Origin of the sequence: Rhodococcus sp. O3 (assembly GCF_048897285.1) — a bacterium.
Classification (GTDB): Bacteria; Actinomycetota; Actinomycetes; order Mycobacteriales; family Mycobacteriaceae; genus Rhodococcus.
Genome location: NZ_JBMBTE010000004.1, coordinates 1 through 57,478, shown reverse-complemented (window position 1 = coordinate 57,478; position 57,478 = coordinate 1). Strand labels below are relative to the sequence as shown.

Annotated in this window: 52 protein-coding genes and 1 pseudogene (1 of these 53 cut by a window edge); 23 read left to right on the top strand and 30 right to left on the bottom strand. The window is 65.9% G+C overall.

All coding sequences use genetic code 11. The features are described from left to right. Window positions 1–137: the 3' end of an SDR family NAD(P)-dependent oxidoreductase gene (locus tag ACN675_RS02745; protein ID WP_197250729.1), read on the top strand. It extends 661 nt beyond the left edge of the window; the window shows 137 of its 798 coding nt (coding positions 662–798); its start codon lies off the left edge, out of view; the stop codon is at window positions 135–137. 184 nt (window positions 138–321) lie between these two features. Next, a complete protein-coding gene (locus ACN675_RS02740; protein WP_197250728.1) occupies window positions 322–1,989 on the top strand; it encodes an AMP-binding protein in 1,668 nt (555 codons plus the stop codon). A gap of 51 nt (window positions 1,990–2,040) precedes the next feature. On the opposite strand, the gene ACN675_RS02735 is transcribed toward ACN675_RS02740, so the two are convergent. Further along, complete coding sequence (locus ACN675_RS02735) at window positions 2,041–2,844, bottom strand: LuxR C-terminal-related transcriptional regulator (protein WP_420749415.1); 804 nt, start codon at window positions 2,842–2,844, stop codon at window positions 2,041–2,043. Window positions 2,845–3,170: 326 nt separating this feature from the next. Beyond that, window positions 3,171–4,331, bottom strand: a complete 1,161-nt coding sequence (locus ACN675_RS02730) for a LuxR C-terminal-related transcriptional regulator (protein ID WP_248674085.1) — start codon at window positions 4,329–4,331, stop codon at window positions 3,171–3,173. A 456-nt stretch (window positions 4,332–4,787) separates the two neighbouring features. Here ACN675_RS02730 and ACN675_RS02725 point away from each other — a divergent pair, with 456 nt between their 5' ends. Next, the gene (locus ACN675_RS02725) at window positions 4,788–6,089 is read left to right on the top strand and encodes an MFS transporter (RefSeq protein ID WP_248674066.1); all 1,302 of its coding nucleotides are present in this window, start codon (window positions 4,788–4,790) and stop codon (window positions 6,087–6,089) included. A gap of 27 nt (window positions 6,090–6,116) precedes the next feature. After that, window positions 6,117–7,130 carry a DUF7064 domain-containing protein gene (locus ACN675_RS02720; RefSeq protein ID WP_248674065.1) on the top strand — a complete coding sequence of 338 codons (1,014 nt, stop codon included), beginning with the start codon at window positions 6,117–6,119 and terminating at the stop codon, window positions 7,128–7,130. Between the two features lie 151 nt (window positions 7,131–7,281). Here ACN675_RS02720 and ACN675_RS02715 read toward each other — a convergent pair whose 3' ends face one another. From ACN675_RS02715 to ACN675_RS02690, 6 genes are all read right to left on the bottom strand, one after another. After that, complete coding sequence (locus tag ACN675_RS02715; RefSeq protein WP_248674064.1) at window positions 7,282–8,505, bottom strand: acyl-CoA dehydrogenase family protein; 1,224 nt, start codon at window positions 8,503–8,505, stop codon at window positions 7,282–7,284. Between the two features lie 55 nt (window positions 8,506–8,560). Continuing rightward, window positions 8,561–10,219 (bottom strand): AMP-binding protein, encoded by a 1,659-nt coding sequence (locus ACN675_RS02710; RefSeq protein WP_248674063.1) that lies wholly within the window; start codon window positions 10,217–10,219, stop codon window positions 8,561–8,563. Window positions 10,220–10,453: 234 nt separating this feature from the next. Then, window positions 10,454–11,251 carry an SDR family NAD(P)-dependent oxidoreductase gene (locus ACN675_RS02705; RefSeq protein ID WP_248674062.1) on the bottom strand — a complete coding sequence of 266 codons (798 nt, stop codon included), beginning with the start codon at window positions 11,249–11,251 and terminating at the stop codon, window positions 10,454–10,456. A 2-nt stretch (window positions 11,252–11,253) separates the two neighbouring features. After that, window positions 11,254–12,207 (bottom strand): acyl-CoA dehydratase activase, encoded by a 954-nt coding sequence (locus tag ACN675_RS02700; RefSeq protein WP_229581111.1) that lies wholly within the window; start codon window positions 12,205–12,207, stop codon window positions 11,254–11,256. Window positions 12,208–12,238: 31 nt separating this feature from the next. Further along, window positions 12,239–13,579: a 2-hydroxyacyl-CoA dehydratase subunit D gene (locus ACN675_RS02695; RefSeq protein ID WP_248674061.1), complete on the bottom strand. Its 1,341-nt coding sequence runs from the start codon at window positions 13,577–13,579 to the stop codon at window positions 12,239–12,241. Between the two features lie 30 nt (window positions 13,580–13,609). Beyond that, window positions 13,610–14,758, bottom strand: a complete 1,149-nt coding sequence (locus ACN675_RS02690; RefSeq protein ID WP_248674060.1) for a 2-hydroxyacyl-CoA dehydratase subunit D — start codon at window positions 14,756–14,758, stop codon at window positions 13,610–13,612. Between the two features lie 158 nt (window positions 14,759–14,916). Between ACN675_RS02690 and ACN675_RS02685 the strand changes: the two genes are divergently transcribed. Both ACN675_RS02685 and ACN675_RS02680 read left to right on the top strand, forming a co-directional pair. Then, on the top strand, window positions 14,917–16,026 hold the full coding sequence (locus tag ACN675_RS02685) for a CaiB/BaiF CoA transferase family protein (RefSeq protein WP_248674059.1): 1,110 nt from the start codon (window positions 14,917–14,919) through the stop codon (window positions 16,024–16,026). A gap of 82 nt (window positions 16,027–16,108) precedes the next feature. Continuing rightward, window positions 16,109–16,954 carry a PaaX family transcriptional regulator C-terminal domain-containing protein gene (locus ACN675_RS02680; protein ID WP_248674058.1) on the top strand — a complete coding sequence of 282 codons (846 nt, stop codon included), beginning with the start codon at window positions 16,109–16,111 and terminating at the stop codon, window positions 16,952–16,954. Window positions 16,955–16,986: 32 nt separating this feature from the next. On the opposite strand, the gene ACN675_RS02675 is transcribed toward ACN675_RS02680, so the two are convergent. The 14 genes from ACN675_RS02675 to ACN675_RS02610 form a co-directional block, all read right to left on the bottom strand. Beyond that, window positions 16,987–18,021: a phosphotransferase family protein gene (locus ACN675_RS02675; protein ID WP_248674057.1), complete on the bottom strand. Its 1,035-nt coding sequence runs from the start codon at window positions 18,019–18,021 to the stop codon at window positions 16,987–16,989. 82 nt (window positions 18,022–18,103) lie between these two features. After that, complete coding sequence (locus ACN675_RS02670; RefSeq protein ID WP_248674056.1) at window positions 18,104–18,946, bottom strand: enoyl-CoA hydratase/isomerase family protein; 843 nt, start codon at window positions 18,944–18,946, stop codon at window positions 18,104–18,106. A 14-nt stretch (window positions 18,947–18,960) separates the two neighbouring features. Then, complete coding sequence (locus ACN675_RS02665; RefSeq protein WP_248674055.1) at window positions 18,961–19,770, bottom strand: enoyl-CoA hydratase/isomerase family protein; 810 nt, start codon at window positions 19,768–19,770, stop codon at window positions 18,961–18,963. Further along, window positions 19,767–21,020 carry a CaiB/BaiF CoA-transferase family protein gene (locus ACN675_RS02660; RefSeq protein ID WP_308200792.1) on the bottom strand — a complete coding sequence of 418 codons (1,254 nt, stop codon included), beginning with the start codon at window positions 21,018–21,020 and terminating at the stop codon, window positions 19,767–19,769. The genes ACN675_RS02665 and ACN675_RS02660 overlap by 4 nt, the downstream gene beginning before the upstream one ends. 86 nt (window positions 21,021–21,106) lie before the next feature. Then, a complete protein-coding gene (locus ACN675_RS02655) occupies window positions 21,107–21,730 on the bottom strand; it encodes an EamA family transporter (RefSeq protein ID WP_420749414.1) in 624 nt (207 codons plus the stop codon). Between the two features lie 82 nt (window positions 21,731–21,812). After that, window positions 21,813–22,598 (bottom strand): enoyl-CoA hydratase/isomerase family protein, encoded by a 786-nt coding sequence (locus ACN675_RS02650; RefSeq protein WP_248674053.1) that lies wholly within the window; start codon window positions 22,596–22,598, stop codon window positions 21,813–21,815. A 64-nt stretch (window positions 22,599–22,662) separates the two neighbouring features. Continuing rightward, the gene (gene menB / locus ACN675_RS02645) at window positions 22,663–23,520 is read right to left on the bottom strand and encodes a 1,4-dihydroxy-2-naphthoyl-CoA synthase (protein WP_248674052.1); all 858 of its coding nucleotides are present in this window, start codon (window positions 23,518–23,520) and stop codon (window positions 22,663–22,665) included. A 111-nt stretch (window positions 23,521–23,631) separates the two neighbouring features. After that, complete coding sequence (locus ACN675_RS02640) at window positions 23,632–24,390, bottom strand: SDR family NAD(P)-dependent oxidoreductase (protein ID WP_197250712.1); 759 nt, start codon at window positions 24,388–24,390, stop codon at window positions 23,632–23,634. Between the two features lie 52 nt (window positions 24,391–24,442). Then, complete coding sequence (locus ACN675_RS02635) at window positions 24,443–25,366, bottom strand: hydroxymethylglutaryl-CoA lyase (RefSeq protein ID WP_248674051.1); 924 nt, start codon at window positions 25,364–25,366, stop codon at window positions 24,443–24,445. Between the two features lie 5 nt (window positions 25,367–25,371). Then, window positions 25,372–26,634 carry an acetyl-CoA hydrolase/transferase family protein gene (locus ACN675_RS02630; RefSeq protein WP_248674050.1) on the bottom strand — a complete coding sequence of 421 codons (1,263 nt, stop codon included), beginning with the start codon at window positions 26,632–26,634 and terminating at the stop codon, window positions 25,372–25,374. Beyond that, window positions 26,634–27,827, bottom strand: a complete 1,194-nt coding sequence (locus ACN675_RS02625) for a thiolase family protein (protein ID WP_248674049.1) — start codon at window positions 27,825–27,827, stop codon at window positions 26,634–26,636. The genes ACN675_RS02630 and ACN675_RS02625 overlap by 1 nt, the downstream gene beginning before the upstream one ends. After that, window positions 27,827–28,576, bottom strand: a complete 750-nt coding sequence (locus tag ACN675_RS02620) for an SDR family NAD(P)-dependent oxidoreductase (protein ID WP_248674048.1) — start codon at window positions 28,574–28,576, stop codon at window positions 27,827–27,829. Before ACN675_RS02620 ends, ACN675_RS02625 begins: the two co-directional genes overlap by 1 nt. Continuing rightward, complete coding sequence (locus tag ACN675_RS02615) at window positions 28,576–29,742, bottom strand: acyl-CoA dehydrogenase family protein (RefSeq protein ID WP_248674047.1); 1,167 nt, start codon at window positions 29,740–29,742, stop codon at window positions 28,576–28,578. The genes ACN675_RS02620 and ACN675_RS02615 overlap by 1 nt, the downstream gene beginning before the upstream one ends. 72 nt (window positions 29,743–29,814) lie before the next feature. Beyond that, window positions 29,815–30,891, bottom strand: coding sequence for an acyl-CoA dehydrogenase family protein (locus ACN675_RS02610; RefSeq protein WP_248674046.1), 1,077 nt, complete (start codon window positions 30,889–30,891; stop codon window positions 29,815–29,817). A gap of 166 nt (window positions 30,892–31,057) precedes the next feature. Between ACN675_RS02610 and ACN675_RS02605 the strand changes: the two genes are divergently transcribed. Then, window positions 31,058–31,777 carry a FadR/GntR family transcriptional regulator gene (locus ACN675_RS02605; protein ID WP_197250754.1) on the top strand — a complete coding sequence of 240 codons (720 nt, stop codon included), beginning with the start codon at window positions 31,058–31,060 and terminating at the stop codon, window positions 31,775–31,777. Window positions 31,778–31,868: 91 nt separating this feature from the next. On the opposite strand, the gene ACN675_RS02600 is transcribed toward ACN675_RS02605, so the two are convergent. Both ACN675_RS02600 and ACN675_RS02595 read right to left on the bottom strand, forming a co-directional pair. Beyond that, window positions 31,869–33,827, bottom strand: a complete 1,959-nt coding sequence (locus ACN675_RS02600; protein ID WP_248674045.1) for an AMP-binding protein — start codon at window positions 33,825–33,827, stop codon at window positions 31,869–31,871. A 2-nt stretch (window positions 33,828–33,829) separates the two neighbouring features. Further along, window positions 33,830–35,005: an acyl-CoA dehydrogenase family protein gene (locus ACN675_RS02595; RefSeq protein ID WP_197250705.1), complete on the bottom strand. Its 1,176-nt coding sequence runs from the start codon at window positions 35,003–35,005 to the stop codon at window positions 33,830–33,832. 62 nt (window positions 35,006–35,067) lie between these two features. On the opposite strand from ACN675_RS02595, the gene ACN675_RS02590 reads away from it, so the two are divergent. After that, window positions 35,068–35,520 (top strand): FAS1-like dehydratase domain-containing protein, encoded by a 453-nt coding sequence (locus ACN675_RS02590; RefSeq protein ID WP_248674044.1) that lies wholly within the window; start codon window positions 35,068–35,070, stop codon window positions 35,518–35,520. Continuing rightward, window positions 35,517–35,933, top strand: coding sequence for a MaoC family dehydratase (locus ACN675_RS02585; RefSeq protein WP_197250703.1), 417 nt, complete (start codon window positions 35,517–35,519; stop codon window positions 35,931–35,933). The genes ACN675_RS02590 and ACN675_RS02585 overlap by 4 nt, the downstream gene beginning before the upstream one ends. A gap of 132 nt (window positions 35,934–36,065) precedes the next feature. Here ACN675_RS02585 and ACN675_RS02580 read toward each other — a convergent pair whose 3' ends face one another. Both ACN675_RS02580 and ACN675_RS02575 read right to left on the bottom strand, forming a co-directional pair. Then, window positions 36,066–37,760: an AMP-binding protein gene (locus ACN675_RS02580; protein ID WP_248674043.1), complete on the bottom strand. Its 1,695-nt coding sequence runs from the start codon at window positions 37,758–37,760 to the stop codon at window positions 36,066–36,068. A gap of 206 nt (window positions 37,761–37,966) precedes the next feature. After that, window positions 37,967–38,746, bottom strand: coding sequence for an enoyl-CoA hydratase/isomerase family protein (locus ACN675_RS02575; protein WP_248674042.1), 780 nt, complete (start codon window positions 38,744–38,746; stop codon window positions 37,967–37,969). A gap of 245 nt (window positions 38,747–38,991) precedes the next feature. On the opposite strand from ACN675_RS02575, the gene ACN675_RS02570 reads away from it, so the two are divergent. After that, on the top strand, window positions 38,992–40,119 hold the full coding sequence (locus ACN675_RS02570) for a LuxR C-terminal-related transcriptional regulator (RefSeq protein WP_248674041.1): 1,128 nt from the start codon (window positions 38,992–38,994) through the stop codon (window positions 40,117–40,119). After that, window positions 40,112–41,086, top strand: a complete 975-nt coding sequence (locus ACN675_RS02565) for a helix-turn-helix transcriptional regulator (RefSeq protein ID WP_248674040.1) — start codon at window positions 40,112–40,114, stop codon at window positions 41,084–41,086. Before ACN675_RS02570 ends, ACN675_RS02565 begins: the two co-directional genes overlap by 8 nt. A 62-nt stretch (window positions 41,087–41,148) precedes the next feature. On the opposite strand, the gene ACN675_RS02560 is transcribed toward ACN675_RS02565, so the two are convergent. Next, window positions 41,149–41,469 (bottom strand): 2Fe-2S iron-sulfur cluster-binding protein, encoded by a 321-nt coding sequence (locus tag ACN675_RS02560; protein ID WP_248674039.1) that lies wholly within the window; start codon window positions 41,467–41,469, stop codon window positions 41,149–41,151. A 349-nt stretch (window positions 41,470–41,818) separates the two neighbouring features. Between ACN675_RS02560 and ACN675_RS02555 the strand changes: the two genes are divergently transcribed. The 6 genes from ACN675_RS02555 (at window position 41,819) to ACN675_RS02530 (ending at window position 48,731) form a co-directional block, all read left to right on the top strand. Beyond that, the gene (locus tag ACN675_RS02555; protein WP_248674038.1) at window positions 41,819–43,141 is read left to right on the top strand and encodes a cytochrome P450; all 1,323 of its coding nucleotides are present in this window, start codon (window positions 41,819–41,821) and stop codon (window positions 43,139–43,141) included. Between the two features lie 4 nt (window positions 43,142–43,145). Continuing rightward, window positions 43,146–44,375 carry an NAD(P)/FAD-dependent oxidoreductase gene (locus ACN675_RS02550; RefSeq protein ID WP_248674037.1) on the top strand — a complete coding sequence of 410 codons (1,230 nt, stop codon included), beginning with the start codon at window positions 43,146–43,148 and terminating at the stop codon, window positions 44,373–44,375. 57 nt (window positions 44,376–44,432) lie between these two features. Continuing rightward, window positions 44,433–45,539 carry an NAD(P)-dependent alcohol dehydrogenase gene (locus ACN675_RS02545; RefSeq protein ID WP_197250696.1) on the top strand — a complete coding sequence of 369 codons (1,107 nt, stop codon included), beginning with the start codon at window positions 44,433–44,435 and terminating at the stop codon, window positions 45,537–45,539. 38 nt (window positions 45,540–45,577) lie between these two features. Further along, entirely contained in the window at window positions 45,578–47,023 is a 1,446-nt protein-coding gene (locus tag ACN675_RS02540) for an aldehyde dehydrogenase (protein WP_248674036.1), read from the top strand. A 67-nt stretch (window positions 47,024–47,090) separates the two neighbouring features. After that, complete coding sequence (locus ACN675_RS02535; RefSeq protein WP_197250695.1) at window positions 47,091–47,360, top strand: DUF3263 domain-containing protein; 270 nt, start codon at window positions 47,091–47,093, stop codon at window positions 47,358–47,360. 366 nt (window positions 47,361–47,726) lie between these two features. After that, window positions 47,727–48,731, top strand: coding sequence for a LysR family transcriptional regulator (locus ACN675_RS02530; protein ID WP_248674035.1), 1,005 nt, complete (start codon window positions 47,727–47,729; stop codon window positions 48,729–48,731). Window positions 48,732–48,811: 80 nt separating this feature from the next. Here ACN675_RS02530 and ACN675_RS02525 read toward each other — a convergent pair whose 3' ends face one another. Then, window positions 48,812–48,958: a hypothetical protein gene (locus tag ACN675_RS02525; protein WP_248674034.1), complete on the bottom strand. Its 147-nt coding sequence runs from the start codon at window positions 48,956–48,958 to the stop codon at window positions 48,812–48,814. A gap of 20 nt (window positions 48,959–48,978) precedes the next feature. Here ACN675_RS02525 and ACN675_RS02520 point away from each other — a divergent pair, with 20 nt between their 5' ends. From ACN675_RS02520 to ACN675_RS02495, 6 genes are read left to right on the top strand one after another with little or no spacing between them, the layout of a single operon-like run. Further along, the gene (locus ACN675_RS02520) at window positions 48,979–50,235 is read left to right on the top strand and encodes an MFS transporter (RefSeq protein ID WP_248674033.1); all 1,257 of its coding nucleotides are present in this window, start codon (window positions 48,979–48,981) and stop codon (window positions 50,233–50,235) included. Beyond that, on the top strand, window positions 50,232–51,422 hold the full coding sequence (locus ACN675_RS02515) for a CaiB/BaiF CoA transferase family protein (RefSeq protein ID WP_248674032.1): 1,191 nt from the start codon (window positions 50,232–50,234) through the stop codon (window positions 51,420–51,422). Before ACN675_RS02520 ends, ACN675_RS02515 begins: the two co-directional genes overlap by 4 nt. A gap of 45 nt (window positions 51,423–51,467) precedes the next feature. Next, window positions 51,468–52,616, top strand: coding sequence for an acyl-CoA dehydrogenase family protein (locus tag ACN675_RS02510; protein WP_248674031.1), 1,149 nt, complete (start codon window positions 51,468–51,470; stop codon window positions 52,614–52,616). 60 nt (window positions 52,617–52,676) lie between these two features. After that, a complete protein-coding gene (locus ACN675_RS02505; RefSeq protein WP_248674030.1) occupies window positions 52,677–53,441 on the top strand; it encodes an SDR family NAD(P)-dependent oxidoreductase in 765 nt (254 codons plus the stop codon). Further along, on the top strand, window positions 53,438–54,217 hold the full coding sequence (locus ACN675_RS02500) for a crotonase/enoyl-CoA hydratase family protein (protein ID WP_420749413.1): 780 nt from the start codon (window positions 53,438–53,440) through the stop codon (window positions 54,215–54,217). The genes ACN675_RS02505 and ACN675_RS02500 overlap by 4 nt, the downstream gene beginning before the upstream one ends. Before the next feature lie 30 nt (window positions 54,218–54,247). Beyond that, on the top strand, window positions 54,248–55,408 hold the full coding sequence (locus ACN675_RS02495) for a thiolase family protein (protein WP_248674028.1): 1,161 nt from the start codon (window positions 54,248–54,250) through the stop codon (window positions 55,406–55,408). Between the two features lie 9 nt (window positions 55,409–55,417). On the opposite strand, the pseudogene ACN675_RS02490 reads toward ACN675_RS02495, so the two are convergent. Further along, window positions 55,418–55,587 (bottom strand): annotated as a pseudogene (locus tag ACN675_RS02490) (fumarylacetoacetate hydrolase family protein); the annotation flags it as partial. Between the two features lie 685 nt (window positions 55,588–56,272). Continuing rightward, window positions 56,273–57,220, bottom strand: coding sequence for an HNH endonuclease (locus tag ACN675_RS02485; RefSeq protein ID WP_248674027.1), 948 nt, complete (start codon window positions 57,218–57,220; stop codon window positions 56,273–56,275). Window positions 57,221–57,478 lie beyond the last annotated feature (258 nt).

Below are 57,478 nucleotides of genomic sequence, written 5' to 3'. Positions count from 1 at the left end.
AGGCCGCCCAGCAAGCCCACCTCGGCGTCCCCGAATCCGAAGACCTGGCCGCACTCGCAGTCTTCCTCGCCTCCCCCGCCGCACGACGGCTCACCGGACAGGCGATCAGCGTCAACGGAGGAATTTCCGCAGCCTGAGAACTACCCCCGGGGGACACACCCATCCAGACGCCTCATCCCATCGAGGCAATTCCTTCACCCTCGAGGCTGAGATCGCTTCCGAACAGTTCATTTCCCCCATTCCGCTCGAGAACATGGTTCGACCAACAACTTCCGTCCACTTCCGCCCACGAACAGGGCACCCTAAAGCAAGGATCCGCACATGGACGTCGTGGAGCACACACGGGCAATCCTTCCCGAGGACCGCTACAGCGCGAACACGCTGCACGCGTTCCGATCGAACGGTTACTGGCGTGACGAGAGCCTGACCGAACACGTCGACCGATGGACGGAGACAGACCCGGATTTCGTCGCCGTCACCGACGGCTACAGCACGCTCACCCGCGGCGAACTTCGCGCACAGGCATATCGGCTGGCGGCGTCACTGAGGAAACTCGGCGTCGCCCCCGGCGACCGGGTTCAGGTGCAGCTGCCGAACTGGAACGAATTCGTCGTCATCTATGTGGCCGCAGCCCGGATCGGCGCTGTTGTGGTGCCCACGATGCCGGTCTACCGGCACGACGAGGTGCGCTACGTCCTCCAGCACTCCGGAGCCAAGGTCTCCTTCGTCACGGAAGAGTTTCGCAAGTTCCGCTATGCCGACATGCTGGCGGAGATCCGTGGCGAGCTGCCCGGGCTCGAGCACGTCGTCGTCGTACGTGGATCTGCACGTGCCGATGAGCTCGCATTCGAATCACTGATCGCCGGAAACCATGTGCCTGGCCCCGACGAACTCGGATCGCCGCCGCCGGCGGATGCCGCTCACGCGATCATCTACACCTCGGGCACGGAATCACGCCCGAAGGGCTGCCAGCACACGTTCAACACCCTGTCCTTCACCGTCTACGGTCTCGGTCGCGAGGTGATGGGCCTGGGCCCCGACGATATCGTCTTCATGCCCTCCCCGGTCACGCATGCAACCGGACTCGCCGTGGGCGTGGCGACACCGTTGATCCTCGGGAGCGGAATTCACCTACTCGACGTGTGGGAACCCCACGAGGGACTTCGACGCATCGCCGAGTACAGGACAACGGTCAGCATGGCCGCGACACCGTTCCTCCAGATGGCACTCGGGGCGATCGAAGCAGGCGCGGCTCACGACCTGAGCTCGATGCGACTCTGGGTGAGCGCAGGCGCCCCGATCCCGGAAACCCTACTGCGGGATTGGAAGACAGCGCTCCCTGACTGCACCCTCCTTCCGGTATACGGCAGTAGCGAGGGACTGTTGGTGACCGCCGTGCGTGTCGACGACCCCGTCGAGAAAGTGCTCTCCTCCGACGGGCGGGCCTTCGAGGGTGTCGATCTCGAAATCCGCGACGACGCGGGTACCGTGCTGCCGGCCGGCGAGGAAGGCCAGATCTTCTACGGTGGACCGGGTATCTTCCTCGGATACTGGCGCGATCCCGAGCGCACCGCCGCGTCGATCGACCACCGAGGGTTCCTCGCGTCCGGTGATCTCGGCCGCGTCGACGCGGAGGGCTTTCTGCGGGTCACGGGGCGCATCAAGGACCTCATCATCCGGGGAGGCATGAACATTTCCGCGCGGGAGGTGGAGGAGCACCTCTTGGCACATCCGCGGATCGTCGCAGCAGCGGCGGTGGCGATGCCGGACGCCCGACTCGGCGAGAAGGTGTGCGCCTTCGTTGTCGTCGACGGCGATGCACCGACCCTGGAGGAGGTGGCCGACTTCCTCCGAAACGAACGTAAGGCCATGATGCAGAAGATCCCGGAGAAGCTGGTGGTCGTGGATCAACTCCCCACCACCGCGACCGGAAAGATCCAGAAATTCCTCCTCCGCAAGCAGGCAGCCGAATTGGCTGCCGACGCCTGATCGGCTGCCGCCGCCCGCGGAGGCACATGCCGACAGAGACCGGTCGGCTGCCTACCGCGGGTACCGGTAGATGGCTTCGGACCGATTCGCCGCGCCCAGTTTTCGAAGAATCTTCTTGACGTGTGTCTTCACCGTGAAGATGCTGATCACCAGTTCCTCGGCGATTTCGGCGTTGGACGCACCCCGAACAACCAATGCGAAGACCTCGCGTTCACGAGCAGTCAGGCAGTCGATCGCCGGCGCATCCGGGACCTCGTGGGTGTTTCCGGTCGGCAGGGCGGCCCACCGGGTGGAGTTCTCGTCGACGAAATGCACATCGGCATACCCGAGACGCTCGACTTCCCTCGCCTCCTGCTGCAATCGTTGGATTATCAGAGCCTTCTGTTCGCTGAGACGATCAGCGAGCATCACCCGTTCGAACAGCGTTCCGGAAGTCCGCGCGAATGCGTCGATCACCTCTCTGTCCACTGCGTCCAATGGCTCACCGGCGACACGACTTCCGTGCACGAGCCCGATCACCCCGGCCGACACGGTGATCGGAGCCACCACATACGCGCTCGATGCGAGCATCTGCACAGCCTCGTCGGTCGGCCCGATGTCGGTGTCCGATCCGACGAGCACCGCTGCCCCTGTCTCGCATGCCCGGTCCTCGGCGGAGCCGGAAGTGAGGGGCAGGGCGTGCGGCGAGAAAACTGTCTGCTCTGCCCTTTCCTCGCTGTACAGGTCCAGCACCGTCCACGTTCCGTTGTGCACTTCGGACAACAGTATTCGGTCGAGGTGGGCAATGTGTGCCAGCTCCCGGCAGATGAGCTTGCGGAGACCGGCGACCGACTCGGCTCCGCGAAGACGACGCATCGCTCCGGCAAACTCGTCGGGCGAGAATTCATGCGCCGGTTCGGAATACTGCGTGCGGATTCGCCGCCGCAATTCCTGGAGATCAGCAATGAGACGACCGAGTGACCGCCGCCGCTCGGGGCCGAGTGCTGTGAGCGCAGCGAACGCAGATTCGGTGGCTGCATCGAGCAACGCTACGCAGGTGCCGGGAAAATCCGGCCGAGCCTTGTAGGGCCGCAGATCGATACCGTAGTCGTTCCCCAGCCGGTCGAGGAGGTCGATCACAGCCTGTGGCAATCCGCGTTCGGCCACCGCCCGGGAGGTTCTCTGCCCCTGCGATTTCTGTCTCATCGCTGTCGTCGAGCCTGGCTCGAGTAGAGGGCAGCCGCGGCAGCGCGCGTCGGTACGTGCAATTTCTTGAGTACTGCCTTCACGTGCGACTTCACGGTTCCCTCGGAAATGACCAGCGCTTGGGCGATCTGGCTGTTCGTAGCTCCCGTCGCGAGATACGAGAGGATCTCGCGTTCCCGAAAGGTCAGCACCGAGTTCGGTTCGACCATCTGGCGGTCGTCGGGCTTGCCAACGGCGCCGTCCGCCGTTACCTCGGCACGACGGGAGAGAATCGCGTCGGCCTTCGAGATCCGATCGAGCATGTCCTGAGTTTCGTCGAACGACTTCTCGATCCGTGCACGTTGCAGTTGGAGCCGTTGCTTCAGAACGGCCTGCTCGTAGATGATCGCCAGAACGGTTGCGAAGGTGTCCAATCGATCTCGATCACTCGGGTCGAGCGCATCGCTCGACCCGGGACGATCGGCATGGAGCAGCCCGATGACTTTTCCCCCGGACATCACCGGTGCAGCGACGTATGCCGACGTCCGGGATGCACTGACCAACTCCCTGTGGGTGCGCCGATCGTCGGCTGGGGCGGCAACCAGCGCCGGAACCCGGCGGCGTACCAGCTCGGTTTCCAGGGGCGCCTCCGCCAGCGACAGTTCGGTGGAGGCGATGTAATCGGAGAAGTCGAGTGGGGAGCCGTCGAGTTCAGGCCGTAGATAGAGGCGACGCGGCTGCCAGCGGGAGCCCGACACGGCGGAGATCAACGAGCGCGTGAACGCCAACTTGGTGCAGACGATGCTCGGTGCCGACTCGATGATCTCGCGCGGCGGAAGCTCCCGGAGTTGGACGGCGACGTCGTGGACCGCGCCCAGCTCGGCAACCCGACGGACGGCCTCTTCCTTGGCGAACTGCTCTTCCAGGTGTTCGATGTCGACGAGGATTCGACATGCGTCCTCGATGTCCGCTCCGGCTATCCGTCCCTCGGTCAGCGCATCGGCGAGCCTGCGCCGCGCCGTGGCCAACGACACCGCCAGGGCAGAAGGGCGCGGGTCGCAGGGTTGGTCGCCCAGCAGTTTGCCTGCCGTGCCGAGGCATTCGGTGGCTCGCTGGAGGAGATGCGTCGAAGTCGTCCGGCTCACCGTCACCCTGCACCCTCGACCTTTCTCGTCCATGCCGCCCACTCCTTGTGACTGAAGTCACTCGGAAGTATAGCCAGCTCGGAGCGCACCGTCCAATGGTATGACCGATACAAGGGTGGGCGCCGCGGCAGTGTCCCACGAGTGGAGGAATCGACAGCCCGGAGACCGGATGCTCTGGCCGTGCCCGCACGGTGTTCTCTACCGTCCGGGCAGCAAGCAGATATGCCTCACAGAGATGATGTGAACCGTCGCCGGAGTCCGATGCCGCGCCGGTCGGCGACCCCGGGCCGGAGGTCCTTTCCGCGCCGACAGCCGGACCTCGCCACCTCGCTCACGCCACACGAAGCCCTATCCCAATCGGACAGAGCATTTTGGACTGTCCTTTACATTGGCCAGTCCATATGGTGGCATGTGTGACGGGGACCACTTCCCGCGGGGCCCGCTGGTGGCATCGCCGCCAACCATCGAAAGCAATCGACAGGAGCTTCCATGAGCACAGTCGGCACGACTGGGTTGCAGGCGCCCACACGGCACCTGAACCGCTGGTGGTATGTCGCCACCGGCTTTCTCACACTGCTGTTCGGCACCAGCACGGTCAACGTCCTGTTCAACATCCTCGGCAAGCCCATGACCGAGGAGTTCGGCTGGGACCGCAGCATCATCGCCAACGGTCTCTCCATCGAGACGATGATGGTCGGTGTCAGCATCGTCATCCTGGGCTTCCTCATCGACCGCTACGGCCCCAAAGTGCCTTCGGTGCCGATGGCCCTGACTTTCGGAATCGGCCTCATGTTGATGGCCGCGCTGCCGAACAACGAAATGTTCTTCTTCGCGCTCTGCATCGTGATCGGCGCCGGCGCCGGCGCGGTAAACCCGGTAGCGCACTCCACCGTGGTGAGCGCTTGGTTCCAGGACCGTCGCGGCATGGCGCTGGGCATCCTCATGGCCGGTCTCGGTGCCTGCGGGGTATTGATGCCGTACCTCGCCAACTGGGTACTGAGCATGGGCAGCTGGCGCGTGGCCTTCCTCGTCATCGGCGCGGTGTGCACGATCATTCCGACTTCGGTCTATGCATTCGTCACCCGGATGCCGGCCGAACACGACGCCGAACGCGAGGCTGCACGTCTGCAAGGCCGGGTTGCCGGAGAATCTCTCCTCACCGTGGCCCGGAAATACCGACAGTTCTGGTTGCTCTCCGTCGCCATCTTCCTGGTGTCCTCGGCCACCTTCGGCCTGATGTCGCAGGTGGTACCGATGACCACCGACAAGGGCATCAGCCAGACCACCGCCGTGTCCGTCCTGTCCGTTCTCAGCCTGTCCTCGATGTTCGCTCGCCTGCTCGTCGGCTACCTGCTCGACCGCTTCTACGCGCCCCTGCTCGGCTCGATCATCTTCGCACTGTGCGCGATCGGCGTCTTCCTCATGATCACCTCGTCGGAGGTAGGACTGCTTGTCATGGGCTCTGCACTGATCGGCCTGGGGCTGGGATCCGAGGGCGACCTCGCCGCCTACATGGTGAGCCGGTACTTCCCCAAGCATTCGTACGGTCGGGTGCTGGGATTCATCTACTTCCTCTACGCCCAAGGCGCAGCCTTCGGAATCTTCCTGCTCGGACAGATATACAGCGCCACGGGGTCCTACCGCGCCGGGGCACTCCCGATCATCGTGCTGGTCGGCATCGGCATCGCCTGCCTGCTGATGATGGGCTCCTACCGCTTTACCCTGAACCACAAAGAGGTCGATGCTGCCGAAGCGGCCCGGGAGACCACAACGTCGCCAGTTTCGCACTGATACCCCATCGACCAAAAAGGAGCAGAGATGACCGACGGATTCCACGACGCCCTGATAACGCAGTCCACCTCGGAGATGCCGGAGAAGTTCTTCGACCGGTTCATGTTCAACCTCCATCCGGACGACGGCACCGCGCCCTCGGTAATCCTCGGCGCCGGGGTCTATCCGCCGCGGAACGTCGTGGACGGCTTCGTCGTGCTGACCACTGCAACCGAGCAGCGCAACCTCCGCGTCTCCACCGAACACGACGCAACCGACAAAGCTTCCGTCGGGCCTCTGCGATGGGAAACCGTCGAGGACAACACCACGTGGCGAATCCGACTCGACGAGAACAAAACCGGACTCGAACTCGACCTTCTCTGGCACGCCCGGGCGCCCTACTGGCTCGGATCCGTGGACGTGACGAACACCGACGGAAACCTCACCTCGTTCGACCATCTCTTCCAGCCCGGTCGCTACCAGGGCACGCTCACGCTGGACGGCACCACAACCGATGTCACCGGTTGGTACGGGCTGCGGGACCGTTCCCGCGGAGTACGTACCATGTCCGGAGGCCAGGGCCTGCACATCTGGTATCAGGCCCAGTTCCCTGACCGCACATTCGGATTCCTCCTCGTCGAGGACCGGCACGGCGGACGGATCCTGCTGGAAGGCGCCGTCATGCACGACGACGGGCGACTCGACGACATCACGGACGTCCGGCACAGCCTGGCATTCACGACAGGTAACGACCTTCTCCACGGCACAGTGGAGATCGTGACCGCCACCGGCGCGACCTACCGTGTCGATGCCGATGCCTCGGCAGGCGGTGGATACATGGCAGGTGGCGGTTACGGCGGACACCACGGACAGGTTCGTGGTCGCGACTTCGAAGAGTTCGATGTCTATCCCCTCGACGGGACGGTGGGTCCGACGACTCTCGACTCCGCCCTGACGGACCGATGCTGCACGTTCGAGTGGAACGGACAGACCGGATACGGCATTTTTGAGTTCGCCCTGTCGCGTTCGGCGTCCTACGCCTACCGCCCTTCCTCGGTGTGACGGACCGGGCCCTGTGCTGTCCCTGCGCCGATCGGTCGGTGCAGGGACAGCACAGGGCCGCAACGTGTTCCGGAACGACGTCACATCAGCACCGTGAGATCGGCAAGACCGGCCGTATCCCTGTCGGCAGGTGAGCGAAACCCGACGAATTTCACGGTACAGCGGACACGGGATGAGCCGGTCCCCTCTGCCCCGGGGAGACCGCGTCGGCGCCGCGTCTCTCGTAGGGAACGAAGTCGGTCCCATACTTTTCTCGCATGATGATGATCTTCTGGATCTGTGCCGTACCGTCGGCGATCTCGACGGACATCACGTCACGCAGGCGTTGCTCGAACGGAAGTTCCGTCGAGTAGCCGTAGTTGCCGTGCAGGAGGAGGCATTCCTTGACCGCTGCGCTCGCCACGAGCGGGCCGTACCACTTCGCCATCGCCGCATCGCTGGTGTGCGGCAGGCCGAGGGTGCGCTTCTCGAGCGCCGCGTAGCAGATCAACCGGGCCGCCTCGACCTTGGTGAGGTGTTCGGCAATGGGAAACGACACCCCCTCGAACTTCGCCAATGGCTCACCGAACGCCGTGCGCCGGCGCACGTACTCGGCTGTCTCGTCGAGGGACGCCCGGGCCGCGCCGAGTCCGGTCAGCGCGAGCAGCGGCCGCGTGAAGTCGAACCCGTTCAGCACGCGGGAGAAGGCACGCCCTTCGAGACCGATCAGGTTCTCCGGCGGCACCTCCACACCATCCAGATGCAGCACCCCGCGACCGAGGATGCCCCATCCTGTATCCGGAACCGCCGATGTGGCAATGCCGCGTGCGTCGAGCGGCACCAGGAACGTCGACACGCCGACGTCCTTGCCGTCCCGGATCGTCCGTGCGGCAAGGATGATCGCTTCCGCCTCGGCAAGCATGGTCACCGATGTCTTCTCGCCGGAAATGATGTATCCGTTTGCGGTAGCTCGCGCGACGGTCTTGATATTGGCGGCGTCGGATCCGGTCTCGGGTTCCGTCAAGCCGAATGCGACGTAGGTTTCGCCCGCAACGAGGCGCGGCAGCCACCTCTCGACGACGACATCGGATGCGTGGTGCCGGATCAGCGTGCTCATCAGCATGACAGGAATCGTCATGTTGGCGACGTTGAAGTCCGCGTAGGCGAGTTCCTCGACGGCGACGCCGGCCGCAGCGAAGTCCTCCCGCTCGAGGGGGTTGTACTCCTCTCCTGCGAGAAGGCCGTAGATCCCCAGATCGGCGATCTCACGATGCAGATCCCACGGGAACGTGGAGGACTTCGCGCGCTGGAGATACCCGGGCGCCAGGCGTTTCGTTGCGTAGGCCCGCACCGCATCACGGATTCCGTGTGAATCGGCGTTCAGCAGCTGTGTCAACGGGTCACCCCTTTGTCGGTTACCGGTTCGGTCATCCGCTGCGATGGAGGCGTCGTCACGAGACCAGATCCGCCGAGGACTGCTCGGCCGGGGCGCTGTCGTTCATCGGTGCCGCGGTCAGCGTTCCGTCGGCGATCTGTTCTTGCACGCGGAACTTCTGGATCTTGCCGGACGGGGTCATGGGAAGGGACCGGGTGAAGTACCACAGAGCGGGTGTCTTGTGGGCGGCGAGTCGCTCGCGGAGCCAGGATTTCAGCTCCGCCGCGGTGGGGAACGAGTCCGGGTCCTTCATCCGCACCACGGCGCCGATCTGTTCGCCCCATTTCTCGTCCGGCACACCGATGACCGCGACCTCCGCGACGGCGGGGTGCCGGTAGAGGAGTTCCTCGATCTCCCGGGGATAGATGTTGAGACCGCCCCGGATGATCATCTCCTTGAGGCGACCGGTGATCTTGAGGAAGCCCCGGCTGTCCATCACACCCAGATCGCCCATGCGCAGCCATCCGTCCGCATCGACGGTCGCGGCGGTTTCGTCGGGCATGTCCGAGTATCCGAGCATCACCTGGTAGCCGCGGCAGCACACCTCGCCCTGCTCACCGACAGGAACGATTTCGCCGGAGACCGGGTCGACGATCTTGACCTCGAGTTCCGGCAGCGGCTGCCCCACCGTCGTTGCCTGGTCCACGACGGTGTCCGTGATCCGCGTCTGGCTGATCACCCCGTGCATCTCGCTCTGGCCGAACAAGATGGTGAAGTGACAGTCCAGGTCGCGGGTGACTCGGTCGACAAGCGCCTCGGGTACTGCCGCGGCGCCGGACATGACGGTGTGGATGCTCGACAGGTCGCGGGTGTGCCGGTCCGGATGGTCGAGCAGGGCGATGAGCATCGTGGGCACCATCAACGAGTGCGTGCCGCGATAGGTCTCGATCATCTCGAGCATCAAGGCCGGCTCGAAGGCCGGCAGGATCACGTAGGTTCCGTGGGCGGCGAACGTGCCGAGTTCTGTGACGCCACCACCTCCGATGTGGTACATCGGCATGGCGTTGACGCAGATCAGCGGGTCTGTCCGGCCGGCCCGTTCGAACACGAACGCGGCTTCGTTGGCAAGGCCTTTGTGGTGCAGCAGTGCGCCTTTCGGGAATCCGGTGGTGCCCGAGGTGTACTGCAGTTGCACCGCGTCCGTGGGCAAGACAGCCGGGAACTGCGTGGTCGGATCGCCGGTGCGCACGAATTCGGCCCATTCGCTGCCCGATACCACTGTGTGCAGTCCGGGCAGGGTCGGCCGGACCTCGTCCAGAATCGCGGACAGGTCCGCGCCGCGGTAGGACTCGCGGTAGAAGAGACCGGCAGCCTTGGATTGCCGCAGGATGTACTCGAGCTCGTGGGCCCGGTATGCCGGGTTGATGCCGACCAGCACCATGCCCGCCATCGCGATCGCCTGGTGCAGGATCACCCAGTCGGCACTGTTGGGCGCCCACACCGCGATCCGATCGCCGGGGCGGAAGTGTGTGAGCAATGCGCGGGCGGTCGCTTCGGTGTCGGCGAGCAACTGGCGGTAGGTCCATTCCCGCCGGTCCGCCGGGTCGGCAACGCCGTCGACGAGCGCGACGCGGTCGGGGACGGTCGCGACCCCTTCCCGAAGAAGTTCACTGAACGTGATGTCTCGAATGCCCGTGCTTGTGGAGGCCGGCCAATAGGACATCTCTAGCGACATGATGTGCTCCTGCTTTCGGCTGGGGGGATGGAAGAAGGGAAGACTGCAGGGACCGCCCGGGGTCCTCGACCGGACACCTTGGAGTGTAATCGCGGTCACACCAAATATAGTACCAATCAGGGGACTTCCGCTACAATTGTGTCAAACATTTTGATCGGCGAAATCTCCGTTTTCATCCCGAAACACTTGAAGCCGGCCGAGGTTCACACCTCGACCGGCTTCTCGCTGCAACCACTATCCCGCGGAAATCCCCCCGTTCGGACTGACCACCTGCCCCGTGATCCGCCGCGCCTGCGCACTACAGAGAAACAGCACGAGGTCGGCAACATCACCCGGCTCCGCCACCCCCAACGACGCGAGTCGGCTCGCCTTCTCGAACAGTTTCGCGCTGAACGGCTCGGACATGACGCGATCGAAACCGCCGGTGTCGCGAATGAGAGACGGTGTCACGGCATTGACCCGGATTCCGTCCCGTTTGGCTTCCATCGCAAGTGTTTTGGTGAACATGACGATTGCTGCCATGGCCGCACCGATCACGCTCTCACCGGGCGTCGGGTGCTTTGCCGCGTCGGAGGCGATGTTCACGATCACCCCGCCGCGCTGCTGTCGCATCGCCGGCAGGACAGCCCGGCACATGTTGAGGGGGCCGAGAGCCTGGTTGACCAGGACTCCCGGGATATCCTCGGGATCCATTTCGTGGAACAGACGCGGGTTGAACGAACCCGTCGTGCTGTTGACGACGATGTCGGCAGCACCGAGTGAATCCGTGAGTTCCGCCGCCACCCGCACCGCCTCCCCGGGAACGTTCACGTCGGCCGCGGCGAACAGACACCACACACCGGGCGCGAGCGTTCGAATGTGCTGTGCTGCTTTCTCTCCGCGTTCGACATTGCGTCCGATCAGACCGATCCGCTGAGCACCCGCGCGCACGAATCGGCGGGCCACCTCGAGCCCGACGCCACTTGTTCCCCCGACGATGTAGATCGTCGACTCGGCCGGAACCGGTACCCGGAAATCACTCGGTTCGTTCATCGTCAATCGTTCCTCTGCAGATCGAGCATCACCGGTCCCCCGGCGTGCACATGATTACCGTCCAGGACACCGTCGCAACTCGCACAGTGCCGCCGACCGCCCGGACTGCTCGATGCCATCTTCGTCTCCGTCGCAGCATCGCGCGCGGTCGGAGCCGTTCGGGCGCCGCGATATTCGTCGCGTGCGAGCAACCCCGCGCCGTAGGCACCGGCGATCTGCGGCTGGTCGAGCACCTCGATCGGGTGTCTCAATGCCTCTGATACACAACGGATCGCTGCCGGGTTCTTGGCGACACCGCCGGTCATCACCGCCGGTGTCGCCCTACCGACCTGAGCGACCAACGCGAGGGTGCGCGCCGCGACCGCGCGGTGCACAGAAGCGGCGATGTCGGCCTTGTCCTGCCCTTGCGCGAGCAGAGAAATCACTTCGGTTTCGGCGAACGTGGCACACATACTGCTGACCTCGAGGCCGTCGGCACCGGTGAGCGCAAGGTCGCCCACCGCGTCGATGTCGACCTCGAGCGCGCGGGCCAGCACATCGAAGAATCGGCCCGTTCCGCTCGCACAGCGGTCGTTCATGGCGAAACGTTCCACCAGTCCGTCGTCGTCGACGATGATCGCCTTGCTGTCCTGGCCGCCGATGTCGATGACGAGCCGAACCCCCGGACGCAGTGCCGCTGCGCCGCGCGCATGACAGGTGATCTCGGTGAAGGTGCGGTCGGCGCCCGGCACCAATCGGCGGCCGTACCCGGTGCTCACCGTCCGCCGAATGGCCTCGCGTGGCACTCCCGCCGCGATCGAGGCACCCTCGATCGCGCGGGCGACAGCTTCGCGGCTCACAGCGCCCATCTGCACGACATCCGTCCCGCACAACGCCCCGTCCTGATCGACGACGGCAGCCTTCGCGGTCGTCGATCCCAGATCGACGCCCATGACGAACCATTTGTCGGTACTCATCACACTCGCCTCTTCCCGGTAGGGCGTCGCGCTAGACCGCGGACCTCATCCGCTGCACGTCGATCGCTTCGAGCATCGCTTCGAGGCGACTGTCGAACAACTCGTCGTTGTAGAACGATGCGTCGGCAACGTCCCCCTCGAAGAAGAACGACTTGACTCCGCGCTCGGTCTCGGCAGCCCGGGCGAGCATGGACTGGGGGTTGGTCATCGCCCGGCAGGTTCGGGTGGAGTGGAAGGCGATGCCGTCGATCGCGTATTCGTCGAGACGACGTAGCAACAGCTCCCGCAGGTTCTTCAGCCCGTGGTTCAGAGGGCAGAGCAGGTAGTGCTGTGCCATACCGAGCAGCGGGTTGTCGACGTCGATGAGCTGCGGTTCCTGCCAGAAGGATTCGTGGGTGTACCGGCCGGCCACCACGGCCACGTCGTACTCGGCGAACTTCCTGGTCAGGAATCCGAGTTTGTTCCAGTTCATGATCCCGTCGAAGTAGACCCGATAGCGCTCGTTCTCCACGGCGCTGACACCGTCGGTGATCCGCTGTTCGATCTCGGCTTTCACCCCGGCGAAGTAGTCCACGAGATCCTGATTTCCGGGGAGGAAGTTGATCGGCGCGATGCTCGCCACCCAGTCCCAGTAGGTCGCGGGGGTCGGTGCCTGCCGGCACAGTTCCATACCTTCAAGGCGCAACTCCGAAGCCCGCTTGATGTACGACATGCTTTCGCTGAGCGCATCCCAGTCGAACGGCCGGCCGGTCTGGTATTCCAGGAAGTCGATCAGTTCCCGGAGCTGGCCCTCGACGTACTTGCCGACCTCGATCCACTCCTCGCCCCGCATGTATCCCGCGTCGGGCTTGTTGCCCCACAACATCGGAATTGAGACGTTGAACAGGGGCAAAGCGCGATCGAACACGCGGTACGTCATGGCGTCCCACTGCTGTCCGGTGCTGCAGCCGGCATACCCGTTGACGAAGAAGTCCGGGGCCGGCAACTTACCGGCGAGCTCCTGCTGGTCGGTCAGGCCCACGACGCCGGTCTCGCTCCGATCGCTGTTCTGGTGCGTCAGGACGGCGCATCCGAGGTGCGTGCGGGCGTACGAGCACAGCTCGTTGATGTAGCCGTACTCGGCCCCGGCGGCCTGGGCCGGACCCTCGAGATGCTGAGCGGCCAGTCGTGCGGCAAATGCCTCACCATGACACCATTCGAGGCCGGCCGCCTGGAAGAGCGGGTTCAACGCGGCGCCGTTGTACCAGACGACGTGCTTTCCGCGCTCCTTCGCGGTGAAAATGTTCTCCCAGTAGTCCGCGACCAACTTGCCGCCGGCCCGGGTACTGGACAGGCGATTCGCCTTGTCCTTGCGCGGTTGTGCAACAGTCATCGTGATCTCCCTCAGGTAGTCGAGCGGGCTTCAGGACAGCGCCGGCACGTGCTGCCGACGGATTCGCTCGACAAAGGTCTCGACCCTGGTCCGGAGCGTTTCCACAGGATTGCCCTCATGCTCGGTCTCGATGAGGAGCACGGGGATTCTATTGGCCTCCAGAGCTTTCCGAAGTTCCGGGTAGTAGAGCATGTGCGGTTCGCAGAACTTCGCCATCATCACGATCACACCGTTCGCATTGCTGCGGGCGAGTTCGTCGATCAGATATCGGTCCCAGTCGACCTGAGTGGTCACTCGGGTCGGGCACGGGGCGTTGAGGTTTCGCTCCAGGTACCAACTCGACAGCGCCTCGAACGGATCGCCGTTCTCGGGCACATCGGTGGAGATGTAGCGATATCCGGTGTACAGGTCGTCGTCGACCACGATCACCCCGGTCTCCTCGATCACGTCCAGCAGTTCGGGCCGCGGGGCGTGGCAGAAGTGGCCGGACAGGTAGAGCCTGACCGCGTCGGGCTGCCCGTCGTCGGCCGGGTCGATCCCGTCGAGAAGGCGCTCGAGGACGGCGGTGTGTTCGGCGATGTCCATCACCATGCTCGACTTCACCAGCACCTGCATTTCGCTCGCGGTGATGCGGAGGCGACCGGAGCGACGCAGCGCGTAGAACTCGCGCAGCAGCCGCCGGTTGGCGTTGAACGCCCGAATGCTGGCGCTCAAGGCGTCGGCCGTGATCGAAACTCCAAGGGTAGCTTCGATCCCGGCCGCGAGTTCGCCGATCCGTCCCGCCACTCGCGGCCTGGTCCAGGCATCGTCCATGGCGCTGGTGAGCTGGGCGAAGTGCACCGGCTTCTCGGGTCGCAGCCATCGGATCACGTCGACCGCGCCGAGCAGCTGCACGCAGTGGTCCGCCGCCACGATGGCGTCGAAGACGTCGAGCCGACCGAGCGCCGCCTGATCGGCGACACTGCGGGTGTATCCGCAGTAGAACTCGGCGAGCAGGTTGCGTCCCTCGGTGATCGGGGTGCGGCTTTCCTGGATGAGCACCGGAAGGGCGCCGGCGGCGTGCACGAGTTCGGATGGAAAGTTCATCGGGAAGGAGCCGATCACGCCGCCTTCGTGGGTCGCCTTCCATGTCTGCGCGTAGTCGACGGGATCGTCGGCCGCGGCACGCAGAGTCGCCATCGGTTCTGGACTGAGTCTGTTCACGTTTCGCCCTCGGATTCGTCGATGGATGCCGGAAGCGACAAGTCGGTGTACTGCTGCGGCATCGAGCTAGATAATACTTAATTTGATAGTTAGTATCCAGAGTTGTCAAACATTGGGTCGTTCGGAGGTAGAAGATGACGCGTGTACTCGACGGACTGCGGGTGGTCGAACTGGCCGGGATCGGCCCGTCGCCCCATACCGCAATGATGCTGGCCGATCTCGGGGCAGACGTCGTTCGGATCGAACGCCCCGGCGGGGTCAACCAACTCGTACCCGTGGAACAGGACGCCGGCTTGCGCAACCGCCGATCGGTGCACGCCGATCTGAAAGATCCCGACGATCTGCAGCGCGTGCTCAGGCTCGTCGACAATGCCGATGTGCTCATCGAGGGCTATCGCCCCGGCGCGGCGGAGCGCCTCGGCGTCGGCCCCGAAGTGTGCCGAGCACGCAATCCCCGACTCGTCTACGCCCGGATCACCGGATGGGGACAGGACGGCCCACTGGCCGCCTACGCCGGGCACGACATCAACTACCTCGCCCTCACCGGGGCGTTGAACGCGATCGGACGCAAAGGCGAACGCCCACTGGCACCACTCAACCTGGTCGCCGACCTGGGAGGCGGATCGATGCTGGCGATCACCGGCATCCTCGGCGCCCTCTATGCCCGGGAGCGGTCCAGGCAGGGTGACGTCGTCGATGTCGCGATGGTCGACGGCGTCAGCACACTGATGACGATGTACTGGACGCTGACCGAGAACGGACTGTGGTCCGCCGACCGAGGCACCAACGTCGTCGACAGCGGCGCCCCGTTCTACGACACCTACGAATGCGCCGACGGGCGGTACGTCGCAGTCGGCGCGGTCGAACCGGCCTTCTACGCACAACTACTCACAGGCCTCGGACTCGATCAGGCCGACCTTCCGGACCAATACGATCGCAGCGCCTGGCCCATGCTGCGCGCCCGGTTCGCCGAGATCTTCCGGGCACACGATCGCGACCGATGGGTGGACCATTTCGCCCCCCTCGACGCATGCCTCACGCCGGTGCTCGCCCTGGAGGAGGTCGCCACGCACCCGCACATCGCCGCGCGCGGAACAATCGTCGAATCGTTCGGACAACGTCAGCCCGCGGCATCGCCGCGCTTCTCGAACGCGGCGCCGGCAACGTACGCGGCACCCCGCGCACCCGGCGCCGACACCGCCGCGGTACTACGCGACTGGGGCGTCGTCGAGGGCGCGCACTGATGCGCGGCAGCCCGCTGGCCCTGCACCGTCGGCAGTGCGGGGCGTGTGGCGTGGCTCCGACCGCCTGCGCGACGATGTACCTATGACTGATCCCGACATCGGGTCCGTATCCGACAAGGACTCACCCCCCGCCCGCAGCGCCCGATCCGTGCTTGTGACGGTGCTCGGCGAGTTGGTCGAACCGTGCGGTCGGCCGGTCCGTACCGCGGCGCTGCTCTACGTCCTGAGGGGTCTCGGATTCGGTGAGCCCGCGGCACGGCAGGCGCTGGCCCGCACAGGCTCGTCCGGGTTGATTGCCGCGCAGCGGGTCGGTCGGGAAACCTTGTGGCACCTGACCGAGAAAGCGCACCGCCTGTTCGCCGAAGGCGACATGCGCGTGTTCCCCCCCGAAGTCGACGTCACCCAATGGGACGGACGCTGGCTGGTCATCAACGTCCCGGTTCCCGAATCACACCGCTCGAGCCGGAAGAAACTGTATGCGGCATTGCGGTGGGCCGGCTTCGGAAACCCGACCCCCGGCGTCTGGGTGACCCCCCACATCGATCGTGCCGCCGAGGCCGCCAGGACGATCGAGTCTCTCGGATTGACCGACAACACGGTCACGTTCGTCGGCCCCATCGGCCAGCCGGGTATCACCGAAGCCGAACTCGTCCGGCGGTCCTGGGATCTCGGCGAGGCCGAGAAGGTCTACGACGAGTTGCTCACCCGCTTCGACGTGCGCGAATTCAGCTCCGCCGACGAGTTGCTGATCACCCACCTGCAGCTGGCCGATTCCCTGCGCCGGATGCCCTACCTCGATCCCCGGCTGCCCGAGGTGCTGCTGCCGGACTGGGCCGGATTGCAAGCGGCGAAGCGACTACGCGATCTGCGTACCGAGTGGACCCCGGCAGCACACGCTCGTTGGCGCGAAATCGCGGGCATCGAGTAGCGACCACCGGGCCGGTGCCCGTCCCGACCCGATCAGACGCCGGCCGCGGTCAGGCCCGCCGCCCGGTGAGCGGCGTCGAGGAAGGCCCGCACCAGGGCGCCGTCGCGGTAGTACTGATCCCCCACGCCGGCGACGGCCCGGCGCCGCCCGTACTCGTACAGCACCGCCAGCTTCCACAGAGCCAAGGCGGTATACCAGTCGAGGTTCGACAGATCGGCGCCGGTGGCAGCCGCATACCGCTGGGCGAGTTCGTCGCGGGTCGGGTAGCCCTCTTCGAGGACGGCGACACCGAGGTCCTCGGTCGGCGTGCGGTCCTGTCCTTCGACGGGATACGACGCGAGGAAGTACCCGAGATCGAACAGTGGGTCACCGATCGTCGCGAGCTCCCAATCCAGCACCGCCGCAATACGTCCCGGCGGCGCGGCAGCGAGGATGACGTTGCCGATGCGGTAGTCGTTGTGGATGATCGCCGCACCGGACTCGGCCGGAACGTGGGCGGCGAGCCACGCGTCGATCTCCGCGAACTCCGGCGGCGGCGTCCCGTCCTCGGCCGCCACCAGTCGGCCCATGCGACGCAGGTGACGCTCGTTGAATCCGTCGGGCCGGCCGAGGTCACCGAGACCGGCAGCCTGCCAGTCGACCGCGTGCAGAGCGGCGAGGGTGTCGATCAGCGCCTCACCGATCCGGCGACGATCGGCCGGTGCGCTCAGTGCTGCCGGGGTCTCTGTGGTGACCACCGGACCGGCCACGTAGTCCATCACGTAGAACGGGACGTCGAGCACGTCGCCGGTCTGACCGACAGCCAGCACGGCCGCCACCGGTACGCCGCTGTCGGCGAGTGCACCGACGAGCCGTGCCTCGCGCAGCATGTCGTGGGCCCCCGGCGGGACGGGGGGCGGCGGCGGCCGGCGAACGATCACCCGGCGTACCCCATCGGATACCAAGTACGTCAGATTGGAATGCCCGTCACCGATACGGTCCGCTGTCAGCGGCCCGTCCGCGATACCGCGCTCACGCAGGAATCGTTCCAACGCGCCGAGGGTTTCGGGAGTCCATTCCCAGGTCATATGCTCGCCTCCATCAGATCGTGCCACCCGGCGCATGCCGACCGGTCCCGGGCACTGAATGCAGTCGGTCGTTCGCCGACGTCTATGCCCCGGTGAAGCGCGGAGCTCGCTTCTCCTTGAATGCGGCCAACGCTTCGGGCATGTCCTCACCACGGGTGAGCAGCGCCTGCCCCCGGTTCTCCAACTCGAGCGCCGCCGCGTACGAGGTCACTTCCTGGTTCCGCTGCAGCGCGCGCTTCGATATCCGAATCCCGCCGGGGGAATTCGTCGCGATCGTCTCGGCCAATGCAATGGCCTCCTCGAAGAGGTTCTCGCTCGGCACCACCCGGTTGGCAAGCCCGATCCGGACCGCCTCCTCCGCGCCGACGAAGCGTGCCGTGTACGCGATCTCCGCTGCCCGGCCCGGCCCGACGAGACGGGTCAGTTGCCAGGAGGTGCCGAGTTCCCCAACGGACAACCCGACCTTCACGAAGGCCGCGTTGAACTTCGCAGTCGGGGCGACCAGCCGGATGTCGGCAGCCAGGGCGAGCGACATACCGCCGCCGGAGGCAGCACCGTGGATCGCGGCGATCACCGGGAACGGCAGATGCCGCAGCGCGGCCAGGCCCCCGGTCGCGGTCTCCTGGAACTTCAGGAATTCCCGCACCCCCATTTCGGTGATCACACCGATCTCGTCCAGGTCGAACCCGGCGCAGAAAGCCCGATCCCCCGCACCGCGCAGGATCAGCGCCCGCGCGTCGGTGTCGCGCAATGCGTATGCAGCGGTGTTGAACTCTTCGAACATCTTCACGACCATCGAGTTCATCCGGTCGGGCCGGTTGATCGTGAGAACGGCGATCTTGCCCTCGAGGACCTCGAGGGTGAGAGTCTCGAGCCGGGGCGGCTCGTAGTTGCTCAGCACTGACGTATTCTCCCGCGTCTCCATCTGCGTCACCTCGATCACCGACCCGTGAACTTCGGGCTGCGCTTGTCCTTGAACGCGGCCAGCGCTTCGGGCATGTCCTCACCACGGGTGAGCAGCGCCTGACCCCGGTTCTCCAGTTCGAGCGCCGCGGCGTAGGACGACACCTCCATGTTCGCGTGCAGTGCGCGCTTCGACAGCTGCACGCCGGCAGGCGAATTCGCACAGATCAAGCGTGCCATCGACAGCGCCTCGTCGAGCAGCGACTCGGCGGGCACCACCGCATTCAGCAGCCCGAGCGACTCCGCCTCCACAGCTTCGATGAAGCGGCCCGTGTACGCGAACTCCGCGGCCCGCGCCGGACCGATCAACCGAGTCAGGTGCCAGGAAGCACCCAGGTCCCCGGCAGAAAGACCGATTCGCACGAACGCCGCGTTGAATCGCGCGGCCGGCGAACCGATCCGGATGTCGGCAGCCAGGGACAGCGACAGTCCTCCCCCGGCCGCCGCACCGTTGACCGCCGCGATCACCGGCACACGGATGCCGCGAATCGCCGAGAGCGCTCGCGCCGCCATTTCCTGCTGATCGAGCATCCCCATCGGCGTCAACGACGACAGCCCTTCGGCGTCGTCGAGATCGAACCCGCCACAGAACGCCTTACCGGCCCCGGTAAGAATGACCACACGCAGGCCATATTCGCGATCGAGTTGCAGCGCAACCTTTTCGAGTTCGACGAACATCGTGTTCGTCATCGAGTTCATTCGTTCGGGACGGTTCAACGTCACAACGGCGATCCCGGGTTCGGGTCGTTCGAGCGTGAACGTTTCCCATGTCGTCGGTTCGGTCACGTGTTCGCTCCTTCTTCGGTCCGGCGGTCCAGGTGGTCGCCGTGAGTAAGTGTGATCGGGTTGTCCTCGGCGGGGGCTTGTCGTACCGCACCGGAACGCAGCCAACGGTCGGTGCGGCCGGGGTCGATTCCCCAGTCGCTCAGGATCTCGAGGGTGTGCTCCCCCGGCGTCGGCGGACGGCGGTCCACCGCCGCCACCGAGCGGCTGAACCGGGGTGCAGGGGCTGGCTGCACGAGTCCGTCGACCTCGACGAAGGTTCCGCGTGCGACGTGGTGGGGATGCGACGACGCCTCGCCGATGTCGAGCACAGGCGCGATGCACGGTGTGCGTCCTTCGGCCGCCTCCAGCCACTCCGCGAGGGTGCGGCCCCGCACGGCGTCGGCGAACATCTTCTTCATCTGCGGCCATTGCGCGCGGTCGTTCTGATCCGGCAGGTCGCTGGGCAGGCCCAGCAGGGCTACGAGGTCGGCGTAGAAGTGCGGTTCGAGCGCGCCGACCGCGAGCCATTTGCCGTCGGCGGTCTCGTAGGCGTCGTAGAACGGTGCGCCGCTGTCGACGAGGTTTGTCCCGCGTTCACCGTTCCACGACCCGCTCTGCGAAAAGCCGAAGAACGGCGTCGCGAGCAGGGCGGCGCCCTCCACCATCGACGCATCGATCACCTGCCCGCTGCCAGAGCGCTGTCTCTCGAAGAGCGCGGACAACACGCCCAAGGCGAGAAGCATTCCGCCGCCGCCGAAGTCACCGATCAGGCTGAGCGGCGGGGTCGGTGGCTGGCCGCGGCGTCCGATCAGCGACAGGGCGCCGCTGAGTGCCACGTAATTGATGTCGTGACCCACGTGCTGCGCCAGCGGGCCGTCCTGCCCGAAGCCCGTCATGCGACCGTAGATCAGCCGCGGATTGCGCTCGGCGCACTCGTCCGGTCCGATCCCGAGCCGCTCGGTGACGCCGGGGCGGAAACCTTCGATCAGCACGTCGGCATCCGTCACGAGCGACAGCACCGCCTCCACCCCATCCGGGTGCTTGAGATCGACGGCAAGCGACCGGCGTCCCCGGTGCAGCAGTTCCGTGCGGAAATCCGCGTTCGGCCCGACCAGCCCCGCTCCGGTCGCACGGTCGACCCGCACCACATCGGCACCGAGATCGGCCAGCAGCATGGCGCAGAACGGACCCGGGCCGATCGAGCCGATCTCGACCACCTTCAAACCCGCCAACGGGCCTGTGAACGAGCGTTTCGTGCCGTCCTGCGCCACTGCTGCACCTTCCCCACTTTGGTCCGATGATAATACCTTCGATTGGTCCACGCGAGACTGTCCGAACCGCTCGGACACGCTCCCGATCAGTCACGGACCATCGTCGTCGCCTCCCCCGACCGGTCGGCAGCGCGCAGACCCCGAGGACGAGCCTGCGCACTCACCACCAGCACGACGGACAACAGGACCACCACGCCTCCGACGACCAGCGCAGGAGTGACCGGCTCGGACAGCACGACCGCCCCGAGAGCGACAGCCACCACCGGATTCACATAGGTGTGGGTGGCCACCAGCGGAAGCGGTGCATGAACCAGCAGCCACGCATACGCGGTGAATCCGACGATCGACCCGAAGACCACGAGATAGCCGAACGCTCCCCAGGCCCGCAGACCCACGTCACCCGAGAACCGCTCGCCGGTGACGACCGAAGCCAGCAGCATCGCCACCCCGGCCGCCACGAGCTGGTACATCGCACTGACATACACGTCCCGCGGGAGCGGGATCCTCGGCTGGACCCAGGACCCGAACGACCACGAAAGACTCGACAGCACGATGACCCCCATACCGACCAGCGGGAGGTTCGAACCCGTGCTGCCGGCCGACAGGAGCAATACGGCCAGGCCGACCAGCCCCACCCCGACTCCGGCCAGCTCGAGCGGGCGCGGGCGTTCTCCGGACAGGGCACGGTAGATGCAGATCCACACGGGCACCATCGCCGAGGGTGCCGATCGACGACCAGAGACAGGGCGAGCGCGATCGAACCGCGCCCGGCGGGCCCGGACGACACGGCGCTCAGGCGAAGCGCGGGGTGCGCTTCTCGAGGAACGCGGTGATGCCCTCCTTCGCCTCCCCGCTCTCGAAGAGTTCCTGCTCCTGAGCAACCTCGAAGCGGAAACCCTCCTCGAGTGGAGTGTCGAAGGCGGCGTCGACGGTGCGGATGACGGCACGCTGCGCGGGCAACGACATCGTGCAGAGCTCGGCCGCGAGGGCGAGCGCCGCATCCGTCGCGCCGCCGGCCTCGACGAGCCGATCGATCAAACCGATCGCATGGGCCTCGTCCGCGGGAACCTGCCGAGCGGTCAGCATGATGTCGAGTGCCCGGCCACGTCCCACGAGCCGCGGAAGACGTTGGGTGCCACCGGCTCCCGGGATGAGGCCCAGCTTGACCTCGGGAAGCCCGAACTTCGCATCCGCACCCCCGACCCGCAGGGTGCAGGCCATCGCGAGTTCGAGACCGCCCCCGAGCGCGAGACCGTCCACCGCGGCGATCGTGATCCGGTCGGCGGACGCGAGCCGGTCGAGCGCCCCGCGGAGTCGATCACCGTAGGCGGTGAACGATTCCGCGTCCACGGCCGACATGTGCTTGATGTCCGCCCCTGCGGCGAAGAAACCGGGGATATCCGACCGGACGACAATAACTTTCACCGAACCGTCGGCATCGGCGGCGTCCAGTGCCGCGTTCAGGCCATCGATGATCGGCAGGCCGAGGGCGTTCGCGGGCCTGCGCTGGAGCGTGATCGTCATGACGCCGGCGTCGACGTCACTCCATGTCACTGCGGGCGTAGCGGTTTCCGACATGCACACCATCCTGTCCGGTCCAACAATGATGCAACAATACTAATTATTGGACCGAAATGGAAGGTCATGGTCGGCGTGGGAACTTTTCGAACTCCGGCCGGCGCTTCGCCTTGTACGCCTCCCGCCCCTCCTTGGCCTCGTCCGTCGAGTAGAACAGCAGATTCGCATCGTGCGCGAGCTGCTGAATCCCGGCCATCCCGTCCTCCGCCGCATTGAAACTCGCCTTCATCAGGCGCAGCGCGAAGGGGGAAAGCTCGAGCATCTCGCGGCACCACTGGACGGTTTCGCGCTCGAGGTCGGCCAACGGCACCACCGTGTTGACCAACCCCATCTCCAGAGCCTGCCGAGCGTCGTACTGCCGGCACAGGAACCAGATCTCCTTGGCCTTCTTCACCCCGACCAACTCCGCGAGCAGACCCGCACCGTACCCGCCGTCGAACGACCCGACCTTGGGACCGACCTGACCGAAGCGGGCATTGTCCGCGGCAATCGTCAGATCGCACACCAGATGCAGGATGTGCCCGCCACCGATGGCATAGCCGGCGACCATGGCCACCACCGGCTTCGGCAGTCGGCGGATCTGGATCTGCAGGTCGGTGACATGGAACCGACCGACACTGCCCGCCTTGCCGGGCTCGGTGAGGTAGCCGGTGTCGCCGCGCACCCGCTGGTCACCTCCCGAGCAGAACGCATCGGGCCCCTCTCCGGTCAGCACGATGGCACCGATCGAGGAATCCTCACGAGCATCGACCAACGCGTCGGAGATCTCCATCAACGTCTGGGGGCGGAACGCGTTGCGCACCTCGGGACGGCAGATCGTGATCTTGGCGATCCCGTCGCCGCTGTGTTCGTACCGAATATCCTCGTACTCTCCGATCGGCGTCCACTTCACGAAATCCGTTGTATCGCAATTGTTCGTCATGTCTCGATCATAGGCTCTTCCGAGAACGATCGTTAACAGACCGCAACGCACGACAGCGCGGCCGGAGAGGTTTCCGGACCGCGCTGTCGAGTGGGAACCGACCGATGACGATCAGGCCATCGTCAGGCCACCACTGACGGACAAGGTCTGGCCGGTGACGAATTCCGCCTCGTCGGAGGCGAAGAACGCCACGGCAGCGCCGATGTCGGTGGCCTTGCCGAGCCGCTTCATCGGCACCGCGCGGGTCATGCCGGCGATCACCTTGTCGGCTTCCTGGCCGGAATTGTCGGCGAACTTGCGCAGCGCCGGGGTATCCGTCGGGCCGGGGCACACCGTATTGGCGGTGACGCCCTTCGTGGCGACCTCACGAGCGAGGGTCTTGGTGAACGCGATGATGCCACCCTTGGCACCCGAGTACACCGCTTCGAGCGAGGATCCGACGCGTCCGGCGTCCGAACCGATATTGATGACGCGCCCCCAGCCCCGCTCGACCATGCCCGGCAGGGTCGCCTGGATGACCCGCAGCTGACCCTTGAAGTTGATCTCGAGGATCCGGTCCCAGAACGCCTCGTCCGTCTTCAGGAACGGCATGAAATCGTCCCACCCGGCATTGTTGACGACGATCTCGACCGGACCGAACTGCTCGGCGACCTGCTTGACCGCCGCCTGCACGGACTCGGTGTCCGTCACGTCGACCGGGACGGCGATCGCCTGGCCACCGGCGTCGCGAATGGCGGCCGCGGTCTCCTCGGCGGCCTCGAGGTTGAGGTCGGCGACCGCGACGCGGAAGCCGGCTGCGCCCAGCGCATCGGAGATTCCCTTGCCGATACCCTGTGCACCGCCGGTCACGAATGCCACTCGATTGCTCATGTTCTTCTCCGTCTTTGTTGTGTACGTGATGGTTTCGGATATGACCGAAGCTTCAGTTCGTGGTCGCGGCCCATTCGATGGGGCCGGCGACGATCGAATGGCTCGTGAGCTTGCGGCCCAGAACGAGTTGGGCTTCGCGAGCTGCCTCGATGATGCGTCGCAGATCGAGCCCTGTCTCGACATCCATCTCGTGGAACATACTCACCAGGTCCTCGGTGGCGATGTTGCCGGTCGAACCCACCGGAACGGGGCAACCGCCCAGTTCCCCGAAGCTCGACTCGAAACTCGCGCATCCCGCCTCGAGCGCGGCGAATGCGTTCGCGAGACCCTGGCCGCGGGTGTTGTGGAAGTGCGCGGTGACCTCGACCCCGGGCAGGCGTTCGCTGGCCGCGGCGAAGAACTCCGAAGCATAGGCCGGATTGCACATGCCGGTGGTGTCGCCGAAACCGACCTCCGTGGCACCGGCTTCGGCGAATCGCTCCGCCAGGTCCAGCACCCGCTTCAGCTCCACCTTGCCCTCGAAGGGGCATCCGAACGACGTCGCAATGACCGCGGCGCAGTGCAGCCCCTCGGCGACGATCCGGCGAGCCATGATGTCGTTGTCCGCCATGGTTTCGTCGACGGTACGGTTGACGTTCTTCTTGTTGTGGGTTTCGGACGCGCTGACGAAGATCGCGACCTCGTGGAAGGTGTCGCGCACCTTCAGCGCGTTGTCCAGTCCCTTAGTGTTCGGCACGAGGACCATCAGCTTCACATCGTCGGGCACGTCGATGCGGCGGAGCACCTCCACCCCGTCCGACAGCTGCGGGATGACGTCGGGCCGCACGAAACTGGCGACCTCGATCCGCTTCAGGCCGGCGCGACCGAGGGCGTTGATCAGCCGCACCTTGTCGTCGGTCGGGATGGTCTCCGGCTCGTTCTGGAAGCCGTCGCGCGGACCGACTTCTCGGATCTGTACCCGTTGGGGACGCGTCATGGCGTTCACTCCTCGTTTCCGCTCGCTCCACTGCGAAGCAAGTCGTGCTCGGTCAATGCGATGTCCAGTTGCTCGCGATGCTCCGGGGCTGCGACCGCGATCATTCGCCGGGCCCGTTCCGCAAGGGAACATCCCCGCAGTTCGGCCACGCCGTGCTCGGTGACGACGTAGTCCACGTCGGCACGCGCCGTGGTGACGGACCCGAACTCGAGGGCCGGCTTGATCGACGAACGGCCGCGCGCGGTGGACCGAAGTGCGATGACCGAGCGCCCCCCGGTCATAGACGCAGCCCGGGAGAAGTCCACCTGTCCGCCGACCGCGCCGACGTAAGCGGCTCCGGCCCGCTCCGCTCCCACCTGCCCGGTGAGGTCGACCTCGATCGCGGAGTTTATCGACACGAGCGAGGTCAACTGCGAGAGCACTTGCGGCGCATGGGTATAGCTGACGGGACGGAAATCCACCGGCAGGTATGGCAGGCGTTCGTACAAGGTGGCCGTGCCGAGCGCCGCCCCGGTGATATGGCGGCCGATGTCGATCTGTTTGCGCGCCCCGGTGAGCACGCCCTTGTCGATCAACCGCAGCACCGCATCGGAGATCATGCCGGAGTGCAGGCCGAGGTCCCGATGTCCTTCCAGGGCCGCCAGCACCGCCGAAGGCAATGTGCCCACACCGATCTGGATGGTGTCGCCGTCCTCGACGAGGCCTGCGACGTGCCGGGCGATCGCCGTCTCGACGGCCTCGGGCTCACGGTCGGGCGCTTCGAGCAGCGGCCGGTCGGTTTCGACGACCGCCGCGAACCGCGACAGGGGGATCGCGGGTGCACCCTGGGTCCTGGGCATGCGCTGATTGATCTCGGCGATCAGGATGGGGGTGTGCTCGAGTGCGTCGGCGATGTAGTCGACGCCGACGCCGAGCGAGCAGTTGCCGTCGGCGTCGGGAGGGGCGACCTGCACGAACCCGACGTCGCATGGCAGGCGGTGCTCGGCGAACAGTCGGGGCAGTGCCCCGAAGTGACAGGGCACGACCTCGAGCCGGTCCCGTCGGCTGAGCCGGCGGAGTTCCCCGAGCCCGCCGTAGGAGACGACGGACAACTCGTCCGGGGTCCGATCGGCGAGTCGGCGGTCCCAGGTCAGGCCCACGAACGCCCGGACCGCGCCGATCGACGGGAGCTGGTCGAGCAGAGCGTGGACGAGCGGGGTGGGTTCCGCACTCGTTTGGCTCCACCAGATTCCGTCGCCGGCCCGGACATGGGGCGTGAGGTCGATCATCAGTCGATCCGCTGGATCAGTGTGGCGGTCCCGAGTCCGCCACCACAGCACATGGTGACCAGCCCGATTTCGGCGTCGCGGCGTTCGAGTTCGGCGACGACCGTCGCGATGAGCCGGGCGCCGGTGGCACCGACCGGGTGTCCGAGCGCGATCGCACCACCGTTGACGTTGACCCGGTCCATGTCGGGCTTGAGTTCGCGTTCCCAGGCCAGGACAACGGAACTGAACGCTTCGTTGATCTCGAACAGATCGATGTCGTCGATCGTCATCCCGTTGCGGTCGAGCAACTTCCGGGTCGCCGGTATCGGGCCGGTGAGCATGATGATCGGGTCGACTCCGACCGTGGTCTGGTCGAGGATCCGGGCGCGGGCGCGCAGACCGTGGGTCTCGACCGCGTCCCGGGAGGCGAGCAGGACACCGGCTGCGCCGTCCGAGATCGGCGAGGAACTGCCGGCGGTGATCCGGCCGTTCTCCCGAAACGCGGTCTTCAGGCCGGCCAGGGTGTCCAGGCTCGTGCCGGGCCGGACGGTCTGGTCGGTTCTGCGGACTTCGCCGTCGAGTTCGAGGGGGATCATCTCTTCGTCGAACCGCCCGGCCTCGATGGCCTCGGTAGCCAGGCGGTGGGATCGGACGGCGAATTCGTCCATCTCCTGCCGGGTGATGCTCCACCGGTCGGCAATGAGCTCGGCGCTCTCGCCCTGGTGCACGAAGTCGTACTTCTCGCGCAGCTCGGCCGGCCACGGGTCGCCGTAGAGTTCGGAGATTTTGGCTGGGGAGTTGATCGGCACGTGGCCCATGTGCTCGACACCGCCAGCGATGACCAGGTCGTGCGTGCCGGAGCCGACGAGGGCGGCACCCATCTCGACCGCGGTCTGTGCGGAGCCGCAGCGGCGGTCGAGGACGACGGCCGGTACCTCGGGTGGGTACCCGGCCTGCAGCCATGCGTTGCGCCCGATGTTGCGGGACTGTTCACCGAAGGGTGCGGTGCAACCGACGACGAGGTCCTCCACCGCTGCCGGCGCCAGGCCGCTGCGGCGGATCAGATCCGTGTAGACCGCGCCGAGCATCTCGTTCGGATGTGTATCCCGGAACCACCCGCGTTCGGGGTGGGATCGGCCCATCGGGGTGCGAGCCGCTTCGGCGATGATCACCTCGCGCGCGGAGCGCCGGAAGGGGTTGGTCGTTTCGGTCATCAGATCACCGTTCCACCGTCGACGGGCAGCACCTGGCCCGTGATGTACGAGGCGCCGTCGGAGGCGAAGAATACGAAGCTGGCCGAGATCTCGTTCGGCTCGGCCCAGCGCCTCAGAGCGACACGCTCGAGGGTCTTGGCCGCGAGCTTGTCGTTGCTGCGGATGTTCTCGGTCATCGGCGTGGCTGCAAGGGGCGCAATGGCATTGACGGTGACCTGCTTGCGGGCGAGCTCGCGGGCCAGTGACTTGGTCAGACCGATGATGCCCGCCTTGGCTGCCCCGTAGTTGGCCTGGCCGATGGTGCCTTGCAGGCCGGCGGCGGAGGTGACGTTGATGATGCGCCCGGTGCCGTCCTCCGGCAGGTAGGGCAGGACGGCCTTGCTGCACACGTAGCTGCCGACGAGGTGGATGTCGACGATGCGGCGGAAGTCGTCTTCCTCGAGATTCGGGAACATTGCGGGTGCGATGGCCCCGGCGTTGTTGACGAGGATGTGGACGGTGCCGCCACCGAGTGCGGCGGCCTGTTCTGCCGCCGCGGCGGCCTGGGCGGCGTCGCGGACGTCGAGTACGGCGGCCTTGGCGGTACCGCCGGCGGCGGTGATCTCCGCGGCCACGGCGGCGGCTGCGTCCTCGTTGACATCGGTGACGAGGACCGCAGCGCCGGCGGCGGCGTACGCGTGCGCCACGGAGGCACCGATGCCGCTGCCCGCGCCGGTCACGAGGGCGGATCTTCCGGTGAGTTCGAACATCAGTAGCTCCTGGGAAGGCCGAGCACGTGCTCGCCGAGGTAGTTGAGAACCATTTCCTGGCTCAGCGGTGCAATGCGGGTCAGGCGCGCCTCACGGAAGTAGCGCGCGACGTGGTATTCCTCCGAGTAGCCCATGCCGCCGTGGGTCTGCAGTGCGCGGTCGGCGGCCTGGAATCCGGCGTCGGCGCACAGATACTTGGCCATGTTGGCCTCGCGGGCACAGGGGCGGCCGTTGTCGTAGAGCCAGGTCGCCTTGCGCAGGACGAGTTCGGCGGCGTCTAGGTGAGCGAGGGAGTCCGCGAGGGGGAACTGGATGCCCTGGTTCATGCCGATCGGTCGGCCGAATACCTCACGGTCGGTGGCGTATTGGGTGGCGCGGCGCAGGGCCGCGCGGCCGATGCCGAGCGCCTCGGAGGCGACGAGCATCCGTTCCGGGTTGAGTCCGTCGAGGATGTACTTGAAGCCTTTGCCCTCTTCGCCGACCCGATCCTCGACAGGGATCTCGAGTCCGTCGATGAACAGCTCGTTGGAGGTGACGGCGTTGCGGCCCATCTTCTTGATGGGCCGGATCTCGACCTTCGAGCGGTCCAGGTCGGTGAGGAAGAGCGTGAGGCCGTCGGTCTTCTTCTGCACGTCCTCGAACTTGGTGGTGCGGGTGAGCAGGAGGATCTTCTCCGACTCCATTGCCTTCGAGATCCACACCTTGCGGCCGTTGACGATGTACTTGTCGCCATCACGCCGCGCGAACGTGGTGATCTTGGTGGTGTCCAGGCCCGCGCCGGGCTCGGTGACCCCGAAGCACACATGCAGGTCGCCGTTGACGATGCGCGGCAGGGTGCGCTGCTTGAGTTCTTCGGAGCCGTGCACGATCACCGGGTGCATGCCGAAGATCGACAGGTGCATCGAGCTCGCGCCGTTCATCCCGGCGCCCGAGGCGGCGACCTCCTGCAGCAGGATCGAGGCCTCGGTGATGCCCAGCCCGTGTCCGCCGTACTCCTCGGGGGTGGTGATGCCCAGCCAGCCGCCCTTGGCGAAAGCGTCGTAGAACTCGGTGGGGAATTCGTGCGCGGCATCCTTTTCCACCCAATACTGCTCGTCGAACTTGCCGGCGAGTTCTCGTACCGCATCTCGGATCGTTGCCTGATCCTCGGTCAGATCGAAGTCCACAACACAATCCCGTCGTCGTCGCTAACGTTTGGACTTAAGTTACTAAAGGACAGACCATTTAGTCAACGGTGGTCATCCAGCCGCCGGCAGAAGAGGCAACTCCCGGGCAATACGCTCGTTCCACACCTCCGGGCTGCCGAACAGCTTCTCGTCGAGCTTGGCGCGCTTGTAGAACAGCTGCAGGTCGTGCTCCCACGTGTAGCCGATGGCACCGTGCATCACGAGTGCGCTGTCGGCGGCCTGGACGGCACTGCGGGTCACCTGCGCCTTCGCGATCGCCGCATGCGTTGCACACTCCTCGAGACCCAGATCCACGGACGCCGCGGCATAGTAGGCGATGGACCGAGCCGCCTCCACCGATACGAGAATCGTTGCGGCAGCGTGCTTCACTGCCTGGAAGGAACCGATCGGCACACCGAACTGGTGGCGCGTTCGGCTGTAGTCCACGGCCAATTGCAGCATCCGCTCCGTCGCGCCGAGCGCGTCCGCGGAGGCGAGCACGGCCGCGCGCAATCCCGCATCCGCCAGCGCGGCTGGCGCGTCGATGTCGAGGCGTTGCGCGACGACGTTCTCGAGCCGCACGTCCGCCGCACCCCGGGACGGATCGAGGAAGCGCCGCGGTGTGACCGTGAGGCCCGGGTCGCCGACCCGGACGAGGTAGAGGGCCACACCCTCGCCGCCCTCGGCGGGGACGACGAGCCGGGTGGCGCGTTCGGCGCCGAGCACGGCAGGCACGCGTCCGGTCAGCGCCCCTCGCTCGTCGACGCGCACGGCGTCGCGCAGCCCGAGGGGGCGACTGGAATCGACTGCCAGAGCTGCGAATTCGCCACCGGCGAGTACCGCCTCGGCGACATCGGGCGGTAACAGAGGGGCCGCGAGCACCGACGCGGTCCACGCGCTGGCCGGTGCGGCATGCCGTCCCAGCGCCTCGGCGGTCAGCGCGAGTTCGAGCAGACCGCCGCCCTGGCCGCCCACCTCTTCCGGCAGGCCGGCCGAAAACCATCCCTCGTCCACGAACCTGCGCTCGAACTCGGCGGGGTCGCCCGATTCACCCCACTTCCGGACGTTCGCGGGTGCCGCGAACCGTTCGAGCCAGCCGCCGAGGGTTTCGGTGAACATTTCTTGCTCTTCTGACAGCTCCCAACGCATGGAACTGGTCCTCTCGATGAGTCGGGGAATAGCCTGCAAGATGAATGCAGTAAGAATCCGATGGTATATTAGGTCTGACCGTTAGACCAGAGAAGGTGGGGGAGACATGACACCAGGCGCACCGAGCACGCCCCGCAACGGGCGTTCCTCCATCCAACTGACTCCGATGGAGGTCCCCAAAGCCTCGGACGTCCTCGCCAACGAGCTGCGCGAACGCATCCTCAGCGGGGAATACGCCGAAGGCACCCCCCTCCCCCCGGAACGCGAACTCGTCGTCCAGACGAAGATGAGCCGAACCACGGTCCGCGAGGCCCTGCGCATCCTCGAGGTACAGGGCCTGGTACGAATCAAAGCGGGACGCGCCGGCGGCGCCTTCGTCCAGCGACCCGGCGAACAGTCGATGGCCGACACCGTGGCCCTGCTCATCCGAGGACGCCAGATCCGCCTGAGCGCACTGCTCGAAACACGCGAGGCGATCGAACCGTTCTGCGCACAACTGGCCGCCCGCCATCGGACCGACGAAGATCTCGCCCGACTCGACGCCGCCAACGATGCCATCGCGGCCGCCGGCGACAAACTCGACGCATTCCTCCAGGCCAACGTCGACTGGCACATCGCCGTCGCCAGCGCGAGCCACAATGAGCTGATGTCGGGACTGATGATCTCGCTCTCCCGCGCCATCTACGCGGCCACCGAGAACGAAGGCTTCATCGACCAGAAGGTCCGCGATATCACCGTCCGGGCACACCGGTCGGTCACGAAGGCCATCCGCGACAAGGACGCCGACGCAGCACACCGGCGGATGGGCCGACACGTCCACTCCTACGCCGAATCCATCCGGGAGTTCGAAGAGCGCACCGACATTCCACTGGACCAGGAGCCCTGAGCGACGCGCATATCCGGGCTCGCGGAAGCCCCTCGCCGAACAGACACGATGGCCGCCCATACCGATTCGGTACGGGCGGCCATCGCATTACCTACCCCCGTCCGGCACCCGGCTCGACACCGGTCACCACGGCACGGATCTCCTCCACCGCCTCAGGGTTCTCGGCACCGGACAGGTCACCGGGATCAGTACCCAACGCTGCCGCCCGCACCGCGCGGCGCAAAATCTTCGCCGACCGCGTCTTCGGCAGACGCGACACTCGATGAACCACGCTGGGAGCAAACGGCTTACCCAACTCTGCGGCCACACGGGACACCAGCTCCCCCGAGATGTCCACCCCGTCCGCATCCGCGCGGGGCACCCAGAACGCCCAGACCGTTTCCCCCTTCTTCGGGTCCGGAACACCGACCGCAGCGGCCTCCGACACCGCCGGGTGCGCGGTCAGAACCGCCTCGACCTCCGCCGGGGCCAGGCGCTTGCCGGCCACGTTCATGACGTCGTCGGACCGGCCCCGGATGTACCACTGTCCGTCGCTGTCGACCAGCGCATAGTCTCCGTGCCGCCACATACCGGGGAACGTCGACCAGTACGCGTCGAGATACCGCTCCTCGTCCTTCCACACCCCCCGGGTCATCGACGGCCACGGCTGCCGGCACACCAACTCACCCTGCTCACCGCGCAGCGACCGTCCCGCGTCGTCGACGACGTCCACATCCATACCCAGCGACGGACCACCCAGCGAGCAACTCCGGATCGGTTGCACCGGATACGGTGCGAGGAACGATCCGCCCACCTCGGTACCGCCGGAGAAATTGATGATCGGGACACGGCCGCCGAACACCTCACGCGCGAGCCACTCGTACGAGTCCGGATCCCACGGCTCCCCGGTCGAGCCGATCGTGTGCACCGAGGACAAGTCGTACCGCGCGGCAACATCACTGGCCTGCCCACGCAGCGTCCGGACGAGGGTCGGAGAAACACCCAGCATCGTCACCCGATGCCGTTCGGTCAACTGCCACAACCGGTCCCGATCCGGAACGTCCGGCGAGCCCTCGTACAGCAGCAGCGTCCCACCATTGGCATGCGTGCCGACAATCGACAACGGACCCATGATCCAGCCCATATCGGTGATCCAGCAGAACACCCCGCCCGGTTTCAGATCGAACGAGTACGCCACCTCGCTCGCCGTCTTCACCAGGAACCCGGCGTGGGTATGGACCGCACCCTTGGGCTTGCCCGTCGTACCGGACGTGTAGGCCAGCGCGAACGGCTCGGAGGCGTCCATCCCCTCGATCGGAACTGTGCCCCCGCCCGCGAGCAACCCGGCCCACGAAATCTCGTGTCCACCCGATCCCGTTCCGGTACCGAGGTTGTCGACCACGACCACCGACTGCACCGTGGGGCAGGTCTTCAGAGCCTCGTCGAGGGCCGGCTTCATCGCGATCGACTTGCCTCGGCGTACGGTGCCGTCCGCGACGACCACCACTTTCGCATCGGCGTCCTGAATGCGGGACGCGATCGCGCTGGGAGCAAACCCCGAGAAGAGCGGCACGAGAACCGCACCGAGCCGGGCGACTGCGTACACCGACACGACCGCCTCGGGAATCATCGGCAGAAACAAGGCGACAGCATCGCCCCGGCCCACCCCCAACTCTCGCAGTCCGGCGGCCGCACGCTCCACCTCCGCGTCCAACTCGCGATACGTCGACGTGCGGACAGTTCCGTCCTCCGCCTCGTGCACGACGGCGAGCCGATCGGCCGCCCCCGGATCGGCGACCCAGCGCTGCAGGCACGCATCGACGACGTTCGTCCGTCCGCCGACGAACCAGTCGGGATGCTCGATGCCGCGGGAGGTATCGAGCACCTCGCGGTACGGCACCTGGAACGGCAGCCCGAGATCACGGACCACCGCATCCCAGTACCACCGCACGTCGGCGACGGACCGGGTACGCAACTCGTCGAGACCGCCGAGACCGTGCGCGCGAGCGAGCCGCGTTACGTTGGCGTTGTCGACATAGTCGGCAGTGGGGATCCACGTGTAGTCGGACATTGTCAGCTCCTCGGCATCTCGAGCATGCGCTCGGCGACGATGTTGCGCTGGATGAAGGTGGAACCACCCGCGATGGCAGTGCCGCGCGCCTGATACGCCAGCCGGAGCCAACGTGACGTACGCTGCTGCTCGTCGTCGAGCGCGAACTGGCCGCCGGCGGGCTCGAGGGACAGCCGGAAGTCCGCCAATTCTTCGACGAGCGGGCAGAAGTACAGCTTGCCGATCGACGTCACCGGGCCCGGTGGTCCGTCGTTCGCCGCCAACGTGATCACACGCTGGCCGATGAGATAGTGCACGAGCGCACGGCCGTAGAGGTCCGCGACCTTCTGCCGGATCACCGGATCGGCACCGAGCGGGCGCCCCGACTCGTCGGTCATCCCGGCGATGTCGCCGACGATATCGTCGACGGCCCGTTTGGTGTTGACCCGACCCGTGGCGATCGCCACTCGCTCGTAGGCGAGCGTGCCCATGGCCACCTTCCACCCGCCGTCGACATCGCCGACGACGAGATCGTCGGGGATGAACACGTCGTCGAGGAAGACCTCATTGAATTCGGCCTCACCGAGCATGTGGGCGAGCGGGCGAACCGTGATTCCCTCGCTGTCCATGGGAACCAGGAAGAAGGTGATGCCTTTGTGGCGTGGTCCCCCGCCCGTGCGCGCGAGCAGGATGGCATGCGCTGCGATGTGCGCTCGGCTGGTCCAGATCTTCTGTCCGTTGATCTTCCATCCGCCGTCGACCTTCGTGGCCTTGGTGCGCAGTGACGCGAGGTCGGACCCGGCTTCCGGTTCGGAGAACAACTGGCACCAGATTTCTTCTCCGGTGAGGATCGGGCGGAGGAACCGCTCCTTCTGAGCCGGTGTGCCGAAGTCGATGATGGTGGGACCGGCGAAATCCTCACCGATCGTGTTGAGTCGCTCCGGCGCCCCCACACGATCCATCTCCTCGGTGAAGATGGCTTTGCGGATCGGGTCGGCGGCCTGCCCTCCGTATTCCTTCGGCCAGGACATGCCTCCGTAGCCGGCGTCGAAGAGCAACCGTTGCCATTGCTGCCAGAACGGGACCTTGTCGACCAGATCGACCGGCTCGGGCCAGGGCAGCGTTGCGACAGCAGCCTCGGCCCATTCTCGGACTTCTGCGCGGAACCGGGCTTCGTCCGGGGAATCAGCGAGTTCCATGGAACCCCTCCTCACATATTTAGGCCGAATGATACTATAGGTCAGTCCAAAAAGGAGGCCCGATGACAGAACCGCTCAGCGTCGGAGAGCTGGACCGAGTCGACTACGACATCGAACGCGGCAAGATCCGCGAGTTCGTCCGCGCGACGTTCACCACCGATCCCGCCCACACGGACCGGGATGCCGCCCAGGCAGCCGGATTCGCCGATGTGCCCGCGACCCTCACCCACACGGTCGTCGCCGGCCATCAGCGCGACCAGCGCAAGTTCGTCGACACACTCGGCCTGGCACTCGAACGAGTGGTTGTGGGCTCGGTCAAGTGGACATATCTGCGACCCCTGATTGCCGGCGACCACGTCGTCGGCACGCGGCGCATCGTCGACGACGTGCAGCGCGAAGGCAAGCGCGGCGGATCGATGCGCATCGTGACGCTGGAGACCGAATACGTCGACACCGACGGCGATCCGGTGGTGCGACTGGAGGAAGTGCTGATCGAGCGAGGAGAACAACGATGAGAGCACCCGTGAAGGCCCACATCGGCACAGTCGCCGACACGCGCGTGATCGGCCCGATCACCCAGACGGACATCGTGCGATTCGCCGGTGCCGGAGGCGATTTCAATCCTCTGCACCACGATCCAGAGTTCGTTGCAACATCCGGGTTCCCGGGCGTCATCGCGATGGGTCAGATGCAGGCCGGGATCCTGGCCGGTTGGCTCTCCGACACATTCGGCGTCGAGCACGTCCGTTCCTTCGGCGTCCGCTTCGTCGCCCCGGTGTTCCTGGGCGACACCCTGACCGTCGGTGGGACGATCACGGCGATCACCGACACCGACGGGGAGACACGGGCCGATCTCGATCTCGTCGTCTCCGGAGCAAAGGGACCGGTTGTCACCGGTTCGGCAACGGTCGTCGTCACCGGGGCCTGACAGCCCGCCGATCGGGTTCCGAGGTCCCGTATTCGGGGACCGCCACTCACACTTCAGATTCCGACGACATTCTTCGCATCTGCACAACCGAGCGACCCCTCGACACATGGACGAGGGGCCGCTCATTCGTGGTCAGCGCGTGCTCTGTTCCAGGGAACCGGCAGCCAACTCTGCCGCGATACGCTTGCGGAGGATGTGTTTCTGGATCTTCCCGGTGGCGGTCATGGGCAACTCGGCGACCACCTCGACGCGTTCAGGGGTCTTCTGAATCGCAACTCCCCGATCGAGCAAGTAGTTGCGGAGATGGTCCAGCGTGGGAGGGTTCTGCTCCTCCTTGGGCACCACGTAGCAGCACACCTTCTCCCCGAGCCGCTCGTCCGGCATTCCCACCACGGCTAGAGCGAGGATGTCGGGGTGCTCGGCCAGCTTGTCCTCAACCTCGCGCACACTGATGTTCATGCCGCCGCGGATCACGATGTCCTTGGTCCGGCCGGTGACCCGGACGAACCCGTCGGCATCCATGACTCCGAGATCTCCGGATCTCGAAAATCCTTCGGGGGTAAAGAGTTCCGCTGTATCGTCGGGCCGGTTCAGGTACTCGATCATGTGCGAGGGCCCGCGATAGGCGATGTCGCCCTCGCTCCCCCGCGCCACCTCGAGGCCGTCCTCGCCGACAACCTTGACCTCTGCCCCCGGCAGCGCGGCGCCGTCGGAGGTGATCGCCCGGCTCGGGTCGTCCTCGATGGTGCAGGTCGTCGTGGTGAGATTCTCACTTCTCCCGTACAGCGACAGGACGGTGGTGGCGGGCAGGTCGGACTTCGCCTTCTCCACCACGGCCGCCGGGATCGGGGAGCCGGCGCACACCCAGACCCGGAGAGAGGAGAGATCGGCGTCCGGTTCCTGTTCGGCCGCAGCCAACAACGTCTGCAGGAACGTGGTGGCCGTGACCGCGGCCGTACATCCGAACTTCTCGATCTCGGCCAGCCCGCGTTTCGGGTCCCACTCCGCCATGATGTGGGTCGCCGCGCCGCTGAGCAGGGGGACGAGCACACTGGTGACGAGTCCGGTGGTATGGGTGATCGGGGACGGTCCGAATTGGACATCCGCTTCGGTGTGCCCGAAGGCCGTCTTCAGTGCACGTGCGCCCGAAGCGTAGGTATTGAAGGTGTGCAGGCAACCCTTGGGACGCGACGTGGTTCCGGACGTGTACACGATGACGAACGGGTCGTCGGGGTGGGCGCGGAAGTCGAGTTCGGTGTCGATGACATCCGGGTCCGCGTCCACGACCAGATTCTCGAGAATCTCGATGCCCCTCCCGGCCAACGTCTTACGGCTGTCGTCCGAAGCACGCACCGCGATGATCGTCTCGAGCGTCTGCGACGACCGCCGGATATCGTCGAACATCGACAGATAGTCGAAGCCCTTGAACTGTGCCGGCGCGATCGCCATCCGGATCGAGGCGTCGGCGACAACGTGTGACACCTCGTCCGTCCGATAGATCGGCATGATCGGCACCGTCACCACACCGATCCGAGCGAGGGCAGCTGCGACGACGACGAATTCCGCCCAGTTCGGCAGCTGAACGGCGACCCGGTCGCCGGCACGGAGCCCTTTTCGGTGCAGGCCGAGCGCCAGCCGCTGCGACCGGTCGTAGAGCTGCGCGAACGTCAGCTCCTGCGTGCCGTCGGTGACGAAGATCTTGTCGGGACTGCTCTCGGCGCGCGCCCGCAGAAGGTCGGTGAAGTTCTCGTCGGCCCATTGGCCACTGGCATAGAACTCCTCTACCTGCTGGGGGGTGTATCGGCCGAGATTCCGTTCGCGCGTCATGGAGGATTCCGTCCTTCTTGCTCTGCCACACGTTTACATAAAGATTAGAATGGTTAGACCGAAGTAGCAACCACTTTCGACGACATCTTCGAACACTCACCACACCCGCCGGACGAGCGGTAAACCAAGGGGCCCAGATGATTTCGCTGTCGGCGACACACCAACTCCCCGGATTCCGCCACCCCGGGCCAACCGGCAGGAAATCTTCATCGCATCTTCCACACAGGCGACCGCTTCTCCCGAAAGGCCGTGACACCCTCGACGAGATCCTCCGTGGTGAACGCAAGAGCCAGTTGAGATTGCAGCGTCGCAAGCGCGTCCGGCAGCGACATGTCACGGGTGCTGTCGATGGCATCCTTACCCAGACGCATCAGCAGCGGTGACTTCTTTGCCAGTCGGCGTGCCCACGCCCGCACCTCCGCATCGAAGTCACCGTCCGGGAACACGCGATTCACCAGCCCCAGTTCGTGCGCTTCCGCGGCAGTGAGTTTCTCTCCGTACATCATCAACTCATTCGCCTTGAGCCGGCCGACGTTCCGGTAGATGAGCGCGGAGATCATGAACGGGAACACGCCGACATTGATCTCCGGGCACCCGAAGTGGGCCGACTCCTTGGCCAGCACGAAGTCGCAGGCGAGCGCGAGCCCGAACGCGCCCGCGAGCACGTCGCCACCGGCCGCGCAGATCACCGGCTTCCCGAGACCGCCGATGAGCCGGTACAACCGCGGGAAGCGGTCCAGGCCGGCATATTTGATGATCGTCGGGGTGTCGCTCGCAAACGCCTTCAGGTCCCCGCCCGCCGAGAAGATCTTCTCGTGCGACGAGGTCAGCACGACAACCCGAACGTCGCCGTCGTCCCGCGCGCGCTCGAGCGCGGCCAGAAGCTCGTCCAAGAGGTCGTCGGATAGGGCGTTGCGAGTTTCCGGACGGTCGAGAGTGAGGACCGCGACGTGCTCGTCGACGTCGTAACGCACAGAGGGGGCCATACCGGCGATCCTTTCAATTTTGGTCTTACCATTCGACCCTAGCGCCACAGAGGGAGGCGAGCAAGAGCCGATGAAGCGATTCCCGAAAGTGGGTGACGAAATTGGACTGACCATATACATTGGAGTCGGCCGCAAGACGACAGCAAAAGCCCAGGTGGCGCCGCTCTACACTGTGTGTGAGGCCACAAGGAAGCGGGCCGGTGCCGTCACCGTCCATGTGGCTGCCGTGGCACGAGGAGTAATGAGTGGTCAATTCGACGAGTTCGTTCGAGCTTGCCGACCAGGCGGTTGCGGAGTTGCAGGAACTACTCGGAAACGAGCCGGGCCTGATTCGCCCGGTGAGTGGCGAGCTTGATCCGGCAGCGATCCGCGCATGCGCACTCCGCAAGCTTCGGGAGGGCACCGACTCCCCAGAACAGGCAGTCCGGCTCGCCGAACTCGTGATGCGCCTCGACGCCGACCGGCAGAACGACATCTCGCGCCGCCTGCGCATGCACACCGAGCAGTTCGAGAAGCTCCAACGCGTCGTACGCAGCATCGATGCCGGATCCGACCGGATCGCGCAGACCGTGACGCAGGAACTGTGCACGAACCTCGGGTACGCCAAAGCCATGTTCTCCGTCGTCCGCGGTTCCACGTGGTCACCCATCGCGCTCGCTGTACACCCCGAGCTGACCGGGGACTTCCGCCCTCTCCTCGAGGCGATCGACGGTCGGGAGATCTCGCTGCGGGAAGCACCACGCGAAGCCGAACTGGTCCGTCGCCGCCGTCCGTATGCAGTGGATGCGGCCGACACCTACCGGCACACGTACCGTCCCCTGATCGACCTGTCGCGTCCGGCGGGGTACATCGCCGTTCCCGTCGTCGTCGACTCCCGTGCAGTGGCGATGATCCACGTCGACCGGCAAAGCGACGGGTTGTCCGACACCGATGTCCACATCGTCGGCGCGCTCGCGGCCGTGTGTGCCTCGTCGAAGGAACGCGCCGACCTGCGAAGGCAGATCTGCGCGCGCAACGAGCACATCGATACCGAGATCCGACGTCTCACCAAGGCACTGCAGCACCTCGAACAGGCACCGGTGACGATGCCCGAGCTCGATACCCGTGAACCGTCGAACCCCGAGGAACCGATCCCGGACGGTGGATCGCGGGCCACGGTCATTCCGCGCGCGCAATCGCTGACCGCCCGCGAGCACGAAGTGCTCACGCTCCTGGCGACCGGCGCGACGAACGCGGCAATCTCCCGGCGACTCTGCATTTCCGACGGCACCGTCAAGAGCCATGTCCAGCGGATTTTCAAGAAGCTCGGAGTATCCACGCGCGCCGAGGTGGCGGCCCTGTACGCCAACACCAAGACGGTGACCGATGGCTGACGTGCCGGAAGCGGATTCACAACCGGACACTGGGGACACCGAGCTCGATCGCGCCGTCTCGGGCATCCTCACCGAGTTGCGCACCGCCACCCCCGAGCGCGCGGCCGAACTCGGCCGGCGTCTCGCCGATCTCCTCGATCGCCGGAAGGCGCTCGTAGAGAGTCGAACCGACGACATCGAGGCAATCGCGTCAGGCATCGATGTCGCCGGCCACGCCTTGGGCGATGCCGCCTCGAGCACCGAACTCATGCAACGCGCGTGTGAGCGCGTCGCCGAACTCTGCTCTGCGCGAACGGTCGTGCTGTCTCGATTCGAGGAGGATCGGATCATTCCCGTGGTCTCCTTCACCACCGATCCAGATATCACGCCGTCACTGCCCCTCGGATTCGACCTCGCGCCGGGCTCTCCCGAAGAGCATGCGCTCGCGGCAAACACGGTCACGGTCGATGAACTCGTTCCCGAGTCGATGCGAAACACTCTGGGCAACAACGGTTTCTCCACAGTTCCGGTCGTGGTCGACGGGCGTGCGGCGGCCTTCGTGCACGTCGACACGATGTTGGATCCTCCACGGCGCCACGCCCTGAGCGTGTTCGCGGAAATGCTCGGCGGTCAGTTCGAGCGGGTCGGCCTCGAAGCGCGTCGCGAGCGCCAGAACCTCCTCCTCCGCGACAGCGCCCGGCGATGGAGCAGCAACACCGACTTCGACGCCCTGTCCCCACGCGGCGCGGCCAACAATGCACCGCCTCCCGCGGAGAACGACGTGGATCGGCGCCTGCTCGATCCGCTCACCGAGCGCGAAGCGGACGTCGTCCGGCTGATTCTCACCGGTGCGTCGAACGCCTCGATCGCGGCCGAGCTGGTCATCACCGTCGACACGGTCAAGTCGCATGTGAAACGCATTCTCCGAAAATTGGGCGCTACCAACCGCGCCGAGCTGATCGCGAAGTATCGGTCCACCCCGCGGTGACCCGGCGGCTCCGCCCCGTGACCCGGCCCCAGCCGGTGGGCCCGCCGAGTCGCGCCGCGTCGTCAGTCGCCCGAAGCCGGCACGGTCACCTTGACGGTGTCCACGTCGGGGGTCAGCACCAGCTGGCAAGCGAGGCGAGAGCACGGCTGGACACCATCGAGAAACTCGAGAAGGTCCTGTTCCTCTGGTGTCGGCTCACTGAACACCGCGGCGGAACCTTCGTCCACGTACACGTGGCAGGTTGCGCACGAGCAGCTGCCCCCGCATTCGGCGACGATGCCGGGAAGGTTGTTGCGTACCGATCCGTCCATCACAGTCTGGCCGGACGGGACGTCGACGGACGCCGTCGAACCATCCGGAAGCTGGTACACGACGTTGGGCATGGCAATCTCCTTCGGGTCGACCGGTGAACATCTGCGCGGTCGTCGCGGGTGCGGGGCGATGCACCCGGATGGGTACGGCCGCGTTCTCCATGACCGAAATTGTGTCGCCGGTCACTGGACGCGCACATCACCACATCGGCCGATTACCCCCCTCCCATGGGGTGAAAACTGCGCCGCCACCAGCAAGCGACAGCAGAGTGACCGGGGCCACATCCCCCGTTAGATAGACAACTTTCGTTCGCTGGTGTGATGCCCCTCACCCCCGCTGCTGACAGGCTGAACTCACATCGGCCGACGTGAGCGCCGCAGCGTTCGGCGCCACATCTCACAGCATCACGAAGGGGATTCGATGAGCACTACAGAGCAGGTCACAGAGCTGATCCCGGACGCCGTCGCCCGCCGGATCGTGTTGCCCGAAGGGCACCGGGACAACGACGAGTTGTTCGAGGCCTACCGTTGGTTGCGCGAGAACAATCCACTCGGCCGTGCTGTCGTCGAGGGGTACGACCCGCTGTGGCTGGTGAGCAAGCACGACGACATCATGGAGATCGAGCGTCAGCCCGACATCTTCACCAGCGCGGGTGGTGAGAACAAGGGGTCGGTCAACCCGATCTTGGCGAACCAGGCCGGCGACGAGTTCACCAAGAGCATCAACAACGGCAGTCTCCGCATCCTGGAGACGCTCACCTACCTCGATCCGCCCGAGCACACCGAGATCAAGGACATCGCCGTCGACTGGTTCCGGCCGACCAACCTCGCGAAGTGGGAAACCACCATCCGTGACCTGGCGAAGGCGTCCGTCGCCCGACTCCTCGAGACAGACGGCCGCATCGACTTCGTCAAGGACTTCGCCCTGTACTACCCCCTGCACGTCATCATGAGCCTGTTCGGGGTGCCCGAGGAGGACGAGCCCCGCATGATGGCCCTGACGCAGGAGTTCTTCGGGACGGCCGACCCCGACGCCATCCGCGAGGATGTCGAACCGCTCACCCCGGACGCCGCCGCCAAGCAGTGGGTGGCCACGATCCAGGACTTCTACGCCTACTTCGAACGACTGCTCCAGGATCGCCGCGCCAACCCCCGGGACGACCTCGCCACGATCATCTCCCTCGCCCGCGACAAGAACGGTGACTACTACCCGAACGAGGTGGCCTACGGCTGGTTCATCGCCATCGCGACCGCGGGCCACGACACCACCTCGAGCACTCTTGCGGGAGGCATTCTCGAACTCGGTCGCAACCCGGACCAACTCGCCAAGGTGAAGGCCGATCTGTCGCTCGCTCCGCACCTTGTGAACGAGTCGCTGCGTTGGGCCTCGCCGGTCAAGCATTTCATGCGTCAGGCGACGCAGGACTACACGCTGCGCGGCCGTGACATCAAGAAGGGCGACCGCTTCATGTTGCTGTACCAGTCGGGCAATCGCGACGCGGAGGTCATCCCCGACCCCGATCGCTTCGACATCACCCGCCGGCCCAACAAGCACATCGCCTTCGGCTACGGCCCGCACATGTGCATCGGCCAGCACCTGGCGAAGCTGGAGCTGCGGATCATGTTCGAGGAACTGCTCCCCCACATCGAGTCGCTCCAACTGGTGGACGACACCAAGATGATCCAGACCAATTTCGTCGGCGGCCTCAAGAACATGCCCGTCGAGATCGAGTTCGCCGGGTAGCACGATGCCCACGCCACACCCCTCACCCACCGTGGTGATCGTCGGGGCCGGGCATGCCGGTGGCACACTCGCCGGTCTGCTCCGCCAACAGAAGTTCGACGGCCGAATCATCCTGTGCGGAGAGGAAACACATCCGCCGTATCATCGCCCGCCTCTGTCGAAGAAGTACGCCGACGACGAGTTCGTGCAATGGCTCAAGCCGGAATCGTTCTACGTCGACAACGCCATCGACACCCGACTGGGTGACCAGGTCGTGCACATCGACCGGGACGCCCGCACTGCGACGACGGCGTCCGGTTCCATCCTCGAGTACACGACGCTCGTCCTCGCCACCGGCGCCGCACCACGGACGCTGACCATCCCCGGTAGTGATCTCGACGGTGTCCTGAGCCTGCGCACGCTCGCCGACGCCGCGCAATTGCGCAAGGCAGTCCACAGCGGATCCTCGCTGGCCATCGTCGGTGGCGGGTACGTCGGACTCGAGGTCGCGGCATCGGCCCGCGCCCGCGGGGGCGAGGTCACGGTCATCGAGCGGGAGGAACGGGTACTGGCCCGGGTCGCCAGCCCGGAACTGTCCGCCGCCCTCACCCGCTTCCACCGAGACCGCGGCACGCGCATCCTCACAGGTGCCGAGGTCCGGGAAATCACCGGGACAGCCGGTCGCGTCGGTGGAGTCACCCTCGCCGACGGCACCGACATCGCGTGTGACCTGGTACTGGTGGGAGTGGGAGCGATCCCCAATGACGCGCTGGCGCGGGAGGCAGGCATCGAGTGCCTCGCCGGGGTCGTGGTGGACGGTTCGGCCCGCACCAGCGATCCGCATGTCCTCGCCATCGGGGACGTGACCTATCGCCTGCACGACACCCTCGGCAAGATGGTGCGACTGGAAAGCATTCCCAGCGCGGTGGAACAGGCGAAACAGGCGGCCGCTGTCATCATGAGCGCACCCCGGCCACCACACGAGGTGCCGTGGTTCTGGTCCGATCAGTTCGACCTGAGGATGAAGATGGCCGGGATGGTCGATCCCGACACCCGGGCTGTTCTGCGCGGAGATCCGTCCGAGTCCTCCTTCGCCTTGTTCCACCTCGACAGCGACGGCGTCCCCGTCGCCGTCGAGACCGTAAACGCCGCAGCCGAATTCATGGCCGGCAAACGCTTTATCGGCGACCGCACCAAGCTCGACCCCACCGCACTCGCCGACCCCGCGACCTCGTTGCGGGACGCCGTTCTGTAGAGCATTTCGATCTCCGCCGGCCCACGGGTCGGCCCACAAGATATGGAGTACGTGACGATGGAAGCACTCGCAGCAGTCGCGAGAGAGCCGCACACCGAATTCACCCTCGAGCCGATCACCATCGAGGGACCCAGGGCCGGTGAGGTTCTCGTCGAGATCGAGGCCGTCGGCATCTGCCACACCGACCTCGCTGCACGCGACGGCGCCCTCCCGACCGCGCTGCCCGCCGTGCTCGGCCACGAAGGATGCGGCATCGTTCGAGAAGTCGGCCCCGGCGTCACCAAAGTGGCACCCGGCGACCGTGTCAGTATCACCTTCAACAGCTGTGGGACCTGCCCGTCGTGCACCACGGGTGCACCGTCCTACTGCCACCAATTCATGCACCTCGCCTACGACGGGGTGCGCGACGACGGAACCGGGCCGATCACCACCACCGACGGGGAAAAACTCACCGGCCTGTTCTTCGGCCAATCCTCCTTCGCCACCCACAGTCTCGCGTTCGAGCGCAACGTCGTGAAAGTTCCCGACGACGTCCCCGCGGAACTGCTCGCACCCCTCGGATGCGGCATCCAGACCGGCGCAGGGGCAGTGATGCGCTCCCTGAACTGCGGTCCCGGCTCCGCAGTACTCATCGCCGGCGCCGGCTCCGTCGGCCTGGCCGCCGTCATGGGCGCCGTCGTGCAGGGCTGCACCACCATCATCGCCGTCGAACCCCACCGGTCCCGGCGCGAACTCGCCCTCGAACTGGGCGCCACCCACGTCGTCGACCCGGCCGCCGGCCCACTCGTCGAGCAGGTCCGCGCCATCGTCCCCGCCGGTGTCGACTACGCGATCGACACCTCCGGCGTCCCGGCAGTAATCGAGTCGCTCGTCGGCGCCATGACCTTCCACGGCACGATCGGCCTCATCGGCGTGCCCGCCGACCCGGCAGCATCCGTGCCACTGAACATCATCAGCTCCCTCGCCATGGGACTCACGATCACCGGAATCATCGAGGGCGACAGTGTCCCCGACGAATTCATCCCCGAACTGGTGGAGCTCTACAAGGCGGGCAGGTTCCCGCTCGACAAGCTCGTCACCACCTTCCCCTTCGCGAAGATCAACGACGCAATCGAGGCCCAGCACCGGGGCGAGGTGCTCAAGCCCGTGCTCGTGCAGGACTGACCACTCCACCCGACACACTTTCCGAGAAGGACACCCCGATGACGATCGACTACACCGATCTCTACATCCGCGGCGGATGGGTACGGCCGTCCGGCGATTCGACGATTCCGGTCATCTCGCCGAGCACCGAACAGCGGATCGGCTCGGTGCCGGACGGTACCGAGTCCGACATCGACGATGCGGTCGAGGCCGCCCGCGCGGCCTTCACCGGCCCGGACGGCTGGGCGTCGTGGAGCGCCGCCCGGCGCGCCGAGGTCCTGGGCCGCTTCGCCGACGAACTCGAATCCCGCGCCGAGGACACCGCGACCCGGGTGAGCAGCCAGAACGGCATGCCCATCAGCCTCGCCCGACAATTCGAGGGTGGCTTCCCACCTCTCCTGCTGCGTTACTACGCCGAGATGACGGCCAAGCAGGAGGACGAGATCCGACCCGGCATGCTCGGCGGATCGACCCTCGTCACCCGCTCTCCCATCGGCGTCGTCGGCGCCATCGTGCCGTGGAACGTCCCCCAGGCCATCACGTTCCTCAAGATCGCTCCGGCGCTCGCCGCCGGCTGCACCGTCGTTCTCAAGCCGTCTCCGGAGACCGTGCTCGACGCCTTCCTGATGGCCGAAGCGGCGATCGCGGCGGGCCTTCCTGCGGGTGTGCTCAACATCGTCCCGGGCGGACGCGAACTCGGCGCCTACCTCGTCGCCCACCCGGGCATCGACAAGGTCTCGTTCACCGGTTCCACCGCAGCCGGCCGCACCATTGCCCGCACCTGCGGTGAACTGCTGCGTCCGGTCACTCTCGAACTCGGCGGCAAGTCCGCCGCGGTCGTCCTCGACGATGCCGACCTCGCAGCCAACATCGAATCCTTCTATGCCGCAACGCTTCTCAACAACGGCCAGATCTGCTGGCTCGGCACCCGGGTACTCGCGCCGCGTTCACGCTACGACGAGATCGTCGACACTATTACGGATCTCGCGAAGGGTGTGTCCGTCGGCGACCCGCTCTCGGAAGCGACGCAGATGGGACCGCTGGTCTCGGCCCGTCAACGCGATCGCGTCGAAGGCTACATCGAGAAGGGTAAGTCGGACGGTGGGCGGATCACCACCGGCGGCAAGCGTCCTGCCGGGGCAGATCACGGCTGGTTCGTCGAACCCACGGTATTCGCCGACGTCGAGACGGGGCACACCATCGCGCAGGAGGAGATCTTCGGCCCGGTGCTGTCGGTCATCCCCTACACCGATGAAGCCGAGGCAATCGCCATCGCCAACCACTCGGACTACGGCCTCGGTGGTTCGGTCTGGACCGCCGACCCCGAACGCGGTGCACGCTTCGCCCGCAACATCGCCAGCGGAACGGTCGGCATCAACGGCTACGCCAACGATCCGACCGCCCCCTTCGGCGGCATCAAGAACAGCGGACTCGGGCGGGAACTCGGGCCCGAAGGACTGGCGGGCTACCAACAGCTCAAGAGCATCTACCTCGACGTGCGCTGACACGGTGGGCGGGGCTGCATATACAGGTAGCCCCGCCCACGGTGGTGAATTTCAGGAAAGGAGCACAGTGACGAAAGATGAAGTCGCGCTGCTCGACTTCGCCGTGCGGTGGGCACCCTACGGTGGCGGTGACGAGCACATCCTGCCCGAGTTCGGACTCCTACCCATCGACTTCTACCACCGCCTGCAGAGTCTCCTCGACGAACATCCGAGTATCGACGTCCAGGTCCGGCGCCGTCTGAAAGCTCTCTGCGCACACAAACTCGGCTATCCACCGGCCGGTCGCAGACGTCGTCACGCCCCAGCGGACTCGATCATGAGGTTCGAACCGCTGTGACAAGACGAGTGAACATCTCGCTCGCACTTCGCGCGTAGTCCTGACAGCGTGTGAAGGGCTCCGAACCACCCGGATACCGGCCCGGCGCAGCGCGTCCCGACACCCACCTATGCGCCCTGCCCCAATTTCACTCCTTCAGCAGATGGTCATCCAGAACGGTGGGTGCACCTTCGGAGTCGCCCGTGATCGGGCTTGCGCAGTGTGCCCACTACAACGCTGCCTCTTCCGATCGGGACGCGGGGTTCGTGCGGTCGGCCGCGCACGCAGCGGTGCGCCTGGAGAAGAAGTTGCTATCGTCCCTGGGTCGCGTACTGATGGTTCGATGACATCGAACGCCACGCCCGGCTCAGCCTCTAGATTCGGATCATGGACCTGCGCCAGCTCGAGTACTTCCTCGCCGTCGTCGACAGCGGCGGGGTGACACGAGCCGCGGCACAGCTGCGGGTGGCGCAGCCGTCCCTGTCGCAAGCGGTGCGCAAGCTCGAGAAGGATCTTGGCGTCGAGTTGTTCCATCGGGTCGGACGGGGGTTGGTACTGGCCCCCGCCGGCGAGGCCCTTGTCGGCCCGGCCCGCACAATCCTGCGCGATGTGGGCGCTGCGGAGAATGCGGTCCGAGATGTCGGTGCGATGCGCGCCGGCCGAATCGACGTGGCGTCCCTGTCGGATCTGTCCTCGGACCCCCTGTCGGTGTGGGTGGCCAAGTTCCGCCATCAGTACCCGGACATCCGTTTCCACATCGAGGAACGCGACGAGACCACCGATGTCGTGTCCCTGGTCAAGTCCGGAGCGTGTGAGCTGGGCATCCTCGCACTGCCGCTGCCCACCGAGGACCTGGTGGGCGAGGAACTGATCGATCAGCAGCTGGTGCTGGTGTGTCCGCCGGGAACCGATGCGCGGTGGCCGGACCCGGTGCCGATCGAGCAGTTGTCCGGGGTCCCTTTCGTGATGAGTGGGCGCGGTACGGCAACCCGCGATTTCATCGAACGCTCGTTGCGTCTGCACGGAGTCGAGCCGGATGTCGCGGTGGAGGTGCGCCAGCGCGGCGCGGTGCTGCCGATCGTCCTCGCCGGCGGTGGGGTGTCGATCGTTGCGCTGCGTAGTGGGCTCGACGCGATCCTCCGCGGTGGAGTCGTACGGGAACTCTCGCCGCGCCTGACCCGCAAGATGGGCGTCGTCCACCGACCCGGACGGATCACGGAGGCATCGACCGAGTTCCTGGCCTGCGCCCGGGCCTCCTTCGAGGAGTTCGCCCAGTCCGTCGCGGGGTACATGGCAGACGGACTGTCCCTGGTCGAAGCCGGAAGGCTGACGCGCGAGGAAGGCGACCGCCGGCTACGGGAAGACAATGCCCGAGTCTCCCATGATTCATAGGCAATTGCAGTAGATCTTCTACTTTTTTGGTCTTTGACCCGATCGATTGCCGCGCTTTGAATGGTGTGTACCAACTCACGTCATCGCGGCGCGCCCGGGTCCACCACCTGGATGATCCTCCCTTCGGAGTGGACATTGCCCTGCTCGTCGGTGCGCCACTGCCGCTTGTTCTCGGAGGGATCCCACGATGCATACAACAGGGTCGACGAATACGTCGGTACGGTCACGTCCGCCACGGCCGACGCAGATGCGACGTGCCTGGCTCGTCGTCGGCCTTCTCGTCCTGTTCATGCTCATCAACCACGCCGACAAATCCGTCATCGCGTTCGCCGGGGTACAGATTCAGCACGACCTGGGGCTGAGCTCCCAGCAGTTCGGACTCCTGCAGAGCAGCTTCTTCTGGTTATTCGCTGCCGGCGCACTGTTTTTCGGCTGGCTCTCGTCTCGGGTAAGCCTTCGCTGGCTGCTCGCCGGTCTGATGCTGACCTGGGTCGCGACAATGATCCCGCTGCTCGGCACCGTCAGCTTCGGCGTCCTCATCGCCTGCCGAGTGATCCTCGGATTCGCCGAAGGCCCCGCATTCGCGTTGGCCAACCACGCCGCACACTCGTGGTTCCCGCCGGAGAAGCGAGCGATGGCAGGCGGATTCGTCTCCGCGGGCGCCTCGATCGGCACCCTGCTCGCCGCACCCATACTCACCTGGATCATCTTCCACTGGGATTGGCACGCCGCGTTCTACGTACTCATCGCGATCGGCACCCTGTGGGCCGGAGCCTGGCTGATCCTCGGCCGCAGCGCCGACGAAGGCGAAACAACTCCGGTGTCGACGGTGGTCGTCGAGACTGTCGACGCACCCTACAAAACGATCCTGAAGACCGGCACCGTCATCGGCATCGCGGTCCTGATGTTCAGCTCGTACTGGTCGACCACCCTGAAGATCGCATGGCTGCCCGTCTATCTCCAGGAAGGCCTGGGTTACGACACCGCCACCGCCGGTCAGCTCATGATGCTGCCCTACGGACTCGCCGCCGGCGGCGCCATCACCGCGGGCTGGTTCTCCGGCCGGCTCATCTCACGGGGCGTCTCCCGCCGAGTCGCCCGCGGCTACTTCAGCGCAGCGCTCGTCGCCGGCGCCGGCATCTCGATGGCCGGGTTCACGCTGCTCCCCCAGGGCGGACTGCAACTGGTCCTGATCGCCCTCGCGTTCTCGCTGAACACCGCAGCCTTCGGCGTCGCACTCTCCGCGATCGCCGACGTTGTCCAGGCGAAGAAGCGCGGAATGGTCCTGGGCATGCTCTCGGCGATCGCAAGCATCTCCGGCATGATGGCGCCGCTCGTACTCGGCTTCACCGTCGGCTCGTCCGTCGACAAGATCACCGGCTACGCGATCGGCTTCCAATCCAGCGGCGCCCTGATGATCGTCGGCGCAGTCATCGCAATCTTCCTGGTCAACCCCGAACGCGACATCACCCTCATCCGCCGTCGAGTCGAGGAGACAGCATGAACATCAACAGCCCCCTGGACGGCGTCCGCGTCATCGACTTCGGGCAATTCATCGCAGCCCCCGCCGCCACCCAGATCCTCGTGGACCTCGGGGCGGACGTGATCAAGGTCGAGCCGGTGCACGGCGAGTCCGCCCGCGGGATCGGACCAGCCGGCGAGGCCATGCTGCAGAACTACAACCGCGGCAAGCGGTCCATCGCACTGGACCTGAAAGACCCTCAGGCACAGGAGATCGCCCGGAAACTGATCGCCGGCGCCGACATCGTCGTACAGAACCTGCGCCCCGGAGTCATGGAGTCGTTCGGACTCGGCGCCGACCAGATCCTCGCCGCCCACCCCCGGATCGTCTACGCGACCGTCAGCGGCTTCGGGCTGCACGGACCGTCGAAGTACCGACCCGGCCTCGACATCGCAGCACAGGCCGAAAGCGGGATGATGTGGGTCACCGGAGAAGCCGACCGTGAGCCGCAGAAGGTGGGGGCCCAGATCGTCGACGTCGCCTCCGGTTACGTGTGCGCCCAGGCGATCCTCGCGGCCTATGTGCGCCGCCTCCGCACCGGCGAAGGCGACACCGTCGAGGTCTCGCTCCTCGAAGTCGCGCTCCACCTGCAGGGCACGAACTGGGGCCAATACCTGATCACCGGCGAGGAACCCATCCGCAAGGGCAACGGACAACCCAGTATCGCCCCAGCCGCGGACGTAATGACAACCAAGGACGGAAACCTGGTCCTGTCCGCCTACTCCGACGTGCACTTCCACCGACTGTGTCGCCTCATCGGGCGCCTCGACCTGGCCGAGGACCCCCGCTTTGCAAGCAACACCCTGCGGGTGGCGAACCGGCAGGCAATGCTGATCGAGCTGCGCAGCGCATTTTCGACGATGACGAGCGACGAAGCCATGGAATTGCTGACCACCAACGGAGTTGTGGCGGGCAGGATCAACACCTACCCCGAGGCCATGCGCAGTGCCGACGTCGAAGCGTCCGGGTTGTTCATCGAGGTCAGCGACACCGACGGGGCATCGCACACCGCCCTCGGCTCACCCTGGCATCTGGGCAGCATTCCCAAGCCCGGCAGCGAAGGTGACCCGGACCTGGGTCAGCACACCGCCGAGCTGCTCACCGAACTCGGTTACCCCGCCGCCGCGGTCGACGCCCTCGTCGCCTCCGACATCGTCCGCCTCCGCTAGGCACCGGAACCCCGCCGACGAACCCGCCTTCTCAAAGGAATCACCATGCAACGCACCATCTTCACCGAAGACCACGACGCTTTCCGCGACACCGTCCGCCAGTTCATCGCCAAGGAAATCACCCCCAACCTGCCCGACTGGGAAGCCCAGGGCTGCATCCCCCGCGACTTCTACAAGAAGACCGCAGAGATCGGAATCAACGGTCTGCAGGTACCCGAACAGTACGGCGGCGGCGGCATCGACAGCTTCCTGTTCAACACCGTCGTCTACGAGGAGATCGGCTACGCCGCAGCCTCTCTCGGCGGATTCCAGGTGCATCTGAACACCGTGCTGCCGTACTTTCTCGAGTACGCCAACGAGGAACAGCGCGACCGTTGGTTCCAGGGCTTCGCCGACGGCAACCTGGTCAGCGCGATCGCCATGACCGAACCCGGCATCGGCTCGGATCTCGCGGGGGTCGCCACCACCGCCGTCCGGGACGGCGACGACTACATCCTCAACGGCAACAAGACCTTCATCACCGGCGGCATCAACGCCGAACTGGTGATCGTGGTGGCACGCACCTCCAAGGATCCGGACAACCGCCGCAAAGGGCTGTCACTGCTCGTCGTCGAGGGGGACATGCCCGGATTCATCCGGGGCCGCAACCTGCACAAGATCGGTATGAAGTCGTCCGACACCGCCGAGTTGACGTTCGACAACGTCCGCGTGCCGGCCAGGAACCTCCTCGGCAAGGAGGGCGGCGCATTCGCGATGCTGGCACACAACCTGCCGCAGGAGCGGCTGTCGATCGCCATCACCGGCCTCGCCACCGCCACCGCGGCAGTCGATCTCGCCCTCGAATACGCTCGGGAACGCCAGGTGTTCGGCACGCCGCTGGCCAACTTCCAGAACACCAAATTCGTACTCGCCGAATGCGCGACCGACCTGCAGGCCGGACAGTCGATGGTCGACCAGGCGCTCATCGCCCTCGACAACGGCACACTCACCCCGGCGGATGCAGCGAAGGTGAAGCTGTTCTGCACCGAACTGCAGGCCCGGGTGATCGACAAGTGCCTGCAGCTGCACGGCGGCTACGGCTACATGACCGAATACCCCATCGCCCGGCTGTACGCCGACGCCCGGGTCACCCGGATCTTCGGCGGCACCAGTGAGGTCATGAAGAGCGTCATCTCGAAGTCCATGGGGCTCTGAGCCTCTCACCGCTCCCGTTCCGGTCGCTGTGCGTCCGGACCGCATCGAAGGACCGTAGAAGTGCAGATCAAGAACATCAACGCCGTCGTCACCGGCGGTGCATCCGGACTCGGACTGGCGACTGCCACCCGTCTGGTCGAGTCCGGCGCCACCGTCACCCTGCTCGACCTTCCCGGCTCCCCCGGCGCCGAGCAGGCCGCCGCGCTGGGCCCGGCTGCGCAGTTCGTGCCCACCGACGTCACCGACCCGGACGCCGTCGCCGCGGCATTCGCCGAAGCCGCCGAGCAGGGCCCGGTACGCGCAGTCGTGCACTGCGCGGGCCGCGGCAAACCCATGCGTATCCTCTCCAAGGATGGGAAGGCCGCCGACCTCGAGCCGTTCGAGTCGGTCATACGCCTCAACGTCATCGGCACCTTCAACGTGCTCCGCTACGCGGCCGAATCGATGGCTGCCAACGAGCCGCTCGACGCCGACCGCGGCGTGTGCGTGCTGACCGCGTCCGTCGCCGCCTTCGAGGGCCAGATCGGGCAGATCAACTACGCGACGTCCAAGGCCGGGGTGGTCGGGATGACCCTGCCGGCGGCCCGCGACCTTGCCAGCGTCGGGATCCGGGTCTGCACAATCGCGCCCGGTGTCTTCGCCACCCCACTTCTGCTGAACGCCCGCAGCGACATCCGCGAAGCCCTGGCCGCCTCGGTCCCCCACCCTCAGCGCCTCGGCGAACCGTCCGAATTCGCCTCACTGGCCGCACACATCATCGAAAACGGCATGCTCAACGGCGAGACGATCCGCCTCGACGGCGCTATCCGGATGGCCCCCCGATGACCGACCGGACTCCCGAGCACGTGGTGCTGACCGAACGACGGGGCCGGATCCTGGTGGTCACGCTCAACCGTCCGGACGCCCGCAACGCCGTCGACCGGGCGATGGCGAGTGCCCTCGCATCGGCGATGGATCGTCTCGACAACGACCCGGGTCTGAGTGTCGGTGTCATCACCGGCGCCGGTGGGTACTTCTGCGCAGGAATGGATCTCAAGGCCTTCCTCCGCGGAGAGAGCCCCCGCGTAGAGGATCGCGGATTCGCCGGGCTGGTCGAGGCGCCACCCGCCAAGCCGCTGATCGCCGCTGTCGACGGCCCGGCACTCGCCTGCGGATTCGAGATCGTACTGGCCGCCGATCTCGTGGTGGCCGCACCGACCGCCACGTTCGGTCTTCCCGAAGTGCGGCGCGGCCTGGTCGCCGCCGCCGGTGGACTGACCAGGCTGCCGACCCGATTGCCACGTGCGGTGGCACTCGAGATGATTCTCACCGGCGCTCCCATGACCGCGGCTCAGCTGCACCCCCTCGGCCTGGTCAACCGTCTCGCCACCGAATCCGAGATACTGTCCGAAGCTCTCGCTATCGCCGAAACGATTGCCGCGAATGGCCCACTTGCGGTACAGGCCAGCAAAAAGGTGGTCGTCGAATCACCCGGTTGGCCGCCGGCCGAGGCCTTCGAGCGAACCAGGCGCATTGTGATGCCGGTGTTCGGCTCGAACGACGCGCGCGAGGGTGCGGCCGCCTTCACCGAACGACGCACCCCGGTCTGGACCGGGTCGTGACCATCGAGAACGAGAGAACAGGAACACACCATGCGTGACGCAGTCATCGTCGAAGCCGTCCGGAGCCCCATCGGGCGGCGCAAGGGCGGATTGGCGGAGGTCCACCCGGTCGATCTGTCCGCGACGGTCCTGACCGCGCTGCTCGATCGCGCCGGCATCGAGCCCGCAGCTGTGGACGACGTCGTGTGGGGGTGTGTCGGCCAAGTCGGCGAGCAAGCCGGCAACATCGCCCGCAACGCCGTTCTCGCCTCGGGCTGGCCCGAGTCGGTGCCCGGCACCACCATCGAGCGCCAGTGCGGATCCAGCCAGCAGGCACTGCATTTCGCCGCCGCCGGGATCATCTCCGGTCAATACGACGTCGCCGTTGCGGGCGGTGTCGAATCGATGACCCGGATCCCGATGGGATCGGCGCGGCGCGTCGGTCTCGGAGACCCGAACAGTGACGCGATCCGACAGCGATACGAGGGCATCGAATTCAATCAGATTCGCGGCGCCGAGATTCTCGCCGAGCGGTACGAGTTGAGCCGCACCTGGCTCGACGAGTACAGCCTGCGCTCACACCAGCGAGCAGCCCAGGCAGTCGACGACGGTCGCTTCGCCGGCGAGATCGTGCCGGTGACCCTGCCGGACGGGACGAAGCTCGAATTCGACGAAGGAATTCGCAGGGCCACAACGCTCGACAAGCTCGGCCAGCTGGATCCGGTCCTTGGCGAGGACGGGCGGATCACCGCAGGTAACGCATCTCAGATCTCGGACGGCGCAGCCGCGTTGCTGATGATGTCCGGAGAACGCGCCCGGCACCTGGGACTGACACCACTGGCGCGGGTGCACACCGCAACAGTGGTCGGCGACGATCCCATCACCATGCTGGCCGGGCCGATCCCCGCGACGGCACGGGCGCTCGAACGGGCAGGCCTGACTCTCGACGACATCGGTGCCTTCGAGGTCAACGAGGCATTCGCCAGTGTCGTCGGCGCCTGGCTCCGGGCAACCGGGGCCTCGGAGGATCGCGTGAATTCGCTGGGCGGGGCAATCGCACTGGGTCATCCGCTCGGTGGCTCGGGTGCACGCCTGACCACTACGCTCGTCCATCACATGCGCGCAGAAAACATCCGGTTCGGGCTGCAGACGATGTGTGAGGGCGGCGGCATGGCCAATGCCACCGTCTTCGAGAACGTCGTGGATCGTTGAACCCACGTGCTACGACGACTCGGAAGCAGCAACGAAACTCTGGTACAGATCGCCGATTCCGCTGATCCAACTGGTCAGTCGCTCATCTGGCTGCAGGAACCGCGGCGGTTTTGTCCCACTCCACGCTGCGGGGTGCCGGTGAAGATGACATCACCGAGGTAGAGGGTAACCGTCTCGGAGGGAGGCGATCACCGACGGCACGGCGAAGATGTTGATCCACTGCGAAATCGCCCGGGTGAGGGCACGCGGCTGGCACGGATCGCCGCGCTGTCGAGGTCGACGACGCCGTGCCGAATTGCGTGGGCATGGAAGGTGGTCCGCAGGGTTGCCACCGAATCGGCATCACCGGGCACGACAAACTACCCGCTGATCGCACCACTGCCGGCGGCCCGAGTCGACATCCACAGCGGCGAGCTGCGCGCGCCTCGGCGGCCTCCGCGTCTGCGACCTCGTGTCGGCGTAGCGAACTCAGGGCGTGGCCAGTTCTGGTCTGAGTCCAGCGCTCCCGTAGCGCTCCCGCGTGCCACACCGCCCCGAGCAGGTGGCTCGCTCCACCCGCTCCCCAGACGGGTGGGCGTTCCTGGGCTCAGATCTGGGCTGCGCGCGGCGGCCTCAGTTGACACCAGTTGTGCCGAGTGGCATCAGCCGTGGCCCACTCTGGCTGTACCGATGGACGACCCCCACTTCCCCGCGGAATCGCCGGGGCTTGCTCCATCGGGGCGTCCACATCGTGTCGCCGGTCAGCCCACGTAGATCGGCCCGACCCGAGTCCGGGTGGCTTGACGTGAACGGCGGGAAGTATTTGCGGAGAACCCACCCACGCCCCGACTTCAACGACAACCTTCCGATCGGCGGGTCGATCGCCTACCGGCCGCGCCATTCGAGCCAGTGGCTACGGATCCACTTCCGTTGCTTGGGGGTGAGGACTACCTGAAGCACCTTGCCATGCAGATCTCCGTACGTTGGGTAGGTCCGGATCTCCTCGGCCACGTCGACGGCACCGGACTCGTCAACCGCAATAAGCCCCTGGTCGAACAGGCGGTGGATATCTCGACGCAGGAGCAGACCTCCCTGATCCGCATGCTTGCCGACTTCGGCGTAGCTATAGAGATGGCACGCTTCGAGAACCGATTTCGGAGCCGCGCCGGTCACTGCGCACTGCGCCCCGTACTCGGCAAGCAGTTTGGCTCTGAACCCGGCCTGACCGACTCTCACCCGAACAGGTCGAACGACATGGCCCTCCGGTCCACCGGTCATCTGCTTCGACGTTTCGTCGAGAATGTGCAGGAGGTTGCCGTCGGTTGCGTCCTCGAGTGCCTCACGGAAGTCGTCGAGGCGGAGCCGCCGGAAACTGTTCTGCTCTTTCGGGTGCACGCAGAGTGACCGCAAGGCTTTGCCGTCGAGGACGCCTTCGAGGTCGATCCAGGCCTGAGCGTGACTGCTGCGGTAGGTCGTGACCTCCTTTTCACCGAAGATCGGCTCATCGAATTCTTCGTGGCAGTCGTCGCAGCGATACGGGGGACGCTTGCGCTTGCGCCGCACCACATTCGCGCGATTGCACACGGGGCAGGTCGTCGTAGTCTTGATGCCGTCGCCGACCTCGATGTGCTCGATGACGGAAACCCCGATCAGGAACTCGTCCCAGATGGCGATGATGTCGCCCGGTTGTACCTCGTCATGGTGCACCACCGAGCTATCCCAGCTGTAGTGAGATGCCGCGTTGTCGTCGTACTTGGCACTGCCGACGATGCGTCGATAATCCGCTTGCTTGGATTGCGCCAGCCATGCCGTGCTGGCCTTCTCTAGAGACAACTTCTACTCCTGTCACGCTCCGAACAGGAGACAACTCTGGTACATGACAGGTGGGCGCCTTCGGCTGGGGGCTTCCTCGTAGGAAGAACGTGTTTTCCATGACCGACACCTATGGGGCCCAGCGTGATGTGGCTCATCGAAGGTGGATACGTCCCGCTTTCCGGTAAGCCTCTGCCATGCTTCACTATTCGAGGTGAACGATACGTTTGCGCAGCAAGTCGAGGTTGGCTCGCCCGCGCGTCTGCCGCTTGAGCATAT

Coding starts and splice junctions, on each gene's coding strand:
- ACN675_RS02630 (WP_248674050.1), bottom strand. CDS start 26,634: ATGATCGACCTCACGCCCCATGTCCGGGCCGGCGACGGAATCTGGTGG.
- ACN675_RS02735 (WP_420749415.1), bottom strand. CDS start 2,844: ATGCGTCGTCTTCGCGGAGCCGAGTCGGTCGCCGGTCTCCGCAAGCTC.
- ACN675_RS02705 (WP_248674062.1), bottom strand. CDS start 11,251: ATGAACGAACCGAGTGATTTCCGGGTACCGGTTCCGGCCGAGTCGACG.
- ACN675_RS02680 (WP_248674058.1), top strand. CDS start 16,109: ATGACTGATCCCGACATCGGGTCCGTATCCGACAAGGACTCACCCCCC.
- ACN675_RS02510 (WP_248674031.1), top strand. CDS start 51,468: ATGCAACGCACCATCTTCACCGAAGACCACGACGCTTTCCGCGACACC.
- ACN675_RS02580 (WP_248674043.1), bottom strand. CDS start 37,760: ATGACGCGCGAACGGAATCTCGGCCGATACACCCCCCAGCAGGTAGAG.
- ACN675_RS02600 (WP_248674045.1), bottom strand. CDS start 33,827: ATGTCCGACTACACGTGGATCCCCACTGCCGACTATGTCGACAACGCC.
- ACN675_RS02730 (WP_248674085.1), bottom strand. CDS start 4,331: ATGGACGAGAAAGGTCGAGGGTGCAGGGTGACGGTGAGCCGGACGACT.
- ACN675_RS02610 (WP_248674046.1), bottom strand. CDS start 30,891: ATGCGTTGGGAGCTGTCAGAAGAGCAAGAAATGTTCACCGAAACCCTC.
- ACN675_RS02590 (WP_248674044.1), top strand. CDS start 35,068: ATGACAGAACCGCTCAGCGTCGGAGAGCTGGACCGAGTCGACTACGAC.
- ACN675_RS02710 (WP_248674063.1), bottom strand. CDS start 10,219: ATGTCGCTAGAGATGTCCTATTGGCCGGCCTCCACAAGCACGGGCATT.
- ACN675_RS02575 (WP_248674042.1), bottom strand. CDS start 38,746: ATGGCCCCCTCTGTGCGTTACGACGTCGACGAGCACGTCGCGGTCCTC.
- ACN675_RS02560 (WP_248674039.1), bottom strand. CDS start 41,469: ATGCCCAACGTCGTGTACCAGCTTCCGGATGGTTCGACGGCGTCCGTC.
- ACN675_RS02595 (WP_197250705.1), bottom strand. CDS start 35,005: ATGGAACTCGCTGATTCCCCGGACGAAGCCCGGTTCCGCGCAGAAGTC.
- ACN675_RS02650 (WP_248674053.1), bottom strand. CDS start 22,598: ATGTCGGAAACCGCTACGCCCGCAGTGACATGGAGTGACGTCGACGCC.
- ACN675_RS02635 (WP_248674051.1), bottom strand. CDS start 25,366: ATGACGCGTCCCCAACGGGTACAGATCCGAGAAGTCGGTCCGCGCGAC.
- ACN675_RS02540 (WP_248674036.1), top strand. CDS start 45,578: ATGACGATCGACTACACCGATCTCTACATCCGCGGCGGATGGGTACGG.
- ACN675_RS02675 (WP_248674057.1), bottom strand. CDS start 18,021: ATGACCTGGGAATGGACTCCCGAAACCCTCGGCGCGTTGGAACGATTC.
- ACN675_RS02670 (WP_248674056.1), bottom strand. CDS start 18,946: ATGGAGACGCGGGAGAATACGTCAGTGCTGAGCAACTACGAGCCGCCC.
- ACN675_RS02545 (WP_197250696.1), top strand. CDS start 44,433: ATGGAAGCACTCGCAGCAGTCGCGAGAGAGCCGCACACCGAATTCACC.
- ACN675_RS02690 (WP_248674060.1), bottom strand. CDS start 14,758: ATGGCGACTCTGCGTGCCGCGGCCGACGATCCCGTCGACTACGCGCAG.
- ACN675_RS02585 (WP_197250703.1), top strand. CDS start 35,517: ATGAGAGCACCCGTGAAGGCCCACATCGGCACAGTCGCCGACACGCGC.
- ACN675_RS02700 (WP_229581111.1), bottom strand. CDS start 12,207: ATGAGTACCGACAAATGGTTCGTCATGGGCGTCGATCTGGGATCGACG.
- ACN675_RS02605 (WP_197250754.1), top strand. CDS start 31,058: ATGGAGGTCCCCAAAGCCTCGGACGTCCTCGCCAACGAGCTGCGCGAA.
- ACN675_RS02520 (WP_248674033.1), top strand. CDS start 48,979: ATGCGACGTGCCTGGCTCGTCGTCGGCCTTCTCGTCCTGTTCATGCTC.
- ACN675_RS02695 (WP_248674061.1), bottom strand. CDS start 13,579: ATGACTGTTGCACAACCGCGCAAGGACAAGGCGAATCGCCTGTCCAGT.
- ACN675_RS02500 (WP_420749413.1), top strand. CDS start 53,438: ATGACCGACCGGACTCCCGAGCACGTGGTGCTGACCGAACGACGGGGC.
- ACN675_RS02565 (WP_248674040.1), top strand. CDS start 40,112: ATGGCTGACGTGCCGGAAGCGGATTCACAACCGGACACTGGGGACACC.
- ACN675_RS02725 (WP_248674066.1), top strand. CDS start 4,788: ATGAGCACAGTCGGCACGACTGGGTTGCAGGCGCCCACACGGCACCTG.
- ACN675_RS02740 (WP_197250728.1), top strand. CDS start 322: ATGGACGTCGTGGAGCACACACGGGCAATCCTTCCCGAGGACCGCTAC.
- menB (WP_248674052.1), bottom strand. CDS start 23,520: ATGACGAACAATTGCGATACAACGGATTTCGTGAAGTGGACGCCGATC.
- ACN675_RS02515 (WP_248674032.1), top strand. CDS start 50,232: ATGAACATCAACAGCCCCCTGGACGGCGTCCGCGTCATCGACTTCGGG.
- ACN675_RS02555 (WP_248674038.1), top strand. CDS start 41,819: ATGAGCACTACAGAGCAGGTCACAGAGCTGATCCCGGACGCCGTCGCC.
- ACN675_RS02625 (WP_248674049.1), bottom strand. CDS start 27,827: ATGACCGAAACGACCAACCCCTTCCGGCGCTCCGCGCGCGAGGTGATC.
- ACN675_RS02530 (WP_248674035.1), top strand. CDS start 47,727: ATGGACCTGCGCCAGCTCGAGTACTTCCTCGCCGTCGTCGACAGCGGC.
- ACN675_RS02720 (WP_248674065.1), top strand. CDS start 6,117: ATGACCGACGGATTCCACGACGCCCTGATAACGCAGTCCACCTCGGAG.
- ACN675_RS02495 (WP_248674028.1), top strand. CDS start 54,248: ATGCGTGACGCAGTCATCGTCGAAGCCGTCCGGAGCCCCATCGGGCGG.
- ACN675_RS02685 (WP_248674059.1), top strand. CDS start 14,917: ATGACGCGTGTACTCGACGGACTGCGGGTGGTCGAACTGGCCGGGATC.
- ACN675_RS02640 (WP_197250712.1), bottom strand. CDS start 24,390: ATGAGCAATCGAGTGGCATTCGTGACCGGCGGTGCACAGGGTATCGGC.
- ACN675_RS02620 (WP_248674048.1), bottom strand. CDS start 28,576: ATGTTCGAACTCACCGGAAGATCCGCCCTCGTGACCGGCGCGGGCAGC.
- ACN675_RS02550 (WP_248674037.1), top strand. CDS start 43,146: ATGCCCACGCCACACCCCTCACCCACCGTGGTGATCGTCGGGGCCGGG.